Origin of the sequence: Ruegeria sp. Ofav3-42, from assembly GCF_022347725.1 — a bacterium.
Taxonomy (GTDB): Bacteria; Pseudomonadota; Alphaproteobacteria; order Rhodobacterales; family Rhodobacteraceae; genus Ruegeria.
In genome coordinates, this window is sequence record NZ_JAKRGB010000020.1 from 1 (window position 1) to 57,671 (window position 57,671).

Genomic DNA, 57,671 nt, shown 5'->3' on the forward strand with positions numbered 1-57,671 from the left:
CCCTGCAGGGTGGAAGCGTCTCAAAGAAGCGGAGCAGCTTGGTGCGTTTGATGGCTTTGTTGAAAATCACTCGGCCGTTCTCTGAAATGCCGTGAACTTGAAAAACATCCTTGGCCAGATCCAGGCCGACGGTCTTTACTGTCATTGGGTGGCTCCTTTCCTAGCAGTCGATGACAACTGCACTTTGGCACATTCGATGCCGGTGGAGCAGGAGCCACCCACCTCATCCGGTTTGGGCTCTTTTTCACGAATTTGGGTCAGTCGTAACGCGCAAATCAAAGTAATCTGATGTTTGACAGCAACTGATCTCAGCCTGACATCTGTTTTTGTAGTGGAAAGAAGGTTTGACTTGGGGTGCCATCTGATGTCGAACGTTCACCTTGTTTCTGGTCCAACTGTGACGGTTGGGTCAGGTTCGTGTGACGTTCATCAACAAGTACTGTGGAACGTCACAGAGCTTTGGCCCAATCGACAAACAAAACCTCAACAAATGAGTAAATCACGTCATTCAATTCCGACCCAAACGTCAAGCATATCTGACCCAACAAAAAAGCAGCCATTATATCAAAGGCATGTCCGAGTTACTCGACGCGTACAACTACGCACGCCAACTGAAGACTCTCAGAGGCCTCGCGCCCTACGAATACACTTGCAATTCTGGACCTCAGCGAGGGGTAGATTCATTTTGGACCCGATCCACTAGATGCCGGGGCTGAGCACCTAGGCCTAAAACTAGCGACACTACCTGGAATACTCAGAACCTTCACCGCTTATGATACCATTCTGCCCCATACCGAAATTGACCCCGATTTCGGCAATTCCAAAATTACTTAAAAGTTCCACTTCCGCACCTTCACTCTACGGAAGTGGAAACGCATTCTTAGTGACCGTCAGACCTAGCCCAAAGAACCGTCGTCATTCAAATCGGCGCCAAACACCGTTTCAAGATCCACAAGGGCCGCATCGTCTACGTAGTAGCTTGTGGCTAGTGAACCCTCAGAATTCAGTTCCCAAATCGCATCCTCGCCGTTGACCCTGTCAAAGAACAGCAAAAACCCACCTCCGTCCGGATTGGCCGTTGCGTGCTGCGCTGAGAAACCCACAAAGCTGTCGTCGCTAACGAGTGTTCCCGCATTCATAACATGAACGATGTCACCGTCGGCCGTCTCGATCGCGTAACGATTGTTGTCTGTGTCAACAGTCAACAGTTTAACATCACCAATCGCGTCACGCACCGTATAACTGTGCCCGACCACGCCATCTCCAGTTAAATCCAATCCAAATGCTGTTTCAGAGCCAGCGATCATTGGGGCATCCGCAATGTGACTGGTCACCAACGTACCGCCGTCGTCAAGCTGCCAGATCGCTTTCTGACCATCGGAATTTTCCCAGTAGACAAGATACCCATTACCATCCGGGTCCGCGCCGGCATGTTTTGCCTGCCAGCCGGACGCCAATTTTTGTTCCGGGTCCACCAGCCCATTCTGATCGCGCATTTTTATCAATTGGGTACCATCATTCACCACATAGTAACCGTTGGCGCTCACTCTTAATCCTACCCCTTCGGTTTCCACTGATGACGCAAAAATAAAGTCATCCTCAGCAATATTGTCCGCAACGGTATTGTTCAGCGTAATTGCACCGTTGGCCCAAGTGATTTCAGCATCACTCCCGTTTTGAGAGACACTAACTTCACTCAGCAGAAGGTCTGAAAGATCGATTTGATCCACGCCATCTTCAAAGTCCTCGATGGTGTCATTGCCTGTCTGGTCGACGGCGTTGAAGACAAAGGTATCTGCGCCGACCCCGCCTGAAAGAACATCGTCTCCGACGCCCCCATGCAGCGTATCATTACCTTCGCCACCTATGAGGGTATCATCGTTTGACATCGTGCTGGTTGCCACCAAGCGGTCAGCGATCCGCCCTTCACTTCTGCCGGTTTGGACGTAGTGTTTGGCAAGCGCGTGGCCGTTGTCGCCGAGAGCTTCCTGCAGATCGAAGTAATTTGCCGCGTAGGTTTCGGTTGAGAAACTCATATCCAACCAAGATCCATCAGGGTCTATATCTGTACGTCTGTGATAGTGATGCGCAACGATCGAATAGACTTCGTCCTCATCCCACAAATTCGGGATTAGCGGCAATAATCCGGGTTGAGAAGCCAGGAAACGGTAGACGTCAAAGGTGATGGTCATGCTTTCGCCATTCCATCGTTCCGGGTCCTCAAGGCGACGAATGTAGTGATCCCTGACAATATCCGCTTTTTGATCGATCGGCAGTGTTGAGTCTATGTTCTCCAAAAGCCATCGATCGGAGGCGAGATAGAGCATGGCAACCCCGTCGCTTGCAGTTGCGCTCATCGCGGGCAAACCACTGGACAGTTCAGGCAACCCTAAGTCGCCGGGGCGTGTATCACCAAACAAGAGGTCATCACCATCCCCTCCGATGAGGGTGTCTGACGCCCACCCGCCGATGAGCAGGTCAGCGCCGTCACCGCCGTCCAAGTTGTCAGAACCTGCTTTGCCGAATAGCGTATCAGCACCTGCTCCACCCAGGATAGTATCATTACCTGTACCACCGACCAATTGATCTGCGCCATCATTGCCGCTGAGGTAGTCGTCTCCCGCGCCACCCAAAAGCGCGTCTGCACCAGCGCCACCAAAAAGGGAATCGTCCCCAAGGCCACCCATCAATTGGTCGTCTCCGACGCCCCCATGCAGCGTATCAATACCTTCGCCACCTATGAGGGTATCATCGTTTGACATCGTGCTGGTTGCCACCAAGCGATCAACGATCCGCCCTTCAGTTCTGCCAGTTTGGACGTAGTGTTTGGCAAGCGCGTGGCCGTTGTCACCGAGAACCTCCTGCAGATCGAAGTAATTTGCCGCGTAGGTTTCGGTTGAGAAACTCATATCCAACCAGGAACCATCTGGGTCTATATCTGTTCGTCTGTGATAGTGATGCGCAACGATCGAATAGAGTTCTTCCTCATCCCACAAATCCGGGACCAGCGGCAGTAACCCGGGTTGAGAAGCAAGGAAACGGTAGACATCAAAGGTGATGGTCATGCTTTCGCCATTCCACCGTTCCGGGTCCTCAAGGCGACGAATGTAGTGATCCCTGACAATATCCGCTTTTTGATCGATCGGCAGTGTTGAGTCTATGTTCTCCAAAAGCCATCGATCGGAGGCGAGATAGAGCATGGCAACCCCGTCGCTTGCAGTTGCGCTCATCGCGGGCAAACCACTGGACAGTTCAGGCAACCCTAAGTCGCCGGGGCGTGTATCACCAAACAAGAGGTCATCACCATCCCCTCCGATGAGGGTGTCTGACGCCCACCCGCCGATGAGCAGGTCAGCGCCGTCACCGCCGTCCAAGTTGTCAGAACCTGTTTTGCCATAAAGCGCATCAGCACCTGCTCCACCCAGGATAGTATCATTGCCTGTACCACCGACCAGTTGATCTGCGCCATCATCGCCACTGAGGTGGTCGTCTCCCGAGCCACCCAAAAGCGCGTCTGTACCTGCGCCACCAAAAAGGGAATCATCCCCAACGCCGCCATACAACCGATCGTTTCCTTCATCGCCGTGAAGGGTGTCATTGTTGCTTCCCAACAGGCGATCAACGATCCGCCCTTCAGTTTTGCCGGTTTGGACGTAGTGTTTGGCAAGCGCGTGCGAATTGTCTCCAAACGCGTTTTGCAGGTCCGGATAATTTGCCGCGTAGATTTCGGTTGAGAAACTCATATCCAACCAGGAACTATCCGGGTCTATATCTGTACGTCTGTGATAGTGATGCGCAACGATCGAATAGAGTTCGTCCTCATCCCACAAATCCGGGACCAGCGGCAGTAACCCGGGTTGAGAAGCAAGGAAACGGTAGACATCAAAGGTGATGGTCATGCTTTCGCCATTCCATCGCTCTGGATCCTCAAGGCGACGACCGTAGTGGTCCCTGACAATATCCGCTTTTTGATCGATCGGCAGTGTGGAATCTACGTTCTCCAATAGCCAGCGATCAGAAGCGAGATAGAGCATGGCAACCCCGTCGCTGGAAGTTGCGCTCATCGCAGGCAAGCCACTAGACAACTCTGGCAAGCCAGACTCCCCGGATCGGTTATCGCCGATTAGCACGTCATCGCCATCGCCGCCATGCAGGACGTCTTCACCCCATCCACCAACAAGGAGGTCAGAGCCATATTCCCCTCTCAGCAGGTCATTACCTACATTGCCAAGCACTACATCAGAGCCTGCTCCACCTGCGACATCATCATTCCCCAAACCACCGTTCAGGAAATCGGAGCCACTGTCACCACGCAACGTATCTTGTCCAGCGCCTCCCCAAATACGGTCCGAACCGGACCCACCGTAGACCGTGTCATTACCGTCATCGCCCGATAACTGGTCGTCACCGTCTTCGCCGTATATGATGTCATCTGCATCGCCACCAGCGGCACGGTCAGCACCTCCACCAGCGTGGATGCGGTCTGCCCCAGCACCGCCGCTCAAGACATCAGCGCCACTATTGCCCAAGATCGTATCGTTGCCTTCTTCCCCGAAAACAGTGTCGGCCCCTTCATTGCCTTCCAGTCTGTCATCACCGTCGCCGCCAAGCACAGTGTCGTCTCCGCGACCTGCCTGCACATGATCGTTACCGGCAAAGACAATTATCCGATCATCTCCCGAACCCGTGTACCGGTAATCATCAAGATCCGTTGCATGGACAAGATTATTCTCCTGCGTACCGGGCCACGTGTCGCTGGGGTCGCTTGTTTCGGGTCGTTCCTGATACTCATCAAATCCCTGGTTTTCGTACGAAGCTGAGATATGGCCAATTACAGATCCATCCGCGAATTGAAAAAGCTCAACCCCGCGCGTATCGATTTGTATCTCACCGTCGGTGCTCGCAACTTTGATCTGGTCGATGTCTTGCTGCCAGGTCACGGTATAGTCGCTTCGATCCCCCGTTAGAAACAGGGTGTCAAAGCCGTCTCCGCCAATGTACACGTCGTAATCACCATGGGCACTCTCATGGAACAAATCATCCCCGCGCCCACCGTGGTATTGGTCGTCTCCCTTGCCATCCCAGATCTGATCATCCCCGTCATCGCCATAGATGACGTCGTCCCCATAATCCGAATTGTCGTTGTGAATTATGTCATTGCCAGCACCACCCCGGATGACGTCGTCGCCGTTACCGTTGTAAATGACATCATCGCCGTCATTCCCGTCAACGATGTCATCGCCGGCACCGCCCCTGAGAAAATCATCGCCATCACCGCCCGACAATGTGTCGCCACCATTGCCGCCGGACAGCTCGTCATTACCGCCGCCGCCGTCGATCAGGTCACTGCCGGAGCCGCCTTCCAATGTGTCATTGCCCAACCCACCCGAGAGCCGGTCGTCTGAATCGCCCCCATTGACTCGGTCGTTTCCTGCGCCTCCGATTAGAACGTCCTCGCCAGCCCCCCCGGTCAGGATATCGTCCCCTGCCTCCCCGAAAATTAGGAGATCTGAGTGACTGCCGTCACCAGTCAGAGTATCATTGCCGACACTCCCATAAGCGGCTTCAAACCCATTCGAGTGAAGTTGAAGTGTTACACCGCTGTCACCCGTTACGACGGCCGTGTCATAGCCGGACCCGCCTGTAACCTGGACATCATCTGAATCAAAATACACCACATCATTGCCCGCCCCGCCATCGAGACTGTCTGCGCCGTCACCGCCTGATATGATGTCGTTGCCGGATCCACCGCGCAACGTATCGTTTCCACCCAAGCCATATAGGTGTACGTTCTCATCCTGATTGTTCGCAGTGATGCTGTTGCTTCTTTCATCGCCCCGTACTTCGCGCTCCGAAATAGCCGCGAGGTCAACGTTTTGAGAACCGATTCCGTTCAATGACAAAGCGGCTTCCGAACCGATCCCTTTGCGCGACATTTCGGGGCTGTTGGCGAGGATATAAACAAACTCACCGCGTGTGAGCTGTCCCTGATACAGCTTCTGAACCCAGGAATTCAGTTCGGCATCAGACGGATTCTGCCCAAGGGTATTCCACAGCACCATTTGGACAAATTCTTCATCGTTTTGATCCTGATAGTGATTGCCGAGCGGCGCAATCCATTGCCCCTGCTGTTCCAACATCAGGTCCAGCGTTCCAAGCAGTGTCGCATACCCATTCACGATCTGGGTGGCGGCGAGCTTCAGGATCGAACCGGAGTCGCTGGTTCCGTGCAAAACGGCATATGCCCGGATCAGGGTCGCTTCAACGTAAGCGCGGTCCGAGCTGTGCTCGACCTGTGCTGCATTCAAAAAGACATCAAAATTGACGCTGGACATATGTCCATTGCCCACAACGATATGTTCGGAACTTTCCGAAAGACCGGCGGCCAGATCGGCGCGGCTTTGTCCGCCCGCGAGCGCAGACAGCGCATCAGCTGCTTCATCCAGCGTAGCACCGCGGCCCAGAGCATTTGTGTAGAGCTGGCTGACAAAGGATGCATCGCTGATATTCGGGTAGCGGGCGTCAAATTCGTCGGACGCGATCAGTTCACCAGCAAGAGCGCTGAGGTTGAGCTCGCCGTTTTCAACATGTGCAACCAGTTGCTCCACTTCGGACCGGTCCATGTCGCGATCGAGAATCGTGTCATAAATTCGTGCAGCTTCTTCCAGAATTCTTGCCTTGGACGCGGCATCAAGCCGGACTGCATAATTCGTTGTTTCCCCGGCAATCGTGCGGTTCAGACCCCAGGTCTCAATTCCGGAAACATCAACATAGTGTCCGCTGTCAAAATCCAGATTGTCTCCGGAGTAGTCGGTGCGATAGCTGCCATTGCCCACTGGCGAGCGCGAGATAGTGAAACTCGTATCATCGGATTCGATTGTTGTCACCAACCCGTCACCGGACACGTTCGTTGTCCTCGTGTTACTGACCGTACCATCCGCATCATAGGACGTCTCGACGCGGGTCAAACGCCCGTCCGCACCCGACACGGATGTTGTCTCGACATCCTTCATCCCATCGCCATCGTAATCGCGGGTTTCAGTAACCGTTCGACCATCTGCGCTGGTTTCACGCGACATTGACGATCGCAAACTTCCGTCGGCATAGGTCACATCGACATTCCGCGTCTCGCCGCCATCCTGATGTAGCTGCGTTGTTTCCCGCAGGCTGACATCCCAGTCACCGTCGCCGTCCCGATCGGAATTGGCAGTACTGGTCAGACCGTCAGCAGAGACTGTGACGATCTCCTCAAAGCTCAGAGTGTTGTCATGGGTTTCCGAGACAGTTGTGACGGTGCCGCCATCGTCGCTAAAACTGACATCTGATTGTCGTTTGAACTCCGCCGTTCCGTCACCGTCCAGGTCAAACTGATAGCTCATCTGGCTACCGTTGGCAGCCTCAAACCCAGTAATCACAGTGGACGCGGAACCGTCTGATTTGAGGTCTCTCAGGGTTGTTGTCATCGACTGATCTGGATTGATCTGTGCCTTGCGGTCTCGATCGGCAATACCGTCACCATCAGTGTCGACCAACTGCGTTATACTTCGGCCGTCCGCACTTTCGCTGATCTGCACCGAGTGAACCAGGGTACCGTCTTCATCGAGTTGCCTGTTGGTCTGCGTTAAAGCACCGCTGGCCTCGATCAAACGCACGCTGCTGCGATCCGTTGCGCCATCCCCTGTAAGATCGAATTCCGTCTGTTGCCTCAGCCCATCACCGGAGGTCAGGTTTGTTACAAGCGTGGCGTCGACACCATTGACAATCGATGTGGATACCAGCTCTTCGATATCCCCATCTGCATTGAACGTGATAGTGCGGGTGGTTACGAACTCGTTGGTGCCGTTGCCGTTCAGATCTGCGCTCCAGGTAGAGCTGAAGCCATCATCGCTGGTGGTCGCAATCGTCTTTGCCTGAAGTGTGCCGCCCCCATCGGTGTAGCGGGTTGTTGTGCTACTGCTGCCATCTGCAGCAAGTACCGTAGTCGCGGTGGCGACCAGCTCATCTGTGCCGTCGCCGTTCCGGTCGGTCCGGGATGTGGTGGTCAGGCCATCGTCACTAATCGTGTTGGTATGCGTGGCGATCAGAGCGCCAGTGCTGTTGAAGGACTTCGTCTGGCTCGTCTGTGTGCCGTTATCTGCGAGGGTTGTGGTGATGACCTGGTCATTCTCCCCATTGCCATCGGCATCGATGCTCCGCGTCACCGTGCGCTCATCCGCGCTGACCACGATTGTATCCGTGCTGAGCGTGGTGCCATTGGCCGCTGTCCGGGTTAGGGTCGTGGTCTCGACACCGGCCGCATTCAGATCGACGGATCGGGTGACGGTCAGATCATAATCCCCGTCATTGTCCCGATCTTCCCGGGTTGTCGTGGTGCGACCGTCGCGGGACGTCTCGATGACAGCGCGGCGATACACCGTGCCATTCTCGGTTTTCTCTTCCACCGTTCTTGTGGTGGACCCATCCGCTTTGAGCACGGTGGTGCTGTGTTCGCTCCGCTCAAACGCCCCGTTGCCGTCCGCATCATAGCGGGTTGTGGTCTCAAGCCCATTGTCGCTGGTGGTGGACACCATCTGGCTCTGGGTCGCGCCCGTATCGTCCAGCTTTGTTTCCGTTACCGTGACCTGACCATCATCGCCGACAACGCGATGAATGCGCTGGTCCACATTGCCGTCACCATCCACGTCCCGGATCTCAAGGACATCTCGGCCATCATCGCTGGTTGTGGTCACCGTGCGGGACCGCAGCACGTCACTGGAGCCGGTCACATCCGTGACCTCGGTCGTAACGGTTTGCCCGCCATCCGCATTCAGGGTTGTCACGCTGGACGAGACGATATCCGCCTCTTGGTTCCCGTCCCGATCTGTCCGGGTCTCAACCGTCAGACCGTCATCGCTCACAGTGGTCTGCGTCCGCGACAGCAGCGACCCATCGCTGGACTTTACATCTGCCGTGGTGGTCTTTGACCCATTCGCCAGGAGCTCGGTGGTGGAGGTCACCACACGCTCCGGCGTGCCGTCCCCATCCCTGTCCTCTGACGTGGTGGTCACCAACCCATCATCACTGACCGTTGTGACGGACTGGCTGCGCAGGCTGTCATTGCCGTTCTTGATAGTGGAGGTTGTGGTTCGTCCACCATCAGCATTCAGAACCGTGGCTGTGGTGGAACGGGTGTCCACCGTGCCGTCGCCGTCGACATCACTCGCAACCGTCACCGTCAGCCTGTCGTCGCTGACATTGGTCGCCTGGGTCGAACGTGTCGACCCATCTGCGTTCAGACGGGTCTCATGCTCGGTCATGCTGCCATCGGCGTGCTGTTCCGACCGCAGGGTGACGTCACTCGCGCCATCGCCATTGGCATCTGTGTTGGTGATCGTCAGACGCCGGTCCGCGCTTTGAGAAACGGTTGCCTGTGAGAGCAGCGTGGTCTGATCACCAGCATGGTTGGTCACCGTGCGCAGCGTACTGCCATCGGGGTTGGAGACACGCGACGAGACAGATTTCCCATCCCAAGCCCCATCGCCATCAATGTCGCTCAGCGTTGTCACAGTCAGCCCGTCAGCGCTGGTCACACTCTGCTGCTTGCTCCGGAATGCGCCATCCTGCGCTTTCTCCGTGACCGTCCGGGTCGAGGTGCCATCCGCGTTTTCCACCGTCACATCAGAGATCGACCGGTCCGTATCGCCGTCCCCATCCGCGTCGATGCTTGTGTTGGTCACCAACCCGTCTTCACTCGTCACCGAGACCGAATTGGCACTGAACGACCCATCCGCATTGCGCGTCCAGCTGGTGGTGGTCCGCTCTCCGGTTGTTCCGTCCACCGTCACGCTCCGGCTCAAATCGGTAGCTTGGAACACCCCGTCCTGATTGTGATCGATCCAGGTTTCCGAGCTGACTTTGTCACTGCCCAACGTGACCTTCACCTTGCCGCGGACAGACCCGTCCGTATTGGTCTGCGTCGTCAGAGTCTCGCGGCTGTCATCCGCGTGGATCGTGGTCGCCTCAACCGTGGTCAGGTCCACGTCGCCGTCGCCGTCCTGATCCACAGCGGTGGTTTTGGTCAGCGCATCTTCGGACTGGTTCTGTGTGGTTGTACTACGGATGCTGCCGTCGCCATTCTTCACCGTCACGGTTGAAGATGTCGACTTGTCCGCATTCACCGTGATGCTCAGTTCTTCCTGAACATCTGTATCGCCATCCCCGTCCAGATCCCGGGCAATGGTCTTGGTGCGGCCATCTGCCGAGATGCTCTCGGTCACCGCACTGCGCAGCGAGCCGTCTTCGTTCAGATACCGTATCGTCTCCGAGCGCGTGCCATCTGCATTCACCACAATCACATGAGAGATGGTCAGCTCGACCGTGCCGTCACCATCCTCATCAATAGCATCCGTCCGTGTCAGCCCGTCGGCCGAGACCGTCTCGGTCGAGCTGCGGATCACGTTGCCATCCGAGCCCCGATCCGTGGTCACAATCGTCATGCTGTCATCGGCATGGGTCGTGCGCACCTCGGTCTGGTCATACCAGCCACCACCGGTGGAATCCCGCTCGATGGTCACGATCTGGCCATCCGCGCTGGTCGTGGTTTTTGTTGCGCTTACCAGCACGGCAGACGCCGCATCCGAGCCCGCCTTGTTGGTGACCGTCTCGCTCCTGCTGCCATCCGGGTTGGTCACCGTCACAATGGTCTGCAGCCGGTCCACCACCCCGTCGCCATTGTCATCATAGCTGTTGGAAATCGACGTCCCGTCCGCAGACGTTACCGAGGTGATGACAAAAGAAATGGCGCCATCGGCGCCATACCCGGTCTGAATGTGCGTGCGCACCCCCTCCGAGGCAGTGACCTCGCTTTCCTCAATCCGGTAGCTCTGCGCGTTGCTGACCAGCGTGGTGTCCGCAACGGTCCCGGTGGTGCCATCGGATTTGGTAAAGGTCGTTTTGCCGGTGATTACTGAGCCATCGGGCAGTTCAATATTGGTCGCATCCGCTGTCAGGTCGATCGAGGTGATCCCCAGCTCATCCAGCGTCTTCGCAACCAGCGAGCCATCGGGGAGTGTTACCAGAACCTTGAAGTCCGACCACTTCTCGTCACCCGCGTCAAAGACCCCGTCGCCGTTACTATCAAAGACCGCCTTCAGCGCCTCAATGTCGCTCGTCGCCGTCGGGTCCCATTCCGTGAACACGTATTCCCGCTTCTCGGAGATCCCCCCATCCCCGTCCGCGTCATAAAACAGAACACCATTCCCCGCAGCAGCCCACGCCGTCTGGTTCTTCAGACCATCTCCGCTGGAATCCACAAACACCGTCGACTGCGACAGCTGCGTGATCTCTACGCCAGAACCGTCAAGGTCCAGGATGATCGGACGGTCCTCGCCTGAGAGACCCGTCCCGGAGTTGCCGCCGCTGCGGCCAGTGTTACCACCTCCGCTCGAAGAGCCTCCGTCGCCGCCGGAGTTCCCACCGGGATCAATGCCCCCATGCGTGCCGTTGCTGTTGATATGGTTGGATTTTGCAATTGGTTCGCCATCTATGGTGGTTTTTATGTCATTAATTTCTCGATGCTTTTGGGTGGGGCTTTTTTTGACACTTTGATCAATCCCTAAAATGCTATCCACCCAATCGTCGAAAGCATTGAGCTGTTCGCCAACCCAACCTCCAAAGTCAGCTAGTGCGCTATCCTTAACCTGAGATTCCACCCAACCATCAAATGCTGTAAGCCCCTTCTTAACCAAACCACCAACTGCAGTTACGGCACCAATTGCCAACTGGGAGACACCATTCAGGATCGCGCCTGCAAGATGCAATGGGGCCGTTACAACATCGGTCACAGCATCAATGAACCCGCCTTCTTTAAGTAAACCTGTTTTGGTAGAGTCCACTCCGAGAAGCCCATCGATCCCGTCATTGATGGCATTCCCAACACGGCCCAGAAGGCCGGACATGTTGTGAACACGAATTCCACCTGCGACATAGGTGTGGTATTCTTCCACCTCAAAATTGTAGACGCCAAATCCACCCTGCGCGTTCCGTAAGTCCTGCAGATCACTGATGACGGAGGTGGGTGTCCCGGGAGGCTCGGTGGAGATTGAAGGGAACGTCACGCACTCAAATGCCTCAACAACAGGGCCATTCGGCATCCGTGAAGCTTCGCCACTTATCAAAATGCCAGCAGCCACAGGTGAGTGATCGGCGCTCTTGCCTAGAAATTCAGTCATACTGTCCCCTTCCAACCGCCCAGATTAAGACGGTCAAATAGTCTTTTTTGTTATGGGTATTAGTTATTTAAGTCAGATGCTCATGGACCGCATTTCTCCGCAAAAAATGCCCGAATTAGCCGTGCACCCCTTCCGGACGACCCAGTTGCTCTCGCGGATAGTCTGGCATGGCATTGCGCCGCTGTGGCGAAGCCTCCGAACTATCTGGTGCAGGCAGCCTTGGGCCAATCTGCTCCCACTCACCCGCAGCATAGATCTCTTCAAGTGTTACCTTCGAACGTTCCAGGATGTAGTCTTCGGGCTTTGGAAGCTGTTCGGAGAAGGTCCAGCTCAACGGCACCTTGGCACCTCCAGCTCCGGGACGGATGTAGCCGTCTTCCGTAATCTGAGCACCGTTTGCGTTGAGAATATCCAGAACGCAATGCTGCTCACCGTTTTCGAGATAGATACGCGTCCCGAGGCGAATCTGTCCTTGCTCCCGGATGGCAATTTGCCCGTTGGGTTTTTTGTCACCCACCACGACATGAACCAACCGGTCGTGGATCGAACCAACGTCACAACCGGTGGCGGCGCGGATCTGAGTGCCGTCGCTGTTCATGATCGTGCCATCGGTGCGGAGAATATCCAACAAAGGCACGTGCTGGCCTTTGAACTTGCCATCCGCGCAGAAGTAAGCATGACCGGGGGTGACACCTGTGCCCCAGAAATCGAGAACATGCTTGGCTGTATTGGTCATAGTCCGCGTCACGGATTTAGGTGCCAGCCGACCTCTATCGTCATAGGCGACAACCAGATCACCAGTTCGGATTTCGCTTATAGGCTTATCCCAAACCTTCGAGAGAACTAGCTCCTCATCGTACGACCCATCATCTCGTGGCTTCAACGAAGGGTCGGTCGGCCACATCTGAATTGGGGTTTCGGCAATGAAACAATGGTTGTTTACAAATCCAGAAGACATTTGCTTCTGAGTTTGTTCGTCCATCGGTAAAATCCGAGGCTCCGCAATAAGGTTGCCCCGCAAGTCAACACGGGTGACCTTCCAAGACCAGCCCTGTGTTGCATTCCCAACCGGAACGTAATGATCTAGACCAATAACTTTTCCGTTCTTGTCACGAACTTCATATGATTGAGCAGCAGCTTCCATGTTGGTGGTAGGATTGTCTTCATGGACTTCAGCAGTCAGGCCCCAGCCTTTCCAGCCCAGCGTAGCTGTTCCGTAAACACCGTCCATTTTAACTACATAACCGAATGAAGGGGAAGTCGGACTAGAATAACCATATTGATCCGTCTCAGCGTTTACTGAAACTCCGGCCGCGCCATAGCTCAAGTCAGGGGTCACGGGTTGCCAGTCCTCGCCGTCATAAGACCACCCTAAGCCAAGAGTAGCAGGCCCTCCTTTTGGCCCGCCGTAACTTAGACCAATACCGCCTTTCGTAGGGTTGACTGGATGGCTGTCGCCGTATGTGAAGTCTTGATGTTCAGTAGGATCGTCGCCCATATCTCTATTCCGTTTGTAAAAACTGCTTCACTCTGTCGGGTATGCCGCGAAGCCTAACGGTACATGTGTGGGACGCAAATTTTCCTGCATCATATGGCAGATGTATGATCATAATTTGCATGCCCCGAACTGTCCCATAGCTTGAATTGCAGAAATTAGGAGGGTGGCTATCATCGTATAAGGGATCAGAAGCGATGGTTCGTGATCTGGCTATTTCCCAAAATTGCAACTCTTGTATGACGCTATCTGCCAATGCTTGATCAAGACAGTTGAAGATGTGGCCATCTTGGCCAGCAAATACGATAGCATGCCCTCTTTCGACATCGGTAGAGATCAACTCTTCCACACCGGAAACCAAATTTTGCCAAGTAGTTTCGCAAGAGGCCTCGGCAGATCCGTCTAAAGATCCAGCACTAACCTCAATAGCTATAGATAGAGAGGCAGCAGCTCCAATCAGAGGAAAAGAAAATGAAGCAAACCAGTTTCTAAAACTCATGTACGCGCACTCTTTTTCGCGAGGAAGATAAAGATTATGTTTTCCACAAATGGTCACCTTTGTCACGCTCAATCTAGAGGCGATTTCCCAAGGATCTTTGACGCGTCAATTCCCTCTCTCCGAACAGCCCACGAACCCAGAAAACGAGCGTTTTTCTTGTAGTGCTGCGTCGGCTGCACGGCGCCGCGAAAACCACCAGAAAAACCGTTACGGAAATCATAGTAAGGTTGCATGGTGCATCCTGTCTATTCTGGCGAGGCGAGTTGCCATGCTCATCGGTTATGCACGAGTATCGAAGGCAGACGGCAGCCAGCTCCTCGATTTGCAACACGATGCGTTGTTTGAAGCCGGTGTCGATGCCGAGCGTATCTTTGAAGACAAGGCATCCGGGCGAAAGGATCATCGGCCGGGCTTGATGCCTGCATGAAAGCACTTCGATCGGGCAATTCTCTAGTGATCTGGAAATTGGATCGCCTCGGGCGTGATCTCAAGCATCTCGTGGCAACAGTTGATGAATTGCACGAACGCGGTGTTGGCCTTCGTGTTTTGTCCGGCGCAGGAGCAGAAAATAACACGACAACCGCCAATGGTCGGCTTATCTTTGGCAACTTCGCCAGCCGTGCCGAGTTTGAACGGGAACTCATCTCTGAACGCACACGTGCGGGATTGGCGGAAGCGCGTGCGCGAGGCTGCATAGGTGCACGGCCGCGCAAGATGGACGTGACGATGTTGCGAATGGCGATGAACGCCATGGCGGATCGTGAGACCAATGCTACTGATTTGGCAAAGCGGCTCGGTATCACCACAACGACGCTTTATGAACAGCCGCAGCGAAAGTCCGTTCCGTCCGCTTCACGGTCGTCGCCGAACGGGGTCTCGAATGGCAAATTATCACAACCACTGGATGATTGGCTACATCATAACGAAACGCTAACGTCGCAGTAGTGGTGTTATGTGAAGCGATCTCTGGTTGAGTGACCGACCCTATCACAACTTACCGAAGCCGACCTTTCCAGCCACAGCACCATCCATCTGGATCTTCTTTAGGGGCAATATCCTCTCGTGGTGACCTAGCGCCCGAAGACTGACCCATGCAAACGGGAGCTCGTCACCTATCAGCCAGCTCAATATCGCTAATCGTGACACTGGCCTCATTCCACTGTCAGTCAACCGTTTGCGTCGACGCCCCATTAGGACTTTTGCGCATTTCCCGTTCATAAGCCTTAACGTCCTCTACAGGCACAAGCATTCCCGTTATTCGACTACGGCTGTGCTTCATCCACTTCTGACGAAGGACGCCAGTTTCGATCAACCGATTTAACTTAGGACGACCTATGGACCATCTTTGAGCAAGCTCTCCTTTGGTGAACCCATTTCGAGGCTGCTGCGACAAGGCCTCAGAAACTTCAGCTTTGGAAACCAGCAAATTTCTGAGAACAAGGTCTTGGCCAATGCGCCCCGTCGCCTTCACGTGACCTGACAAAATCATTTGCACGATATCCGCGACTCTGCATTGGGCGCGACGTGTCACATCCGATAATGTGTAATAACCATCTGGAGCGGTCCGAAACACGCGCGTTCCTTCAAAAATCCGTTCAAGCATCCCTTGCAAATAGGCCGTATCATATCCTTTACGCTCCCAATGATCTTTCCCAGTTCTGGGTCGCAGGACTTTGCGTTTTTGAAGGTCTTTGACCACGTTTTCTGAAATACCAAGAAACCCAGCGACCTCCTTCCGGGACAGAAACCTCGACGTCACCTCTTTCAATTCCTCGACAGCTTCGACGGTCAGGATGCCATCGAGCACAAAAGCACCGCTTTCATCTCGATGACCGAGGTTGCCATCGATCAGGATTTCCTCGAATAGATCGCGACGAACTTGCAGGTGTTTTCTGGCAGAAGTGAGAGTGTGAACCCGACGCTCTTTTACTTCTTTTCCAAAGACGACCGTACCCGGCACAATGGGGTACCGATCCGCGACGTAGCGGTGCATCAATTCTCGAAACTTGTCCAAACCTTCGCGGTAGCTCAAGTCTTTATACAGAAAGTTGCGTAGCGCGCCAAAATGTGGCCAGTTGTAGCGACCGGACTTTCGTGTGGTTCTTTCGGCGAATTCCGTTAAGGCGTCAAACAACGCATTTTCCCCGGCCATCAGGAGCTCAAATCCTTTTAAAAGAGCCTGCCGCTTTGCGTGGCCGCTCAGGCCGCCCCGACGTTGCGAACTGCCATATGTCAGAATGATGCCAACGCGCATCAAGCTTGTCGTATTCTGGCCGCGGGATGTAAAGCTTTCTCAAGTTCTGCACCATTTTGCGAACGTCTTTGTCAGACCGGAACTTCTTGACGTGCTTATTCATTGCCGTTCTCCTCGTCTTCATCCGACTCTTCTGATCCGGTTTGATCGTCGTCATCCTCCAGTTCGTCGCTGAAGAGCCATTCACCCTCGCTCGGTTCCGGCAACACAAATTCCTCCTCGGGCAGCGGTCCTGGCTGATAGGGAATTTCATCTGACAAGAGGTCAAAATCCTGCTCCGGAATCACCGCGTGTTCGTCGGTGGCAATGTCCGGATCGGAACCCAAAGACAGGCCCCAGAACGTTTCGCGTTGCGCACGTTTGATCTGATCGCTGGTAAGATTGATCGGGCCAAGCTGTCGGGCTGCACGTTGCTCAACGTCAATCTCCGTGATCCGCCGAATAGCACGATCCACCACACCCTGCGTCAAGCTGGCAGCCGCACGATTGTTTTGCCGCAGCTCGAATATTGACCGCTCCCATGATGCGAACGATATCCCTTCGAGCCCCTCGACCTTTGCACCCAGCGTTGACCACCCACTGTCTTTGCCGCGCTCTAACCAGACCGAGATGTGGCCCATATCCTGCTGCATCCCCTTCTGCCGCCGAACCACTGCTGAACCGTATGACGAATGGATCTGCGGCAAGCACTGGTCGGCCACATCCAAGAAACTGCGCCGGATCTGGTTCAAGCGCAAACGCCGCTGGAAAGCAGGGGACAAATCCCAAGGCCGTCACCTCACCCGCATCTGGGCCAAACTCAAGAACCAAGCCATGGAGGGGGCGATGTACCAATGACCGACCTATCCACCCTCCCCGAACGCGCCCTATCAATCCGCCAGCCTTGGGCATGGGCTATCATCTTTGCGGGCAAGGAAATCGAAAACCGTCCGCGTAGGTTCCACTATCGCGGGCCGATCTGTCTGCATGCTTCGACAGCGCCACTCCCACCCGAGGAAATCTCCTATAATTTCTGTGTGGAAGATGTGTTGGCCTGGCATCGGTCAAAGGCTGTCCCTACCCGTGAAGCGAAAACCCAACCACCAACACTTGCCGATCTGACACCACGGCTCTGCGATCTGCAACGCGGCGGGATCATCGGCACGGCTGAAATCGTGGACTGCATCGAGGCCAGCGACAGCCCTTGGTTCTTCGGTCCCTACGGGCTCGTGCTTCGCAACGTGCAACCCATCCCCTTCATCCCCGTAAAAGGCGCGCTCGGTCTGTTCCGCTGGCGCGAGAACATCGACCAGGGGGCGGGATGATGGACCTCTTTGACCTCATGGTTTCGCCCCCTCAGATCGAGCCTGTCGATACCTATGGCCCGGTCATTCAAGGCGATGTCGACGAGGTCTTAACCCTTCCCAACAAAAAGCAACCGCTGGGTGCGCCCACGGCAAGGATCGAACTCCACAAACACACAGATGGCCGTTGGATGTGGTCAACGTCAGCGGAGCTTGAGTGCCGAGGTTTCGGTTATCGCGTCGGGCCGAAGTGGGGGAAGTTCGCCGCCAGCCGAGACGATGCCCTTCATTGGGCTCGGAAAGAGCTTTGCGAAAAGTTGAGCCGAGAGGATGGCCACAAAGTGCGCACCGTCCTCACCTGGGCAAATTCACTGACCTGAGAGGACAAAATGAAAAACAAACTCGGAGACCTGAACAACCACCTGTTTGCGCAGCTTGAACGGCTGTCTGACGAGGACCTTTCCGCGGAACAAATCGAGCAGGAAGTGAAGCGTGCCGGTGCAATGGTCGACGTTGCTGACAAGATCACTGGCAACGCCGAACTGCAGCTGAAGGCTGCGAGACTGTATGCCGAGCATGGCGAAAAGATCGTCGGCCACCTGCCCCAGATCGGGAGGAGCGCAGAATGAAGGGGCGTTGGATCGAATACAGCGCGGAGGAACTGGCTTGGATAGAGGCGAACAAGACAAAGGTTCGTCGGAAGGCTCATGCTGAGTATGTGGGGAAGTTCGGGCGCTCTGATGTTTCTCTGACCAACTACAACGCGCTCTGCAAGCGCAAGGGCTGGATGACAGGCAGGACCGGGCAGTACGAGCCCGGCCAAGAGCCTATGAACAAGGGGCAGAAGATGCCTTTCAACGCGAACAGCGCGCGCACCCAGTTCAAGAAGGGCTCTGTGCCGCCAAATCGTTTGCCCATGTGGTCCGAGCGCGTCGGCAAAGACGGGTACATCGAAATGAAAGTGCCACTGGAGAACCCCCACACAGGACACTCTACCCGCTTTATGCACAAGCACCGTTATCTTTGGGAGCAGGCGAACGGACCGCTACCTGAGGGGCATGCACTCAAGTGCCTGGATGGCGATCGCACCAATACAGATCCGAAGAACTGGGAAGCCGTGCCTCGCGCCCTCCTGCCCCGTCTGAGCGGGCGTTGGTGCCAGGGATACGATGATGCACCTGAGGAATTGAAACCCACCCTGATGGCAACAGCAAAGCTCAAGCACGCCATCAACGAAGCGGTGAAGAAGTGAACACCCCGGCCCGTATCTCAACGCCCCCGGCAACAGCGCAGGGCCAGGCAGCAAAGCCGGTGACAACATGGACCCTGACGAAAGAGCGCAACCCGGCCCTTGGGCAAGGCGCGGGCACATAGGAGGTAAGATATGACAGACGCGAAAGCACCACAGCGGGTATTAACGCTTGAAGCAATGCTCGAAGATGCAGCGGCCTGCAATAAACGCCTTCGCAAAATGACCGGGCATAGCACCGTCAGCGGGGCGCAAATCGAGAAAATCAAGGAAGCTTCCCGAAATCGCAAAAGCGGGGCGGTAGCCAAGCGCAGACTGAAGGTCGCGGCCCTGATGGCAGACGGTAGATCAGCCACTGAAATTGCCAAGGTTTTGGGAGCCAATCCTAACACCATCGGCAACGATGTAACTCTGATCAACCGCGAAAAAGCCTGACGGTCGTAAAGGAAAACTGAAAGCCATGAGCTACCAATTCCCACCACGATTGATGCAAGCGAAGGCGGCGGCGCACTATCTGGGCGTGTCGCCCTCGAAGCTGCGCGGCCTTGATTTGCCCTGCCGAGTGGACGGTGGGAACAAGCTCTATGACCGCGCTGACCTTGACGCATATGCCGACTCGCTGCCTTATGACGGCTTGGATAGTGGAGAGGGCGCATGCGAACAGGCCGACGCAGCATTCGGAAAGGTGCGAATTTGAAGGGCATTCGGCGCGTCAGACAGGACGGAAAAATTTACAGATACCACCGGGCCACTGGAATACGGTTGCCCGACGATATCCCTGAGGATCACCCGGATTTTCTCGCGGCGTACCTGAACGCGGAAAACCAGAATGGCCCAAAGCCACAGAGAGGCGCCACGCCGAGCGCTGGAACGGTGGCACATGCGTGGTGGCGCTTCACCAAATCAGATGACTTCCTTGAACTGTCAGACGGATATCGAAGCCGGATGATCGCTCATGGCGAGGCCATCACACAAACAGGCGGCAAGGTTCCGATCAACCAGATTCGGGCCTATCACATCGAAAATGATATTGCGGACCTCGATCGCGCAGCCGCGCGCACGCGACTGAAAACGTGGCGCAAGTTCCTTAAATGGGCCCACCCAAAACTGATCGAAAAGAACTGGGCTATGCATGTCGACATGCCAAAAGCCAAAAAGGGTGAACGCCACAAGCGTTGGGCAGACGAACACATCAAGGCATTTCGCGCGAAATGGGCGGTGGACACACCTCAGCGACTCGCCATGGAACTCATGCTGTTTACCGGCATGCGGATCTGTGACGCCGTGCGTTGCGGCCCTGGCTGGGTCGACAAAGACGGATGGATGGCGTTCAAACAGCAAAAAACCAAAGGGGACGTTCTGATTGCCTTTGACCGGGCCCTGCCGGCCTTTGCCGACGCAGAAGCCTTGCAGCACCTGAACAAGTGCCTTGAAGCCAGAACCGAAAAGCACATGACATGGCTTGCAACGGTGCACGGCACCAGCCGTTCCGAAAAAGCTGCCAGCAACTGGTTCAGTGATGCGGCGCGCAAAGCTGGCCTGAAAGACGAAGCCAGAAGAACGGCCCACGGCTTGCGGGATACGTGCTGCGCAAGGCTCGCGGAAAATGGTGCTACGTCGCATCAAATCATGACCTGGTCGGGCCACGAGACCTTGGATGAAGCCGAACGCTACACCAAGGAAGCTGACAAGAAACGCATGCTGTCGGTGGACGATTCAGGAACGGAAATTGTTCAGGTCGCAAATACCTGAACAAAATTGATCGGTAACGCATTGTTTTTGCTGGAGATTTTTACCAAGTGGCGGACCGAGGAGGATTCGAACCCCCGACCCCTTGATTCGTAGTCAAGTACTCTATCCAGCTGAGCTATCGGTCCGCGTTGGTGAGGCGCTATGTAGACCCAGGTTCCGGGACGTGCAAGCCGATTCTTCAAAAATTTTTTAAAAAGTCACGTCGCCCTGCGGAAGCCTGATTTCAAAGGTCGTCCCTTGTGGTCCCGTGTCGGCCAAAACCAGATCTCCGCCATGTCCGCGCACCAGTTCCTGCGCGATTGCAAGTCCGAGGCCAGAGCCACCTTTACGCACACCGCCCTGAAACGGCGTGAACAAGTTCTCACGCGCTTTGGGTGGCAGGCCCGGACCATTGTCTTTAATCTCAACGCACCAGTCGTTTTCGTGCACGCAGCCAGCAATCGTGATCTTGCCTGGCTTACCGGACGCCACCAGCGCCTGACGCGCATTGCGCACTAGGTTCATCATGACCCGGAAAATCTGCTCGGGATCTGCGCGGGCAACCAGGTCGTCCGGCACTTCGTTGACGATTTCGACGCAAGCATCCGCGACGGCCAGCATTTCACTGGCCACGACATCTTCGGCCACATCCCGCAAGCGAACCATGGTTAGTGTCGGGGCGGGCTCTTCGGCGCGTCCAAAGGCCAGCGTGCTTTCGCACAAGGACACCGCCCGCGTAATCGAATTCACCAGCTTCGGCGCCATGCGCCGCACCAACGGGTCGTCGCTGGCCTCAATCCGGTCGGTAAACAGCTGAGCCGAAGTGAGGATGTTTCGCAAATCATGGCTGACTTTTGCCACGGCCCCACCTAACTGAGCCAGACGTTCGCGCTGTTTCAAGGCTTGCGTCAATTCGGTCTGCAACTGCTGCAGCGCCTCTTCCGCTTCGCGCAGCTCGGTCACTTTGGAATTTGGCGAGATGATGCCCCGCGCATCCTCCGGGGCCCCGGCGTAGCGCTGCATGTAACCAACGACGCTTTTGATCGGTTTAACCAGAACGACACGCACGGCCAGGAACAGAAAGAATGCAGTGATGATCGAGATGACGAAGGACAGGCCAAGAATGCGTAGGCCATAGTCGGTCATCGCCATGCGCAAGGGCATGCTGTCCATGGTGACTTCGATCAGCAGCCCAGCGCCTTTGACCGGCTCACCGATCACACGAATAACCTCATTTTCCGGGGTGAACAGGCGGGTCAGGGCGTCCCGGATCAAAATCCATGGCCCGGCGTCGCGCAGGTCGTAGGTCTTGGTGATCTGTTCGGGAATGGGTGACGACAGCATAAGCTGCCGGACCTCGTCGCGCCGCAAAACAACGTTATAGACGCCGGCGTTGGCCAGCAACTCGGCCTCAAGCTCTTCGGCCAGCATGTCATCGGCCAGCAAGGCCAGCGACGCAATCTGAGCACGCTCAAGCCGGTTCAGCAGGAAATCCTCTCGAAACCGCGCAATCGAAGGGACAAAGATCAGGACCTCGGCCAACATCACGAAGACCGTCGTCAGGATCAGAAAACGGCCCGACAGCGAGTTCAAATTGCGCTCCTTTCCCGGTCAGGGGATCCAGCGCTGGACGAACCTGACCACTCGTTTAACCGTCTGATTCTCAAACAGCCTTGGCGAGAAATAGGCTCCCGCCACCCGTTTGTTAAGCTCTCCGATCGTCGGATAGGGTGAAATCATCGCGGCGATCTGGCCCATCTTCAGGTTATTGGCCAATGCCAGCGACCACAAGTTGATCAGTTCGCCTGCCTGGTGACCCACGATTGTGGCACCCACAGGTCGACCTTTTACGACCATGACCTTGATAAATCCTTTCGTCTTACGCTCGGCGATCGCGCGGTCGTTGTGGTGATAATCAAAGCGCGCGACTTCGACCTTGTCGCCGTGCTGGGCGCGTGCCTGTGCTTCGGTCAGGCCGACCTGTGCCAGTTCGGGGTCCGTGTAGGTTGCCCATGGGATATGCGCTGTCTTCGCTTTCGACGGCAGGCCAAACAGGGCCGAGCGGATGATGATCCCGGCGTGATATCCGGCGACATGGGTGAATTGCAGCCCGCCAGCAACGTCGCCAATGGCGTAGATCTTTCGGTTCGTGGTGCGCAGCGTGTCATCCACCTTGATTCCCGAGCGGGTCGTCTCGATCCCGGCAGCCTCAAGGTTCAGGCGGTCAGTATTGGCCTTACGTCCGGCAGCCAATAGCAAGTGAGAGCCCGAGAAGATGTCTCCGTTCTCAGTCACAACCTCAACCGCTCCGTTGTTGTCTCTGATCTGCGCGACCATTGCCCGTTCGTGGATTGCAACGCCTTCGGCGCGCAGTGTCTCCAGAACAATCTCTGCCGCTTCGGGGTCATCCTTGCTCAACGCCTGTAAACCTTCGATCACCGTGACCTTGCAGCCTAACCGGATATGGGCCTGTGCCATCTCCATCCCGATCGGCCCACCGCCGATGATCAACAGATGCTCGGGCTTGTCGCGCAGGTCAAAGATGGCCTCGTTGGTATAATAGGACACTTGGTCCAAACCGGGGATCGGCGGCACCAGCGGTGAAGAGCCTGTCGCAATCACTACACGCCGCGCAGTGATCAGGTAGTCGCCCGCCTGTACCTGCGTCGGAGAAACAAAGCTGCCGTATTCCCGGATCACTTTGACCCCAAACCCCTCGAATCTTTCCTGACTGTCCATCGGTTCGATCTGAGCGATCACATCATGGACGTGGTCCTTCGCTGTGGCGTAATCCACCTGCGGCATCACATCCGCCACGCCAAAGGCCGACGCATGCGCCTGCCCGTATGCCGCCTTGCCACTGGCAATCAGCGCTTTGGAGGGGACGCAGCCAAAGTTGAGGCAATCGCCACCCATCTTGTGACCTTCCAACAGGATAACGTCGGCCCCCATCTGGATTGCGCCCGCGGCCACCGACAGGCCGCCCGACCCGGCTCCGATCACCAGGATATCGGTTTTCAATTCTTGCATGAACTCAGGCGTCCTTTCGGCCACGCAGGGATTTGATGATGATCGGCAAGGCCGCCAGAACACACAAACCGAGAATCGGGCCGATGACAAAGGGTTCCCACAAGAGCGATACATCCGGTGTCTCGCCCCTATCGAACACGCCGCCCAGACCGACGCCGATCCACGTATAGACGATCCCACCCGGTATTATGCCCAGCGCTGTTGTGATCAGGAAGTTGCGGAACTTCACCCCCACCAGCGCAGGCACCAGATTGGCGACAAAGAACGGCACGACCGGAACAAGGCGCAACAGGAACAGCACCGAGATTTCGTTCTCGCGCAGGCCATCTTTCAGTTTCTTTAGAGACCCTTCCGAGGCTTCAAGCCGCGCAGTCAGGGATTCGCCCAATCCCCAGCGCGCGGCGAGAAAGATCGCCGACGCACCGATGGTCGCCGCAAACACGTTGAAGACTGTTCCGGCAAACAGGCCGAACAGGAACCCTCCGGTCATCGAGGCGACCGCAGCACCCGGCAGTGAAAATGCCACGATGACGATGTAGATCGCCACGAAGGCACCGGCCATGGCCCAGTAATTGGCATCACGCCACGCCAACAGCGCCTCACGATTGTCGCGCAGGGTTTCAAAGGTCAGGTAATCGCCCAGCGTGAAAAACCCGACCGCGGCTACGGCGAGAATCACCAGCAATGGTATATGGCGCGCAAGCCCGCTGCGTGGCGCCTGGGTTGTGTCGCTCATGAGGCTGTCCGGTTTTGTACGTTTCATTGTGCGAATAACATGCGCCGCAAGCAGCGCCAGAAACAGTGGCCTCACGCTGCCTTGATGTTTTTAGCTGGGAATGTGAGGGTTTGGGGCCGTAAACCGTGCATTTTGAAACCTTTTACCTTGCCCGGTTACAGAATTGTTGCAAAAGGCGCGAAAACCCCCACCTAGGGGTTTGACTTACCCCCCGCTTCCCAGTAGAGGACGGGCTTCGAACACCACGGGCAGGCGAATCCGCGCCGCACCCGACCGCATAGATTGGAGACGGAGCGATGAAACGCACCTATCAGCCTTCGAACCTGGTTCGCAAACGCCGCCACGGTTTCCGCGCGCGCATGGCCACCAAGGCCGGCCGTAAGATCCTGAACGCGCGCCGCGCACGTGGCCGCAAATCGCTGAGCGCGTAAACCGCTCACCGATCAGGTTATGAACATGACGCCGCCGGAGGCCCCTGTGGATGGTAAGAACCAGCCCGGGGATATGCCCCCGGCGGCGTCCGTTTGCGCGCCTGAAACTCTGACGGTTCTCAGGAAACGATCCGATTTCCTGAAAGCTGCCCGTGCGCGCAGGCAAGGTACATCCTCGATGATGGTGCAGGCCCGTAAACGTGCGGCCGATGAGGCAACCGGGATTCGGGTGGGTTTCACCTGTTCAAAAAAAGTCGGCAATGCTGTCGCCCGCAACCGCGCCAAGCGCCGGTTGCGCGAGGCCGCGCGAGCCGTTCTGCCCGTTAACGGTCAAGACGGCTGGGATTACGTCCTGATTGGCCGAGCCGAAACCACAGCCGCGCGACCGTACAATGCGCTTTTGGACGATCTGCGCTATGCGCTACGCAAAGTGCACAGCGCGCGGAATTGACCCTTTTTTCTCATATCGTGGCTCTGCCCGTACGGGTCTATCGGCTGGTGTTCAGCCCCTGGGTCGGCTTCAATTGTCGATACCAACCGACTTGCTCAGCCTATGCGTTGGAAGCGCTGGAAAAACACGGCGCCATCAAGGGCACCTGGCTTGCAATCCGCAGGATCGGCCGGTGCCATCCCTGGGGCGGCGATGGATATGATCCCGTACCGGATCGCAAAGACGACGGCGGTTGCTGTTCGTGACCTTCCGTCAGACTTGACCCATTACCAACTCCGCTGAACACTTGGACCCGAACCACCTGAGGTCCAGATGACATCCGAAGCCCGCCACTCCCTGCCTACACATGATGTTCTGAATCAGCCGCCTGTGCGTGGCGACTCCAACCTCTGGACGACTGATCCTGTCCTGCAAAACGCCGTGCATTTTGCAGGCGGCCGCAACGCGCCATTGGAGGCTTATGGGGATACGCTCGGGCGCGCCGAGGCCCGTGAACTGGGGTGCGAGGCCAATCGGCACCCCCCGGAACTACGACTGTTCGATCAGGGCGGCAGGCGTCTGGACGAGGTTCGGTTCCACCCCGCCTATCACCAGATGATGCAGATCAGCCAATCCGCAGGTTACGCGTCACTGGCATGGGACGGGCAACCCGGCGGGCACTCAACGCATGCCGCGATGATGTACTTGGCCAGCCAGGTTGAACCCGGGCATTGCTGCCCGATGACCATGACCTATGCGGCAATCCCGGCCCTAGCAGCCAATGAACAGATCGCTTCGATCTGGCGGCCAAAACTCATGGCGCGCAGCTATGATCCGTCGACGAACCCGATCGAACGAAAAACCAGTGCCACGCTAGGCATGGCAATGACTGAAAAACAGGGTGGCTCGGACGTGCGCGCCAATACGACCGTCGCAACCCGCGACGGTGATCATTGGCGGTTACGCGGGCATAAATGGTTCTGTTCGGCCCCAATGTCGGACGGGTTCCTGACACTGGCGCAAGCGCCGGGCGGCCTGACATGTTTCCTTGTGCCCCGCTGGCTTGATGGTGAGCGCAATGCGATCCACTTGATGCGACTGAAAGACAAGCTGGGCAACAAATCCAACGCCTCGTCTGAAATCGAATACCACGACGCGCTCGCCTACCAGTTGGGCGACGAAGGTGCGGGTGTCCGGACGATCATCGAAATGGTGCACCACACGCGTTTGGATACGGCCGTGGCTCCGGCAGGCCTGATGCGCGCCGCCCTGACAGAGGCACATCATTGGGTGGCCCACCGCAGCGCTTTTCAACGCAGATTGATTGACCAGCCCCTGATGCGCGCGGTGCTGGCTGATCTTGTGCTGGACTGGGAAGGCGCTCTGACACTGGGTATGCGTGTCGCGCAAGCATTCGACGGCCAGTCGCCCGAGGACAGAGCCTTTGCCCGGATCGGCGTCGCATTGGCCAAGTTCCTGAACAACAAACGCTGCCCCGTGGTCGTGGTCGAAGCGATGGAAGTATTGGGCGGCATGGGCTACGTAGAAGACACGCCCCTACCCCAGATCTATCGCGAAGCGCCCTTGAACAGCATTTGGGAAGGGTCGGGCAATGTGATCTGCCTCGACATTCTGCGCACCCTCGCCCGAGATCCGATGGCTGCCGAGGTTGTGGACGCCGAGTTGGATACAGCGGCCGGCGCAGACAGAGAGTACGACGCAGCTCTGAAGGCACATCGCGACCGTTGGCCGGGGCTTCCACCTGAGGCTGAAGCGCGTTGGTTCGCTGAGAACACGGCGCTGTTGCTGACCGCATCACAGCTATTGCGCCACGCTCCGAACGAGGTTGCCGATGGGTTCATAGCATCGCGATTGTTGGGCAACGGCGGGCGCATCCCCGGGTCGGTTGCAGGTTTGGACACGGACGCCTTGCTGGCGCGTATGGGCTGACCCGCCACTTGCCCGGTTGCGCCAACTGCTGTAGGGGCTGCGCATGTTTGACGAAGCTGACGATATCCACCCGCTTTTTGCCGGCGCGCCCTCGACCACCGAGTTCAAGAAGCTGCGCAAGCGCATCGTGCGCCAGACCCGTGAGGCTATCGAGCAATACGGGATGGTGGACCCGTCAGCGCATGACAAAGACGGTAAGCCGCCCCGCTGGTTGGTCTGCCTGTCCGGCGGCAAGGACAGCTACACTCTGCTGGCCGTTCTTTATGAGCTGAAGTGGCGTGGCCTGCTGCCCGTCGATCTGCTGGCCTGCAATCTGGATCAGGGGCAGCCTGGATTTCCGGCGACCGTCCTGCCCGAGTTTTTGGAACGTATGGGCGTCCCCCATCGGATCGAGTATCAGGACACTTATTCCGTCGTGATGGACAAGGTTCCGCAGGGCCGCACCTATTGCGCTCTGTGCTCGCGACTGCGCCGTGGCAACCTGTACCGAATTGCCCGCGAAGAAGGCTGTAGCGCGGTCGTACTTGGCCATCACCGCGACGATATCCTCGAGACGTTTTTCATGAACCTGTTCCACGGTGGGCGTTTGGCGACCATGCCGCCGAAACTTGTGAACGAAGAAGGCGATCTTTTCGTTTTCCGCCCCCTTGCCCATGTGGCCGAGGCCGATTGCGAGAAATTCGCCACCTCGATGAACTATCCCATCATCCCCTGCGACCTGTGCGGCAGCCAGGACGGCCTGCAGCGCCAGCAGGTGAAACAAATTCTCGATCAGTGGGAGAAGAACAGCCCCGGACGCCGACAGGTGATGTTCCGGGCGCTGACAAACGCGCGGCCTTCGCATTTGCTGGACCCGAAACTGTTTGATTTTCAAAATCTTGCGCTTAACCCGAGCAAAAAAGACGAAAATTCTGGCGAAATTCCGCAGTTGCGTTAACGAGTGACTCAGATTGGTTTTCTAGGGTCGACCTGAGCGAGCTGTGCTCAAGGTAGAGGCCCGGATAACCGATGTGGAAACATATCTCAGTCAACAGAATTCTCGACTTTCTCGCCACGGCGCTAAGCGGGCCTCCTGCCCTGGCCTTTGCACCGGCGATCAGCCTCGCCGCATATTGGATTGGCGGAGAACGCGCGCTAATCATCGTCGCACTGGCGCTTCCGCTCGTGTTTGCAGCGGCGGTCTCTGTTGCGAACAAGGCTGACATCCGATCGAAACGCAATAGCGGTCTTTTGCCGATTGATGCCTTCGCAGCCGGGATGGAAGACATTTTCAAGGATAATCAGCGCACTGGCCACGAAGCCGCCTGTATGATTGTGGAACTGGACGGGTTCCCCGATTTTCTGGATCTCCACGGCAATGCCGCTGGCAACCTGATGGCAGACCAGTTCCGTGCCCGCGTTGCCTCTGTCATCCGGTCTCAGGACATGGCCACGGGCATGGATCAAAGCAAGATCTCTATCGGTCTGCACGGGTCTCAGAATCTGGACCTTGAAGCCTGCATTCAGATGTCAGGGCGCATTCAGGCGGCTGTCGAAGAACCGATTACTTTGAATGGCACCAGCGTATACATGTCCTGCTCGATCGGGTTTTGTCTTCAATCCACAATCCCTGAGGCCGCCTTTGCCGAGTGGATCGACGCCGCAAACGCAGCTTTGGGCGAAGCGCAAAGAAACGGTCCGGCCACCATCCGCGCTTATTCCTCGGAGACTCAACGGCGGGCACGCATTCGCGCCAATCTGCGTAAAGAGTTTGTTGCAGCCCTGGACAGCGGCGAGATACGCCCATGGTTTCAACCACAGATTTCCACAGATACCGGGCATGTGACAGGGTTTGAGGCTCTGGCCCGCTGGGAACACCCCCAAAAGGGCGTGTTGGGCCCGCAGATTTTTCTGCCATTTGCCGAACAGGCCGACCTGATGGAACGGCTGGGTCAGGTGATGCGGCATCACGCCTTTGCTGCTATGCAGAAGTGGGACCGCACCGGAGTGATCGTGCCTCGGATAGGGGTGAATTTCTCATCAGACGAACTGCGCGATCCTGCGCTGATCGACCGTCTGAAATGGGAGCTTGATCAGAATGACCTCACCCCCGACAGACTGGCCGTCGAGATTCTTGAAACGGTATTTTCCAGACGACCGGATGACGTGATCACCCGCAATGTGACAAGCATGTCCAATCTCGGGTGCTGCATTGATCTGGATGACTTTGGTACTGGTCACGCGTCAATTGCTTCGGTCAAACGCTTTGACGTCTCACGCATCAAAATCGACCGGTCCTTTGTCGCCAAGGCCGATCGCGATGCCAGTCAGCAACAGTTGGTCAGCGCGATTTTGACGATGGCGGAACGACTGAATGTCGAGACATTGGCGGAAGGTGTTGAATCCCCCGGCGAACATGCACTGATGGCACAGTTAGGCTGCGATCACGTCCAAGGCTTCGGGATTGGTAAGCCCATGCCTTTTGAAAAGACCATGGACTGGATGCTGGCGCATCAGAACAAGATCAACGGAATGCCGAAAATCGGACGCCAAGCGCGGCCTTAACCGCGAATTAACGCCACAGAACCCCGATCCGTGATGAAATAAAGGGCGATTCCGCTTGACCTTTGGGCTTGCACTCTGTTGAACCCAGCGGGTGTCTTTCACTGCTCAAGGTGGCTGTCCCAGATGGACGATCAGAACAAGAATCTAATCCTCGCAACCGCGCTCAGCTTTCTCGTGATCCTGGTTTGGTTCGTGCTGTTTCCTCCGCCCGAACAGACCACGTCGCCAGAGCCGACCGAGATCAGCGCAACAGAGGGCACAGATGTTCAGACCCCCAGCGCCACCAGCACCGGCACTGTCGGCGAAGCGACGGCAGACGCAACTGAAGTCGAACCTGACGCTGAGGCGCCACGGATCGGAATCGACACGCCGCGCCTGAAGGGCAGCCTGTCACTGTCCGGCGGTCGCCTCGATGAGCTGTTTCTGAAGGACTACAAAGTTTCGATCGACGAAGGCGCACCTATTGTTGAGCTGTTGTCGCCCGTGGGCTCGGAATCAGCCTATTATGCGCTGTACGGATGGGCACCGGGCGCGGGTGTCGCAGGGGCTGATGTTCCCGGACCGAACACGCTGTGGACAGTCGAAAACGGCGACGTTCTGGGCGTCGACACTCCGGTTACCCTGAAGTGGGATAACGAAAAGGGTCTGACCTTCCGCCGCACGATCTCGGTTGACGAAGATTACATGTTCACCGTCACCCAGTCGGTTCAGAACAACACCCAATCCGAAGTGGGCATGGCCCCTTACGGCATCCTTGCCCGCCATGGCATGGGTGAAGACGGGGAGCTGCCTGATCTTAAGAACTTCTTCATCCTGCATGAAGGCGTGATGGTCATGGCCGACGGCGTTCTGAACGAAATCGACTATGGCGATGTGCGCGATTTTGACATCGACCCGAATGAACGTGCACAAGCCGAGGTCTTTCAGATCAAAGAAGGCGGTTGGATCGGCTTCACTGATCACTACTGGATGACCACACTGATCCCCGAGGAAGGGTCGGCCTTCAAGGCAGCAGCAAAATACGATTCGCGCCGCAAGATCTACCAGACGGAAACCGTTCTTCCGACGCTGACGGTTGCTCCGGGTGCGACTGAAGAGGTCACCACTCAACTGTTTGCCGGTGCAAAGGAATGGGAAACCATCCGCGAGTATCAGCAGCAGGGCGTGCAGAAGTTCATCGACAGCATCGACTGGGGCTGGTTCTACTTCCTGACCAAGCCGATCTTCTGGCTGCTGCACAACATCAACGCCCTGATCGGCAACATGGGCTGGTCGATCATCGGCCTGACGCTGATCATCAAGGCGATCCTGTTCCCGCTGGCGTTTAAATCCTACGTCTCGATGGCGAAGATGAAGGAACTCCAGCCGCAGATGGAGGCTCTGAAAGAGGCCGCCGGCGACGACCGTCAAAAGATGCAGCAGGGCATGATGGAGCTGTACAAGAAGGAAAAGGTGAACCCGGCCGCAGGCTGTTTGCCGATCTTGATGCAGATCCCGATCTTCTTCTCGCTGTACAAAGTGATCTTTGTCACCATCGAACTGCGTCAGGCCCCATGGTTTGGCCCGTTCCAGGACCTCAGCGCACCTGATCCGACCTCGATCATGAACCTTTTCGGCTTGTTGCCTTGGGCCGGTCCGCAGCCTGACACGCTGATGGCGCTGATCTTCATTGGCATCCTGCCGCTGCTGCTGGGTGTTTCGATGTGGCTGCAGCAGAAACTGAACCCGGCGCCAACGGATCCGACCCAGGCGATGATCTTTGCCTGGATGCCGTGGGTATTCATGTTCATGCTGGGCAGCTTTGCCAGCGGGCTGGTCGTCTACTGGATCGCAAACAACACGATCACGTTCACGCAGCAGTACCTGATCATGCGCAGCCAGGGCTATAAGCCCGACGTGTTTGGCAACATCAAGTCCGGCTTCAAACGAACTCCGAAGACGGATGACAAATGAATGCCGAAGTGACCCATATCTTGCGGCATCCGATCAAAAGTCATGGTCGTGAAGCCGTTCAGACCGTAACAGTGACCCCCGGGCAGACCATGCCCGGGGATCGCGTTTGGGCGGTCGCGCATGAGGCCTCGACCGCAGACGGGTCACAATGGGAGCCCTGCGCCAGTTTCAGCCGCGGAGCAAAAGCGCCTCAGCTGATGGCCATCTCGTCCCGGCTGGACGGCGATACGATGACATTGACCCACCCGGATCGCCCGGATCTGACCTTTGATCCCGACAAAGATCAGCAGGAGTTTCTGGACTGGGTTCAAGCGTTGATGCCCACAGATCGTGCTGCATCGGCCCGGATCATTCGCGTCCCTGGGCGGGGCATGACCGACAGCGATTACCCCTCGATCAGCTTGTGCAACATGGCATCGCACCGCGCGGTTGAACAAAAGCTGGGCCGGGACCTGTCGATCCAACGCTGGCGCGGTAACATCTGGTTCGATGGCCTTCCCCTGTGGGAAGAATTCGATTGGCTGAACCGTGAGGTTCAGGTTGGCGAGGCCGTGTTCCGCGTGCGTGAACGTACCACCCGCTGCCTGGCGACGACGGCCAATCCGGAAACCGGCGTTCGCGATGCCGATACGCTGGGCGCGTTAAGCAGCTGGGGCCATCAGGATTTCGGCGTCTATGCCGAAGTGGTTCGTGGTGGCGAAATCTCAGTCGGCGATAAGGTTCACCTGCTATGAGCACCCTTCCCTTTCCACTTGTCGAAGACCCGGACGAGTTCGCGCTGGAACGTGGGCGCAAGCTGTTTGCAGGACCGTCCGAGTTTGTCAAAGGCGTGGTCGCCATGAACGGCCTGCCCGCACCTGACCGGCTTGAGGTTTGCTTTGCGGGCCGGTCCAACGTGGGCAAGTCCAGCCTGATAAACGCACTGACCGGCACCAAGGGGTTGGCCCGTGCGTCAAACACTCCAGGCCGCACGCAAGAGATCAACTTTTTCACCCAAGGCCCCGAACTGTATCTGGTCGACTTGCCCGGTTATGGCTACGCCAACGCGCCGGTTAAGGTGGTGGAAAAGTGGCAGCGGCTGCTGAAACAGTATCTGAGCGGGCGGCAGACATTGCGCCGCGCTTTTGTCCTGATTGACTCGCGCCATGGTGTAAAACCCGTCGATGCGGAGATCATGAAGCTTCTGGATACCAGCGCCGTGACCTTTCAATGCGTAATGACCAAGGCAGATAAGGTTAAGGCCAACGAACGCCAGAAGGTGCTGGATCAGGTACGCGGCGCGCTGTCCAAACATCCGGCGGCCTTCCCGGAAATCGTGCTGACCTCGTCCGAAAAGGGTGACGGCATTCCGACACTCCGCTCGGTCATCGCACATCTGGAATGATCCTGATCGACCGCCTTTTCCCATTGCTGACGTTGCTGGCGCTGTTGCTGACCAGCGCGATCCCGCAAGGCTGGATGCCTGCGATGGGGAATGACGGGAAAGTGTTGCTGGTGCTGTGCACCGGCGAAGGTACGGTCGAGCAATGGGTCGATCTGGACCCTGATGACCCTGTTCACGACGATACCGACTCGCGCATCATGTGTCCTTTCGCTGGCATGACAGCGGATATCAACCTGCCTTCCGTCGGGGAGATCGTCCCATTCACCGCGCCGATTCAGGCGCGCTGGACTCATCGCGATTTCACACACCGCAGTGCCGGGTTCTATACCCGCTACGACGCCCGCGGACCGCCTCTCATCTCCTGATTCAACTCAACACAGTTTGAACCAGCGCAGGCACTGCGCGGGTAATTATCGAATCCGGAGACTATCATGGCAATGAACAGCCAAACCCTGGGGAACACCCCAGCGCGAAACACTGCTGCGCAAAAATTTTACTTCGCCGCCTGGCGGTGGCATTTCTACGCGGGGATTTTCGTTATCCCCTTCCTGATAATTCTGGCCGTTACCGGGCTGATGATGATGTTCATCACGCAGTTCGATGGGCGTGACGGTGAAAAGATCGCAGTACACATTCAAGGGCAGGCGCTGCCTGTTTCCCAGCAAGCCGAGGTCGCCTTTGAACAGGTGCCCGGTACGGTCGTGGAATGGATCGGCCCCAAAGCCGCCGACCTGGCAACCGTCTTCCGCATCAAGACTGAAAAAGGTCAGCGTCTTGTGGCCGTCGACCCTTATGCCGGAGAAGTTCTTGACGTATGGGATCGCCGCGCGGGCTGGTACGATCTGGCCGATAACATCCACTCCACACTGATGATCGGCACGACCGGAGACCGTATACTGGAAGTCGCGGCTGGGCTCAGCCTGCTGCTGGTCTTTACCGGGCTGTACATGTGGTGGCCGCGCGGAAACGCCGTGGCGGCGTTCGTACCAAATCTGCGCGCACGCGGCCGCGCGTTTTGGAAGTCGTTGCACGCTGTTGTCGGATTCTGGATGTCCGGGCTGTTGGTGGTCTTCCTGATCTCAGGCCTGTCCTGGGCAGGCGTCTGGGGCGGGATGATCGTCCAGCCATGGAGCAGCTTCCCTGCCGAGAAATGGGATAATGTCCCGTTGTCCGATGATATCCACGCCAGCATGAACCACGGGCATCAAAACGACGTTCCATGGGCTCTGGAGCAGACACCCATGCCTGCCTCAGGTTCCGACGCTGGGATAGATGGAGTTCCGCAGGGCACACCGGTAGATATCGATGCGTTGGTCACTCTTGGCACCGCGCTGGGTATGACAGAGCGCTTCCGCGTGGCCTATCCTGGTGGTGAGGACGGTGTCTGGACCCTGAACCGGGACAGCATGAGCAGCGACTCGACCGATCCGGTGAATGACCGCACCGTTCACGTGGACCAGTACACCGGCAAGATTCTGGCGGATGTCCGGTATGAGGATTACTCGCTAATGGGAAAATCCATGGCCGTTGGCATTCCATTTCACATGGGCCTGATGGGCACGTGGAACTTCATCCTGAACGTGGTGTTCTGCCTTTCGGTTATCTTTGTCTGCGTCTCTGGCGTTGTGATGTGGGTCAAGCGTCGGCCTCAGCGTGCCGGGCGGCTGGCCGCACCGCCAATGCCTGCAGAACTGCCACTATGGAAAGGGGCTGTCCTGATCGGCCTTTTCACAGCGATGGCCTTCCCGTTGGTGGGTTTGACACTGTTGGTCGTGCTGGCCTTTGATCTGCTGCTGATCAGCAACATCCCGGCAATGAAGCGGGCGATGAGCTGACAAAAATACGGGCCGCACCCAACTGGTGCGGTCCGACCAGCGTAGATTTTCCGCGATTTGAACTATTCCGAAAGCCTAAACGTGCTGTGCTCCATTCACCTCAATTTCCGCACCTGAGATGTAAGAGCTTTCCTGAGAGCACAGGAAATGGATCGCTGCTGCGACTTCTTCGGGCTGGCCCAACCGTCCAAGTGGCAGTTTTTCCACTATTTTATTGGTCCCCGGGCTGAGGATTGCGGTTTCGACCTCTCCGGGTGCGATAGCGTTCACCCGCACGCCCATGGGGCCGAAGTCATGGGCCATTTCCCGTGTCAGTGCAGCCAGTGCCGCCTTGGATGTTGCGTAAGCAGCGCCTGCAAATGGGTGCACGCGCGAACCTGCAATGGATGTCACGTTTACGACGGATCCACGGGCTGCGGCCAATTCCTCTTTCAATCCGCGCGCCAAAACAACGGACGCAAAGAAGTTGACGTGGAACACCTGTCCCCAGGTCATGAGATCAGTGTTAAGCGTACTCAGGCGTTCTCCGTTGGGTCCTTTCGGCGACACCCCCGCGTTGTTGACGAGCGCGTGAAGTTTGCCTCCGACCATTTCTTGCAAAACACCGACGGAATTTATCGTATCGGCAGGATCGCTCAGGTCCAGCTGCACATGGTTTTCTTTTCCTTCCCACGGACAATCGTCGGGCACCGGAGAGCGCGAGCAAGTGATAACCCGCCAACCTTCAGCATGGAACCTTCGAACAGTCGCGAAACCTATGCCCCGGCTTGCACCCGTCAAAACAAGTGTTTTTTGCTCCACTGGACGTGTCTCCTGATTCAGGGTGTGCGGGCACACTATCAGCGTCGACTGCACTCTCAACAGCGTTCTTGGCTTATGCGTCCAAAACGCCTAACACGTGAAGAAGAGGACCAAGATATGAAGACACGAGACATGAACCGGGACTGGATCGCCACCGCCGCCACTTTGAACAGCGCTTTGCCGTATCTGCAACGCTATGACGGCGCGATTGTCGTCATCAAATTGGGTGGCCACGCAATGGGCAGCGACGAGGCGATGGAGAGCTTTGCGCGCGACGTGGTCCTGATGCGTCAGGTCGGTGTGAACCCGGTTGTCGTGCATGGTGGGGGTCCGATGATCAACGCGATGCTGGACAAACTGGATATCCAGTCCGAGTTCGTGAACGGCAAGCGCGTCACCGACAAGGCTACTGTTGAAGTGGTCGAGATGGTCCTGTCCGGTTTGGTGAACAAACGCATCGTTCAGGCGATCAACGATCAGGGCGGCATGGCCGTGGGCCTGTCGGGCAAAGACGCGCAGTTAATGCTGTGTGATCAGACGGATGAGTCTCTGGGCTTCGTCGGAAGTCCGGCAGAAATGAACCCGAAAATCCTGCACGACCTGTTCGCACATGATGTGATCCCGGTTATTGCGCCGCTCGGTGCTGGTCGGAACGGCGAGACTTTCAACGTAAATGGCGACACGGCTGCCGGGGCCATCGCTTCTGCGCTCAAGGCTGATCGCCTTCTGCTACTCACGGACGTCTCAGGCGTCAAGAATGCCGCTGGGGATGTTGTTACCGAACTGAAGGCCGGTCAGATCCGTGAGATGACGCTGGATGGTACGATTGCGGGCGGCATGATACCCAAGACCGAAACGGCGCTGGACGCGCTGCACAGCGGTGTTCGCGCGGTTGTCATTCTGGACGGGCGTGCGCCGAATGCAGTCTTGCTTGAGCTTTATACAGAACACGGTGCCGGATCGTTGATCCGACCGGACTAAGTATCAGAAGGAGGAGACATGACAGATCACGCCCCACTCTCCTCTGAAACTGTGACGATCACCTATGAACAGGTTGAACGGGCGGCAAAAGCAGTCGGTCTGATCGTCATGGGTGCGCTGCATCCTCGACTTACTGATGCCAAGCAATTGGACGGCGGCACTTTGATCCTGTTGGGGGCAGGTCCAGAGTTCTGGCGTGTGCTGAAATCCTCGCCCGAGTGGCAAGCAGACGATCCCGTGGACCGTTGGTCGTCACGCGTGGTCGATCGAATGGCGCAAGAGTTGTCCGCTGAAGCCCACTTTCCGTTCGGTGGCCCACCCTATGCGCCTTTTATCGACTGGGCATTGAAATCCGGGCGCACATTCAGCAGCCCCGTGGGTGCACTTGTCCATGACGAGGTCGGAATGATGATCTCTTACAGGGGCGCACTGCATTTTACCGAAGAGTTTCCTATACCCGACACGCCGGGCATTTCCCCGTGCGCCACCTGCGCTGCCCCCTGCACACAAACCTGCCCGGTTGGCGCACTGAACAGCCGTGACTTCTACGATGTCGCGGCCTGCCACAGTCATCTTTCCACCGCTGAGGGTCAGATCTGTATGACAGGCGGTTGCCTTGCACGGTTGTCCTGTCCGCTCAGCAAAGGCGCGGCGCGCGACCCGGAACAATCCGCCCACCACATGAAAGCGTTTCACCCGTCATGACCCGTACCCTGATCCTGACCCGCCACGCAAAGTCCAGCTGGGACAGCCCGGCTCTTTCCGATCATGATCGCCCTTTGAACAAACGCGGCCGAAAGTCTGCCCCAGCGATTGCAGCATGGTTACGGGAAAACGGCTGGTTGCCGGACGAAGTTCTGAGCTCTAGCTCAGCCCGTACGCGTGAAACGTGGGAGCGGATGGGTTTGCAGGCCGGTAAAGTATGCTTTCACCGAACGCTCTATCATGCCGACCCCGCAGACATGTTGATCGAACTGTCGGGGGCCACAGAGCAAACCGTTCTGATGCTGGGCCACAATCCCGGAATTGCGGTGTTCGCCAGTCAAATTGTCCAAAAACCACCGGAGCACGCCCGTTTCTACGACTATCCGACCTGCGCGACGACCGTGATCCGGTTCGACATCGAAAAATGGGCCGACATCACGTGGCACAGCGGCGATGTTCTGGGGTTTGTCATTCCACGCGAGTTGCTGGAATAGAAAAAGGCGGGGACCAGCCCCGCCTTCCTTTGCGTATACAATCGGGCTCAGTGGCCCAGGATCTGGCTGAGGAACAGCTTGGTGCGCTCTGACTGTGGGTTGTTGAAGAACTCTTCCGGTTCGTTCTGCTCCACGATCTGACCGGCATCCATAAAGATCACGCGGTTCGCCACCTGACGGGCAAAGCCCATCTCGTGAGTCACGCAGAGCATGGTCATGCCTTCCTCGGCCAGCTCGATCATGGTGTCGAGCACCTCTTTGATCATCTCGGGGTCCAGCGCCGATGTCGGTTCATCGAACAACATGATCCGCGGCATCATGCACAAGCTTCGCGCAATCGCCACACGCTGTTGCTGACCACCCGATAGCTGACCGGGATACTTGTCGGCCTGCTCAGGGATTTTCACCTTTTCCAGGAAATGCATCGCGCGCTCTTCAGCCTCTTTCTTGGGCGTCTTGCGCACCCAGATCGGGGCCAGCGTGCAGTTCTCCAGAATAGTCAGATGCGGGAACAGGTTGAAGTGCTGGAACACCATGCCAACCTCGGACCGGATCTTGTCGATGTTTTTCAGGTCATTCGACAACTCGGTCCCGTCGACCACGATCCTGCCCTGCTGGTGTTCTTCCAGAGCATTCAGACAGCGGATCAGGGTGGACTTGCCTGATCCCGACGGGCCTGCGATCACGATCCGCTCGCCCTGATTGACGGTCAGATTGATGTCACGCAGCACGTGGAAGGACCCGTACCACTTGTTCATGTTGGTGATTTCGATAGCGACCTCGTCGCTCACCTGCATCTTGGAGCGGTCGATTTCACGTTCTACAGCAAGTTGAGACATGCGTTGAACTCCTTAACGGTGGCCAGTCTGAAGCTTGCGCTCCAGATACATGGAATAACGGGACATGGAGAAGCAGACGACGAAGAACAGAACGCCGATAAAGGCAAACAGTTCCCAGTAGACGCCATTCCAGGCGGTATCGGCGCGGATGCCGTTGGTCAGGCCGATCACGTCGAACAGACCGATGATCGAGACCAGCGTGGTATCCTTGAAAATGCCGATAAAGGTCGACACGATGCCCGGGATCGAGATTTTCAGAGCCTGTGGCATGATGATCAGCCGCTGCGCCTGCCAGTAGTTCAGGCCCAGACTGTCGGCCCCTTCGTACTGACCGCGCGGCAAGGCAGCCAAACCACCCCTGATCACCTCGGCCATATAGGCGGCCGAGAACAGGGTCATCATGATCATCACCCTCAGGATGATGTCAAAATTGGTGCCCGGCGGCAGGAACAGGTTCAACAGCAGAGATGCCACGAACAGCAGGGTGATCAGCGGCACGCCGCGGATGAACTCGATAAAGCCCACGCACAGATACTTAACGATCATCAGATCCGACTGACGACCGAGTGCCAGAAGGATGCCAATGGGCAACGAGACACCAATGGCCACAACGCCCAACAGGATCGCCAGCATGAAGCCACCAAAGTCACGGCTTTCTACTGGGGCAATGCCGATCGGAATGACAGAGTTGATCGCGTCGGCAACTGAACCGGAAGCAAACAACCACCAAAGAACTGGTAGCGCGACCGCAAGGATGATCGCAGTCAGTGAACCAGCGACTGGGAGAACAAACTTGTATGCAAGGTACCCAATGCCCAGCCCAGCCGCGACCATCAGCGGTCCCCAGATGCTGCCGCCCCACATCAGCCAAGGCAACAGGAACGGATATGCCGCCGTCACGAAAAGCAATTTGCGCGGTACGTTGGTGAACAGCACAGGCGCTATCGCGACAAGCAACAGGATGAAGGTCAGGTTCGGCCGGAAATAGGCAGGCCAGCCGCCGGTTTCGGGTGGGTTAGACCACGTTGCGTCCGGATGCGCCGGATAAGGCGGATAAAAACCATATAGCAATTGCAGCCACCGGTCCTTGATAACACCCCAGCAGGCGTGACCATGCGTATCGCCCCAGGTCGCCATCATGATCTCACGACATTCCGACAGCGAATTGGCGTTCCAAACGGATTCGAACGTCCAGGACAGGATGTTGGAAAGCACGTAGTAGATGAAGATCAGCGAGACAACGGTCAGGATCGCGTTAAGCCAGCTTGAGAACAGATTGTGCCGGATCCAGCCCAGTACGCCCACCTCGGATGCGGGTGGCGCTTGTTCCGGCAACATTTCCGTGCGGACAAATGAAACATCACTCATATTACCGCTCCACCAGTTTGACACGGTTGTTGTACCAGTTCATCACCGCCGAAATGCTCAGCGAGATGGTCAGATAGACCAGCATCAGCAGCAGAACGCATTCCAGTTCGCGCCCGGTCTGGTTCATGGTGATGCCACCTAGGGTTCCCGTGATGTCCATATATCCGACCGCAATCGCCAGCGACGAGTTCTTGGTCAGGTTCAGATAGTTCGAGATCATCGGCGGGATGATCACCCGCAGCGCCTGAGGTAGGATCACAAGGCGCATGGTCCGACCCGGGCGCAGACCCAGTGCGGATGCAGCTTCAGTCTGACCTTTCGAAATGGCCAGAATACCGGCGCGAACGATCTCGGCGATGAAGGCCGCAGTGTACAGCGACAAGGCCAGCCACAAAGCAATCAAGGAGTTCCGCAGATGGGTACCGCCAGTGAAGTTGAAGCCCTTCAGCTCCGGGTATCCCAGGTGGAAACCCAGCGCGCCCAGCAGGATAGCAGAGGGAACAAACAACAGGCCCAGTTGGATGTGCCAGATAGTCGGGCGGTCACCGGTCTGTTCCTGCGTCTTGTTTGCCCAAGCCGACACTTTGCGCATTGCGAAGATGCTGCCGCCAAGCACGATCAGGAAGGCGATGAGGTCCAGTGAAACATCGAACCGCAGGCTCGACGTCCCGAACAGGTGGATGTCACCCAAACCACGCGAAAACAGGAATTCGGGGATATAGACCCCGCGATTGGTCACAGCGACAGTGCCGAACAGATCCATAGTGGCTTCTGGGTTTTCACCCCGGAAGGCGCGCGGTGCCGGCAGGCTTTCGATCAGAATCGCCATGGCGAACACGATCCAAAGCAGGACCGGCACGTTACGGAACATCTCGACATAGACCGTCATGATCCGGGCGATCAGCCAGTTGTTGGACAGACGCAGGACGCCGACCATGACGCCGATAATTGTCGCCGTGATACAGCCCAGAACTGCGACAACCAGCGTGTTTAGCAGGCCTATAAACGCCGCACGCAGATGGGTATCTCGCGAGTCATACTCCAGCAGGCGTTGGTTGATGTCATAACTGGCCGGTTCGGCGAAAAAGTCGAACCCGACTGTTCTGCCCAGCGTTTCGAGGTTCTGAATGGTGTTGTTGATAATCCAGGCTGCCAGAAGCATGAAAGCGATCATCGCTATGACCTGAATGGTCGCAGATCGGTACCGCGTATCATAAAGGAGCATGGACAGCCGGAACTGCTCCTTCGGCGGGTCAGTGAGAGTCGTCATGACCTATGTATATCCCCGTGCATCCCGTTTTTTGCCGGCAAAGTTGTTCTTTGCTCAATCTATCCGGGAGTGTTTCTTATTGATGGAAAAAGGGCGCAGGTTGCCCCGCGCCCTTCTCCGTGGGTTTTAGCGGAACGGCGGTGCGTACAGCAGGCCGCCATCGGTCCACTGTGCGTTCAGGCCGCGTGCCAGACCGATCGGAGTTTCTTCACCGATGTTCTTGGCAAACACTTCACCATAATTGCCGCCTACCTTGATCGCACGCTGCGCCCAGGTCGCGTCCAGACCCAGCATCTCACCCAGAGTGCCTTCGGAGCCCAGCAGACGGTTCACTTCGGGGTTGTCGGTACCTGCAGCCATCTCATCGATGTTGGCCGAGGTCACACCCATTTCTTCCGCCGCGATCAACGCGTTCAGAGTCCAGCGGACAACGTCGCCCCACTCGTGGTCACCGTGGCGAACCAGCGGGCCCAGCGGCTCTTTCGAGATGATTTCGGGCAGGATCACGTGATCTGCTGCGTTCTCGAAGGTGGCGCGGGTTGCGGCCAGACCGGATGCGTCGGTGGTGTAGACGTCACAAGCACCAGCCAGATACTGCTGCTGCGCTTCAGCGTTGGTTTCGATCGGAACCGGCTCGTAGCTCATGTTGTTGATGCGGAAGAAGTCCGCCAGGTTGAGCTCGGTGGTGGTACCGGTCTGAATGCAGACAGTCGCACCGTCCAGTTCCTTGGCCGAGCTTACGCCCAGTGCCTTTGGAACCATGAAGCCCTGACCGTCATAGTAGTTGATGCCGACGAATTCGAATTTCAGGTCAACATCGCGGCTGAAGGTCCAGGTGGTGTTACGGGCCAGCATGTCGATCTCGCCCGAAGCCAGCGCGGTGAAACGCGTTTTACCGGTGGTCGGGATGAATTCAACAGCGGTCGGATCGTCCAGAACGGCGGCAGCTACTGCGCGGCAGACCGCCACGTCAAAGCCCTGCCATTCGCCATTGGCATCCGGGCTGGCAAAGCCGGGTACGCCAGTCGCCACGCCGCAGTTCAGTTTGCCGCGCGCCTTGACATCATCAACAGTGCCCGCCGCCGCTGCGCCAGCAGCCAGGCCGGCGACAGTTGCCACGCCCAAGATTACGGATTTTTTCATTTTTACCTCTTCCTGATTATCCGCCCCGTTTCGGGACGGCTCTGTCCGGCACCCTTGGCACCGGAAAGGTTTCCCCAAAGGTGTCTCCCCTTTAGTGGCCACGAGTTTGGGCGCATTCATAAACAAACGTCAAGGGTCGGATCAGTGAAAACGATGAGTCAATTCAGAGATGACCTCGTCTGCAACACAAAATCAGGCACAATAGGCTCAAATCGAGAGATCAAAGAACCGTTTAGCGTGTAAAAAGGCAGTTTTTTTGGTTTCGGCAACCGCGTGGGCTTCGTCATCGTGGCCCCATTGTTCGATTTGCCAATCCTCATCTAATCTTGAGATTTTCCAGATTTCACCCGCATCTCTCCAATTCAAGCCAGCTGCAAAGCCCAGAACCAAAGAGCCGGACAGGCTGACGAGATCGTGGAATGCGGCAAGCTGAAAGTCATTGAAATCATGAACGCGCCGTCGGAGCGTATCCAGTGCGGATGTGGACTGCGGCTGATGCAGCACGCCAGCTACGGGAACAAGGCGCGCTGCAAGCGTTTCCGCAGCCCAATCCAAGGCCGGGTCCCATTGGACTGCCTGCCGCTCTTGCAACTCGTGCGGGTGGGTCGCCCTGTAACACAGCAGGTCCGAATCGCCGTAATCGGCCAGCATATCTGCAACCTCGGCGTGCTGGTGGCGCACCTTGTCGATGGCCGCATTGGCAGACCGGGTGAACGGCATCTGGGCCGGGTCGACCTCTTTTTCCTGCGCGTCCCACTCTGCCGCGACCTCTTCGGCCATCGCACGTGTCGGCAAAATCAACCCGGCTTTGGCCGGTGTCTTCACCCTGCGACCATCCAGTTCGACTGTGTACCCGTCGTCCGCTTCAACAACCGCGCTTGCAGTCCAAAATCGTTTAGGCTTCCAGTCGCTCATGTCTTCAGGTCCAGATGTCAGTCAGCGCTCGTGGCAGCTGATCAAAAGTCTCAATAATACAGGTTGCGCCATCCAGGGCGGATCGGTCGTGGTAACCCCATGACACGCCAATGCTTGCGACCCCAGCGGCTTTGGCCATTTCCATGTCAAACCGGGTATCGCCGATCATTACCGTGTCTGCCGCTTCAATTCCGGTCTCGGCGCGCGCCGTGTCGATCATAGACGGGTGCGGCTTGGAAGGATGGTGATCCGCGACCTGTCGGGTTACGAAATAGCGCTCCAGAGCATGCCCCTCGATCAGGGCATCCAGCCCGCGCTGAGATTTCCCGGTCGCCACGCCCAGCAGAACTTCGGGGATCGCGTGCAGGGTTTCGATGGCCTCGCGGGCTCCGGGATAAAGCGGCGAACTCGCGACACCTTGGTCAAGACGATGCGCGTGGTAGGCCTGTTTGTAACCTTCGACAAGGCGCTGCTGGACAGCGCCGGACAGCTCGGGCGCCAATTGCGCCATCGCGTTGGGAAGAGAAAGGCCGACGATGGACAGAATCGCCTGACGGCTGGGAACCGGCAGGGACAAAGCCTCGAAACTAGCGGCCATGGCGGCAACGATGCTGCCCTGGCTGTCGACCAGAGTTCCGTCGACGTCAAACAACACAAGACGCAACGGTGCGCTCATTGCAATTCCTCAAACGGGTCGTCTGCGGCCAGATCTTCGGTCCAGCCGAACGTGTCCCAGCTGTGCTTCATGTGCTCGGGCAAAGGTGCTATAACAGTTATGGTCTTACGCGTCACAGGGTGCTGGAACGAGGCTTGCCGCGCGTGCAGGTGCAGCTTCTTGCTGATGACCCCACCCAGTTGCGCGCCCCAGCCGTCGCCAAGGTTTTCCTGCCCCGAACCGCCATATTTTCCGTCACCGATGATCGGATGCCCGATCGCCGCCATATGCGCCCGCAGCTGGTGGGTGCGGCCGGTGATCGGCTCCATCGCCACCCATGAGGCGCGTCCGGCCACCCTGTACAACGTCGCATAAAGCGTATGCGCCCGTTTGGCGCCCGGCGTGTCGTCAATTTCGTTCAGGTGCACGGCGACCATCTTTTCACCCTCACCATGCTTGCCATGACCCGGAGCCTTGACCAGCCCGGTCTTGATCTCACCCAGATAGGGGGTCGGCACACCAGCAACCAAAGCCCAGTAAATCTTGCGCGTGTCGCGGTGGCGGAACGCGGCTGTCAGGCCTTTGGCAGCCTCACGGGTCCGGGCCATCAGAAGAACGCCCGAGGTGTCCTTGTCCAGCCGGTGCACAAGGCGCGGGTTTTCGTCGCAACCGAACCGCAGCGCCTCAGACAGGCTGTCCACGTGACGGGTCTGACCGCTGCCGCCTTGGACAGGCAGGCCATGCGGTTTGTTCAGCGCCAGCACATGATCGTCGCGATAGATCACGCAAGACTGGATCATCTTGGCATCGGCGTCCGAGATGCTCCGCTTGACTTCAGCAGGCTTGTGGTCAGCATCCGGCAGGGGTGGTACCCGCACAACCTGACCGGCTTCAAGCCGGGTCGAGGCTTTGACCCGCCCGCCTTCGACGCGCAGCTCACCCTTTCGGCACATCTTTTCGATCCGACCCTGGCTGACATGCGGGAAAAGACGGCGCAGCCAGCGATCCAGCCGCTGGTCGCCGTCACCTTCTGCCACGGTGATCATCTGTACGCCGCTCATGCCGATATCCCCTGCGTCGCGCGGATTATCCGCCCGGTCAACCCGTCTGTAAGTGTCCTAGAAAACATGCGCGTCTGTGGCGTGCAAAGGACCAAGAGTCAAGCCGGTCAGATGTTCGAAAAATCCCCGTGCCGTCCCGCACCGTCGCGGAAACGCCCCGCCCCAGCCGTGCCTTCGCGCCGGATCGCCTCTAACCCGTTGGCCCATTCGACCTTCAGCGCCTCACGCACCGGCATTCCACGCGTCTCGATGATCGAGCGGCGGTCAGCGCGCACGGCCTCTTGTGGAAAACGCGCGATCTCATGGGCCATGGCTTCGGCCGCGGCACGTGCATCGCCATGCGGGACGATCTTCTCGGCCAACCCGATCCGATAGCATTCCTCGGCTTCTACCTTGCGGCCGGTCATGGCAATCTCCAACGCTTTGCCCTGCCCCACCAAACGCGGCAGACGCACAGTCCCTCCGTCCATCAGGGTCACACCCCAACGGCGGCAATAGACACCCTGATAGGCGGTCTCGGCCATTACCCGGATGTCACACCAGAGAGCCAGTTCCATTCCACCTGCCACCGCTGCACCTTCAATCGCCCCGATCACCGGTTTGGACAGTTCCAGACGCGATGGCCCCATCGGACCGAGTGTCGACGGCGCAGAGCCAATCGGGAATGCGTGTTTTTCATAGTATGGCTCGCCCAATTCCGGGTCAGACAGGGTTGCGGCCATCTTCAGGTCCCAGCCGGCGCAGAAGTTGCCACCCTTGCCCCAGAATACGGCCACCTTTGCAGGGCTCTGCTCGAACTCCAAAAACGCAGCAACCAACGCTTCGGCGTGGTCACCATCGACGGCGTTACGCGCATCCGGCCTGTCGTGAACGATGGTCCAGACGTCATCCGTCTTGTCGATCGATACGGTCATGAGTTGCCTCCCTCGAATCTCGTGACCCAAGGGAAACCCGTTTTGCTCGTTCTGTCGCGTGTGACGCAGCGACGTCCTACCCGTTCCGCTGGGCCCGCAGTTTGGAGAAGTAGTCCAGGCGCTTCTTCAACTCACGTTCGAAGCCGCGTTCCACGGGTTGATACAGAACCGGTCGTTTCATACCATCGGGGAAGTAATTCTGACCGGAAAACCCGTCTTCGGCATCGTGGTCATACGCGTAGCCTGCACCATAGCCCTGATCCTTCATCAGCGATGTCGGAGCATTCAGGATATGCTTCGGCGGAGGTTCGCTGCCCGACTGTTTGGCCAATCGCATGGCAGCTTTGTAGCCGACATAAGCGCCGTTCGATTTGGGGGCCAGGGCAAGATAGACTAAGGCCTGCGCAATGGCCAATTCACCTTCGGGGCTACCCAGCCGCTCGTAGGTTTCCCACGCATGCAGGCAAATCGTCTGAGCCTGCGGATCGGCCAGTCCGATATCTTCCACAGCCATCCGAGTGATCCGCCGCGCCAGATACCGCGGGTCCTCGCCACCGGTCAGCATCCGTGCAAACCAATATAGCGCCGCGTCTGGATCAGACCCGCGTACGGACTTATGCAGCGCCGAGATCAGATTGTAATGTTCGTCCCCGGACTTGTCGTACTTCGCCGCGCGCCGCATTAGCCTTGTGGAAAGAGCATCAGGGTCCAAAGGCGCATCCACAGACCACGCCGTGACCTGTTCGATCAGGTTCAAAAGCGCGCGCCCGTCGCCATCCGCCATCTCTTGCAAGGCCTCGCGGGCCGCCCCCGTCAGCGGCAATGCGCGATCCAGCTCTTTCTCAGCGCGTTGCGTCAGACGCTCCAGATCGGCAAGGCTGAGGCGTTCCAGAACCAAAACCTGAGCCCGGCTGAGCACAGCGGCGTTCAGTTCGAACGATGGGTTCTCAGTCGTCGCCCCGACCAACAGAATGGTTCCGTCTTCCATATGCGGCAGAAATCCGTCCTGCTGCGCCTTGTTGAAACGGTGGATCTCATCCACGAACAACAGCGTCCCCTGTCCGTTCTGACGCCGTATCTTGGCGGCCTCGAATACTTTCTTCAAGTCCGGGACGCCCGTGAATATCGCGCTGATCTGCACGAAATGCAGGTCGGTTTCCTGCGCCAGAAGACGCGCGATGGTGGTCTTTCCGACACCCGGAGGACCCCAGAACACCAAACTGGACAGGCTACCAGAGGCCAGCATGACCCCCAGAGGCGCGTCCGGGCCAAGAACCTGTTCCTGCCCGATAACCTCGGCCAGCGACTTTGGCCGTAGCCTGTCGGCCAACGGACGATGCGGTGTCGCAGCGGGCTCGGTGGCCTCGGTGTCGAACAGGTCGCTCATGAGGTTACAACCGGAACCGCAAAGACACGGGCTGTCCGCGCCGCACCACGTCAAGGTTCAGCCTGCGCCCCGGATCCGTCAACGCATCCACGACGTCTTGGGGGTGCTCAATATCCGCTCCGTTGATGCTGACGACCGCATCACCTGCACGCAGGCCCGAGCGACCACCATACCGACCCGCATCAACCACGACGACACCGGTTTGCGACAACAACAGCCCCATCCGGGTGATCACCGCAGGATTCACGCGGGACACCTTCAAACCGGGCATCACGGTGTTTTCATCCAATATGGTTTCGTCTGCTGGCGGTGTTTCCGGCGCTCGGATCAAATCAACTTCGACTTCAGCGCTATCCTCGCCTCGCAACCGGGTCAGGAACGAAGTCCCCCCTACACCAGAAACAGACATGCGGAACTTCATCTCGGCAGGCGAGTTCACCTCGTCGCCATCCACATGCGTCACCACATCGCCCACGCGCAGACCGGCCTCGGCCAGCGGGCTCAGACTGTGCAAGTCGGAAATGACAACGCCCATCGGGATTACCAACCCAAGGGATTCCGCGATGTCAGCGCTCATATGCTGTCCGGCAACCCCGGCCCACGGAGCGACGAAACTGTCATTTCCGGCCTGCGCCTGACGCAGAAATTCAGCGACCAAATTGGCCGGGATCGCAAACCCAATGCCATTGGAACCACCCGAACGCGTCAGGATCGAAGTGTTGATCCCGATCAGGTCGCCATTCACATCGATCAGTGCGCCACCCGAATTACCCGGGTTGATCGCAGCATCAGTCTGAATGAAATACCCACGCGCATTGCCCGTGGCCGTTCCTGTCCGTGCCAGCCCGGAAATGATACCCGACGATACGGTCTGGCCCACCCCAAACGGGTTTCCGATGGCAAGCGCCAGCTCACCGACCTCGACCTGATCGGAATCGCGGAAGTTTAGGTGTGGCAGGTCTTCGGCCTCTTCCAGACGCAGGATGGCAATGTCGCTTTCCTTGTCGCCCAGAACAACCTGCGCCGAATATTCACGCCGGTCCGTTGTCACCACGCGGATTTCCGTGGCCGTTCCCACAACGTGATAGTTTGACACCACGTAGCCGTCGCCAGATAGAATAACACCAGACCCCAGCGAGTTCTGAACCCGCGGGCGCGGTTCGGAAAATCCTCTGCCAAAGAAGTCTTCAAAAAACGGGTCCGAGAAGAAGGGATTGGATCTCCCCTGCCGCACGATCTTGGCATAGATGTTGACGACAGCCGGGGAGGCTTGCTTTACCACGGGGGCAAATCCCAGGCTGATTTCGGCCTGTGATGTCGGCACTTTCGTTTCGGCATTTGCTGACACGGCAAACGTCGCCAACATCAGGGAACAGAGAATTTTGCGCATGATCCATCCGTCGATTATTCGCCCATCGGATATGCGTCTACACGGGCAGTAATGCAAGCATCAGCTCGGTGCGTTGGGCCGTCAATCCAAAGGGGCGTGTAGGCGCGTGCCTTCCGTGATGATCCCACCGCGTTGTCCCACCTCAATTGTTCCGTACCGTTGCCTGAATACTGCGGGCAACTCACGATCTCCCTCGGGTGAAAGCCAAAGCCGCAGCAGATGCCGCCGCTCAGCCGGATCCGGCCAGTCGACGAAGCCGGTCCGGTCATGCAATTGCGAGTGGTTGTATACGAATTGCATATCCCCCGGTTTTAGCCGCATGGAAAGGCAGAGGTCGGGATCATTCGCCAGCGCATCAAAGCGATCCAGCGCCTCAACGTGATCCGATGTAAGCCGCATCGCGTCCGGAAATCGTTGCGCGCTATCGATATATTGCCTTTGGTAAAACACCGTCAGTTTGCCATCATGCCAGGAAAACGGCGGGATCGTCATATAGGGTTCCATACCGTCGGGCACTTCCCCTCTTCGGTCTGTCGCAATAGGGTCAAACAAGAGCTCCAGCAATTCCGGGCATTCGGACCGCATCCGATTATAAATTGTCTCAGCACTCACCAGCAGCGAATCCCCTCCTTCTTTGGCCTCGCGCAGGCATAGCAAGCCGACGATGTCGGCGCTGTCGGTGTGAAAGGTCTGACGCTCGTGGGTCTGATAAATCCGGGTATTCGGATCGTTTGCATTCGCACCTATATCGCGGACGTGCCCCAGAATATGTCCCTGCGCGTTCTGCGAACGGGCCGAACCCAAATGGGCACCAACGCCACAGAAAATCACAGCTGCCATCTGTTGCGAGTAATCCTGCACCGGAAGGCCACGGATCACTTCGAAGCCGATCCCATTGATCAGTTTCTCTCGCAGCATCGCCAGATGCCGGTCAAATCGTTGCAGGGGGAAAGCGGCCTTTGTGATCTCACCGATATCCTTTCCCAGGTTCAGGTAATGGCGGGCGGCTTGCTCAAGGTCTTCAACGTCGTCCTCAGTCAGATCAATGATCCATTCACTCTGGCGTGTGCGCATGTCCTGACCTGTCCAGACAGACGGTCCTATAAGTTCGTTTGGTATTTCAGTTGGGATTGCCATCATCCGTCCTCCACGCTCACCTTACAGCATGATCTGCGAAGTTCAGGATTTCATCAACGGACACCGCCGCAGATGCCTTGATTGCAACCTTAAGGGGCAAGAAAAGAAAAAACCCCCGCGTCCGGGACGCAGGGGTTCAGGTCAGAAAGCAGGGCTTTCTTATTCTTCGTCAGCAGCCTCTTCGGCGGCAACGCGGGCTTTGTCAGCCGCGCCTTTGGCGTCAACGTCACGATCAACGAATTCGATGATCGCCATAGGCGCCATGTCGCCATAGCGGAAGCCAGCTTTCAGGATGCGGACATAACCGCCCTGACGCTCGGCGTAGCGGGGGCCCAGAACTTCGAACAGCTTTGCGACGTCTTTGTCTTCTTTTAGCTGTGCTGCGGCCTGACGACGGGCGTGCAGGTCGCCGCGCTTGCCCAAAGTGACCAGCTTTTCGATGATCGGGCGCAGTTCCTTTGCCTTGGGCAGAGTTGTTTTGATTTGCTCATGCTCGATGAGCGAGCCAGCCATGTTCGCAAACAGCGCCTTGCGGTGCTCATGAGTACGGTTCAGGCGGCGGTAACCACGTGCGTGACGCATTTTCTAGTTCCTTCTTTCGCGTTTTGCTTTGTCTGGCCGGCGATGCGTGTCGCCGGCTCTCCTTGGGGCGGAAGTGCCCATTTGGTCCCCGGCAGCCCGGGCATTGGGGAAGACGCGCTTAGAACGCGTCTTCGAATTTCTTCGCCAGATCTTCGATGTTGTCGGGCGGCCAGTCCTCGACATCCATGCCGAGGTGCAGACCCATGCCAGACAGCACTTCTTTGATCTCATTCAGCGACTTGCGGCCGAAGTTCGGGGTGCGCAGCATCTCGGCTTCGGTCTTCTGGATCAGGTCGCCGATATAGACGATGTTGTCGTTCTTCAGGCAGTTTGCCGAACGGACCGACAGTTCCAGCTCGTCCACTTTCTTCAACAGCAGCGGGTTGAACTCCAGACCATCGTCCTCGTCCTGGCGGCCAGCCGATTCCGGCTCGTCGAAGTTGACGAAGATCGACAGCTGGTCCTGCAGGATACGAGCGGCAAAGGCCAGCGCATCTTCCGGCGTGATCGAGCCATCGGTTTCGATCTTCAGGGTCAGCTTGTCATAGTCCAGAACCTGACCTTCACGGGTCGGCTGAACGTCATAGGCAACCTTTTTGACCGGCGAATAGATCGCATCGATCGGGATCAGGCCGATAGGCGCGTCTTCCGGCTTGTTCTTCTCAGCCGAGACGTAGCCCTTGCCGGTGTTGACGGTCAGTTCCATGAACAAGTCGGCGCCATCGTCCAGGTGGCAGATGACGTGATCGCGGTTCAGAACCTCGATGCCGGCGCTTTCGCTGATGTCACCGGCGGTAACAACTGCGGGGCCTTTGGCATTGATCGACAGGCGCTTGGGGCCTTCGACTTCCATGCGCAGGGCGACCTGCTTGAGGTTCAGGATGATGTCGGTGACGTCTTCACGAACGCCTGCGACGCTCGAGAATTCGTGCAAAACGTTGTCGATCTGAACACTGGTGATGGCCGCGCCTTGCAGCGAACTCATCAGAACGCGGCGCAGCGCGTTGCCCAGGGTCAGACCAAAGCCACGCTCCAGCGGTTCGGCAACCAGGGTCGCCTGACGTGCTGGATCGTTACCCGGCTTGCCTTCCAGCTGGGTCGGCTTGATCAATTCAGCCCAATTCTTATGGATCATGTAATCCCTCCATTCCTGTCCGCGCCCCATGACCAACAAGGTGCAGACGCCCGAGGTTCAAAATGACGTGCTGGGGCCGTGCAAGAAACACAGCCCCAGCTCAATTCAAATTCGCTTAGACGCGACGACGCTTCGGCGGACGGCAGCCGTTGTGAGCGATCGGTGTCACGTCGCGGATCGACGTGATGTTGAAGCCCACTGCAGCCAGCGCACGCAGAGCCGATTCACGACCCGAACCGGGGCCCTGAACTTCGACTTCCAGCGTCTTGACGCCATGTTCCTGCGCCTTTTTGCCTGCATCTTCTGCAGCCATCTGAGCGGCGTAGGGGGTCGATTTCCGCGATCCTTTGAAGCCCATGGTACCGGCAGACGACCACGAGATGGCGTTGCCCTGTACGTCCGAGATCAGGATCTTGGTGTTGTTGAAGGTCGAATTCACATGGGCGACGCCCGATGCGATGTTCTTACGCTCTTTGCGCTTAACGCGAGTCTTGTCACGTGCCATCAGTCAGACCCTCCCTTATTTCTTCTTACCAGCGATGGCCTTTGCGGGGCCTTTGCGGGTACGAGCATTGGTGTGGGTACGCTGACCGCGAACCGGCAGGTTGCGGCGGTGACGCAGACCGCGATAGCAGCCCAGGTCCATCAGGCGCTTGACGTTCATCTGAACTTCACGACGCAGGTCACCTTCGACGGTGAAGTTTTCGTCGATAAATTCACGGATTTTCAGAACTTCGGCGTCGGACAGTTCGTTGACGCGACGGGTCGCTTCAATGCCCACGGCTTCGCAGATTGCTTTGGCCGAGGTGTTACCGATACCGGTGATATATGTGAGGGCGATAGGTACCCGCTTTGCAGTCGGGATGTTTACGCCGGCAATACGTGCCACGTGTCACTTTCCTTTTTTGTTGCGGTTCCGTAGCTCCGGAACCTTTTTTCACAACACTTGATCTTGGCAGTGACGCCAGAGGATCCAGCATTTGTACGAGGTGGTCGGTGCATACGGGACGAATCCCGCACGCGATTGTGATTCCCATAGGGATGTGGGTCGATATGGGCTTTTCTCGGCAAGGTCAAGTCAGAAAAGAAATGCCGTAATCTCTTTGCCTTAACAATTCGCCAAGATGCTGGCGTGACCCTGATTACCAAACTCACTTTGGTCTTTTGTCTACGCTGATATTCAAACCGGGGTCACAGGCTATGTTCAACCCTTTGCGATGGAAATCACTCTCTATTTCCAACATTTGAACCTTCAACGCCTCTCGCTTGCGTTTAATGTCCCACGTAATGATCGCAGGAAGGACAAAAACAGTGGCAACAGAGTAAAATGTCACACTGATGAATTGAAGAATTTGCCCGGCGAAGAAGACCCAACACGCAAAAACCGGCAGGCCGACCAACATCCAACGCTTAGTGGCCTGCGAAAAAAGTCCGCGCCCCTGTTCCAAAAGATCTTCGTACAACTTGATCTTTGGCTCCAGTTCCGGGGGCACGGGTGTATTTCGATTAATCATACCCAAGTCGGTTAGGGTTACCCTAAGATCGCCTCGATCGAAGCCGTGACTTCCTCGATGCTGGCCAGACCGTTGACCGGGCGCAGATCGCCTTTGGCATAGTAATACCCGATCAGAGGAGCCGTCTTTTTGTAGTACTCCATCAGGCGAATGCGCACGCTTTCTTCGTTGTCGTCCGCCCGTACGGGCTGACCGGCGGCGCGCGCCTCCTCGGCCCGGTTGACGATGCGCTTGACCAGCGTTTCGTCGTCAACGCGCATTTCGATCACGGTGTGCAGCGATTGACCCAGTTTGGCCAGCAAAGCTGCCAGCGCATCGGCCTGCGCCAATGTGCGTGGGAAACCGTCAAAAATAAAACCGGCACCCTTTTCGGTGGTCAGCTTCTCTTCGATCAGTCCGATCACGATCTCATCGGTGACCAGCTTGCCCGCGTCCATGATCGCCGCAACTTTCTGGCCCATTTCGGTGCCCGAGGTTTTGGCTGCACGCAACATGTCGCCGGTGCTCAGCTGAACCATGCCGCGAGTTTCGACCAGGTGCTGCGCCTGTGTCCCCTTACCTGCCCCCGGGGGGCCCAACAAAATGATGTTCATCGACGAGCGGGTCCCTTCCTGCCGCGTTTCTTGCTTTTACCGCGCAGCTGGGACTTTTCGATAAGCCCTTCGTATTGGTGCGCCAGCAGATGGCTCTGAACCTGTTGGATCGTGTCCATGGTTACAGAGACGATAATCAGAACCGAGGTGCCGCCGAAATAGAACGGGATGGCGAACTGGTTCCGCAGAATTTCCGGCAGCAGACAAACAGCCGCCAGATAGGCCGAACCCAGAACCAGCACGCGGTTGACCACGTATTCCAGATACTCGGCGGTTTTCTTTCCGGGACGGATTCCCGGAACAAAGCCGTTCTGCTTTTTCAGGTTATCCGCTACGTCGTCCGGTTTGAACGACACGTTGAACGTGTAAAAATACGCAAAGAACACGATCATCGAGGCGAAGAACAGCAGGTACAGCGGCTGTCCGGGGCCAAAGTTGGCCAGCAACCACGACATGATCGGACCATTCGTGGCACCCGACGAGAAGGTTGAGATCGTCACCGGCAGCAGCAGCAGCGAACTGGCAAAGATCGCCGGGATAACGCCCGCCGGGTTCACTTTGACCGGCAGGTGGCTCGAACCGCCTTCGTATACCTTCATGCCAGCCTGACGGCGCGGGTACTGGATGTGGATCTTGCGTAGCGCGCGTTCCATGAACACAACGAAGGTGATTACCGCGATGACCATGACGATCACACCGATGATCACGGCCGGGCTGATTGCACCCGAGCGGCCTGAGGCAAAGAACTGAGCCAAAGCAGCAGGAACTTCGGCGATGATGCCGACGAAGATGATCAGCGAGATACCGTTGCCGATACCGCGTGCGGTGATCTGTTCACCCAGCCACATCAGGAACATGGTACCGCCGACCAGAGTGATCATGGTCGACATCCGGAAGAACATGCCCGGATCGGTCGCCAGATCGCCCGATTCCAGCGACACGGCCAGACCATAAGCCTGTACGGTGGCCAGTGCCACGGTGCCGAAACGGGTGTACTGGTTGATTTTCTTACGGCCCTGCTCGCCCTCTTTCTTGAGCTGTTCGAGCGCGGGAACCATCGATGTCAGCAGCTGCACGATGATCGAGGCCGAGATATAAGGCATGATGCCGAGGGCAAAGATACCCATCCGCCCCAGCGCCCCGCCGGTGAACATCGAAACCATGCCGCCGATGCCTTGCCCCGCCTGCTCCATGAACTCACGCAGCGCTTGTCCGTCGATCCCCGGCACCGGAATAAAGGTGCCCAGACGATAGACGATCAGCAATGCAAGCGTGAACAGGATGCGGTTGCGCAGATCGGTGGCTTTACCAAGGGCAGACCAGCTTGTGTTGGCTGCCATTTGTTCTGCTGCTGATACCATAAATCGGTCTCTCTTATGAAAACACCGCCCGGAACCGTTTTCCGGCTCGGGCGGCGTCTTGGAAAACTCTGAGGTCTATGTAAGCGGGTCTTCGCCCGCTCACAAGCGCTTACTCTGCCGCAGCAGCTTTTGTGACCTTAAGTGAGCCGCCCGCTTTCTCGACTGCTTCTACAGCAGATTTCGAGGCACCGGTGACTTCCAGGTTCACTTTGGCGCTGATTTCGCCTTTGGCCAGAACGCGGATACCGTCCAGCTTGCGACGAACCAGACCGGATGCAACCAGTGCGTCCTCGGTAATCGCAGCTTTGGCGTCCAGCTTGCCGGCGTCGACGAATTTCTGGATCAGGCCCAGGTTGATAACGGCAAATTCCTTGCGGTTCGGCTTGTTAAAGCCTCGCTTCGGCAGGCGCTGGTACAGCGGCATCTGGCCACCTTCGTAGCCATTGATGGCCACACCCGAACGGGATTTCTGGCCTTTGATACCACGGCCACCCATTTTACCTTTGCCGGAACCCGGACCACGGCCAACGCGGGTGCGTTTCGGTGCGGCGCCAGCGTTGTCGCGCAATTCGTGCAGTTTCATTTCGCTTCTCCTAAGCCGGATGTGACCCCCGAAGCGTGATGGGCCAAACACGGCATTTCTTGGTTTTGATTCTCGTGGACAGACTGCCACCGGAGCCCGATACAGCTTTGCGGCCCGGTATGCAAGTTTTGATATCCGGCCTATTGCGCAGTGGTTGTCGCGCCATGCGGGAAAATTGGTGCTTCTCGCGCGTCAATATCGTGCTTTGCCAACAATTTTCCAATCAGGCTGTCCGCATGCGGAACCCCACCATACTTGCCGGACAATATCGACCGCATCCGGCGACCGTAGAAGTGGATGGAAACCGTATCTTCCTTGAAAAACCGGGACAAATCCACGTTTGGACGCGCCAAGGCCCTTCGTCGTGTGAAATTTAACGGATAAAAAACGTGTTCGGGTAGCGCAAAACGGATCTCATTCGTCTTACTTAACGCCCACGTAATGGCTTTTGGTCCCCATACGCCCCAATACGTTTCCGGGACATTGACGGGCTGGCCAGCCTCCTGAGCTTCCAGCAGCGGTTGCCTATGCCGCTTTGGCACCCACGGCGGGATACGGAACGGGTCACTCGTATACTCATTCAGCAGGCCCAGAGTTTCGCTGTCCGCCGGTAGCCCCAGAACCCCGATCGCCACCTCACCTTCAAGGTACCCATAGTAGTGACCGTTCGGCGTTGAGAACGGCTTTACACAATAAGCATCTGTGTCTGCCCAGATGAGGCCCGGCTCGGCCGCCAGCATACGATACCGAAACTTGTCGGAATGCGGCGCGGGGCTGCCTGTTCGACCGTGCGTCACGAATTCGCTGTCAGGCAATATGTCCCGGGCGTCACGGCAATCAACACCGTCAGGAATCTTCGTGACATTACCGTAAGTGTAAAGGCGGACCGGCTGGTCGGCGTCCAGAAAGGACTTGATGCACAGTTGTTCCAGAAAACTCAGCGGGCCATCGACCCATAGCATCCCGATCTGTTGGTCTTGCACGTTGCCCGGCCTTTTTTCGTTCAGACTACGGCGGCCGGAATTGGCCACCTCATTGGCAAATGACTGATTTCAGGTTCCCCCGCAATAGCTCCGATCCGGTTTCAGAAGAGATGTGTCATGCAGACAACCTGAACCAAAAAAGGCGCCAAATTGGCGCCCTCTGGTTCAGAGTGTCTTCAACTCAACTTACGAGCAGTATGCGTGCTCGCGAGCAATATCCGCGATATCGCAGCGGCGGATGCCGATGTCATCGAGTTCGCGGTTGGTCAGGCGCTGAAGCTCGGAATAAGTGCGTTGGTATTCATTTGCCCGCGCCCGCGCTTCCTTAATGCTCTCGATCACGTTTGCGATCCTCGCACCGATGTTGAAACCACCGAATGATGCTGTTGCTGTGTGTGCCATAACTTAATTCCTTTCGTATGTCGGGGCGTATTCCCCGATGTCACTTGTTTGTTCCTGTCTTGGACAAGGCTGAGATAGGCATACTTGGTAACGCTAACAACGTACGTTTTGGTCTGGCCGGTATGCATTGAATGAATGCCTCGGCGATTTCTGCGACCGTTCTAACAGGCTACGCGTTTTTCCACGCTCAACCTAGACGTGCGAGTGCTTTTTGATTACTCCTTGCTGGGTCATATGACGATTTCTTTTTCCAGGTGAGACCTTATGAAGTCTTTTAATCTATTTGCTCCGCTTCTTTTGATCTTGGCAGGCGGATGCTCCGGGCCCAATTTGGATTTCGGAGCGAAACCGACGAAGCTTGAATATTCAGAGGCCAGTTTATCCGGGCTCATAGCGCTAAGGCCTTACCCCAATCCAGACGACGTCTGTCAAGTTATCAAAGAAA

The 57,671-nt window shown here is 57.1% G+C and carries 51 protein-coding genes, 1 tRNA gene and 3 pseudogenes; 23 read left to right on the plus strand and 32 right to left on the minus strand.

From position 1 onward, the window contains the following. Positions 1–145, minus strand: a pseudogene (locus MHN28_RS25135) (IS110 family transposase); the annotation flags it as partial. Positions 146–584: 439 nt separating this feature from the next. On the opposite strand from MHN28_RS25135, the pseudogene MHN28_RS21510 reads away from it, so the two are divergent. Beyond that, positions 585–703: pseudogene (locus MHN28_RS21510) on the plus strand (IS481 family transposase); the annotation flags it as partial. Between the two features lie 193 nt (positions 704–896). On the opposite strand, the gene MHN28_RS21515 reads toward MHN28_RS21510, so the two are convergent. From MHN28_RS21515 to MHN28_RS21525, 3 genes are all read right to left on the minus strand, one after another. Continuing rightward, complete coding sequence (locus MHN28_RS21515; protein ID WP_239344822.1) at positions 897–12,209, minus strand: DUF4214 domain-containing protein; 11,313 nt, start codon at positions 12,207–12,209, stop codon at positions 897–899. A 115-nt stretch (positions 12,210–12,324) separates the two neighbouring features. Continuing rightward, the gene (locus tag MHN28_RS21520) at positions 12,325–13,707 is read right to left on the minus strand and encodes a hypothetical protein (RefSeq protein WP_239344715.1); all 1,383 of its coding nucleotides are present in this window, start codon (positions 13,705–13,707) and stop codon (positions 12,325–12,327) included. A 4-nt stretch (positions 13,708–13,711) separates the two neighbouring features. Next, the gene (locus MHN28_RS21525; RefSeq protein ID WP_239344717.1) at positions 13,712–14,203 is read right to left on the minus strand and encodes a hypothetical protein; all 492 of its coding nucleotides are present in this window, start codon (positions 14,201–14,203) and stop codon (positions 13,712–13,714) included. A gap of 268 nt (positions 14,204–14,471) precedes the next feature. Between MHN28_RS21525 and MHN28_RS21530 the strand changes: the two are divergent. After that, a pseudogene (locus MHN28_RS21530) lies at positions 14,472–15,148 on the plus strand (recombinase family protein). Positions 15,149–15,365: 217 nt separating this feature from the next. On the opposite strand, the gene MHN28_RS21535 reads toward MHN28_RS21530, so the two are convergent. Beyond that, the gene (locus MHN28_RS21535) at positions 15,366–16,457 is read right to left on the minus strand and encodes a hypothetical protein (protein ID WP_239344719.1); all 1,092 of its coding nucleotides are present in this window, start codon (positions 16,455–16,457) and stop codon (positions 15,366–15,368) included. Between the two features lie 95 nt (positions 16,458–16,552). Beyond that, positions 16,553–17,188 (minus strand): hypothetical protein, encoded by a 636-nt coding sequence (locus MHN28_RS21540; protein ID WP_239344721.1) that lies wholly within the window; start codon positions 17,186–17,188, stop codon positions 16,553–16,555. Between the two features lie 102 nt (positions 17,189–17,290). Here MHN28_RS21540 and MHN28_RS21545 point away from each other — a divergent pair, with 102 nt between their 5' ends. From MHN28_RS21545 to MHN28_RS21575, 7 genes are all read left to right on the plus strand, one after another. After that, on the plus strand, positions 17,291–17,761 hold the full coding sequence (locus tag MHN28_RS21545; RefSeq protein WP_239344723.1) for a hypothetical protein: 471 nt from the start codon (positions 17,291–17,293) through the stop codon (positions 17,759–17,761). Beyond that, the gene (locus MHN28_RS21550) at positions 17,761–18,120 is read left to right on the plus strand and encodes a hypothetical protein (protein WP_239344725.1); all 360 of its coding nucleotides are present in this window, start codon (positions 17,761–17,763) and stop codon (positions 18,118–18,120) included. The genes MHN28_RS21545 and MHN28_RS21550 overlap by 1 nt, the downstream gene beginning before the upstream one ends. 9 nt (positions 18,121–18,129) lie before the next feature. After that, complete coding sequence (locus tag MHN28_RS21555; RefSeq protein WP_239344727.1) at positions 18,130–18,369, plus strand: hypothetical protein; 240 nt, start codon at positions 18,130–18,132, stop codon at positions 18,367–18,369. After that, entirely contained in the window at positions 18,366–18,992 is a 627-nt protein-coding gene (locus tag MHN28_RS21560; RefSeq protein ID WP_239344729.1) for an HNH endonuclease signature motif containing protein, read from the plus strand. The genes MHN28_RS21555 and MHN28_RS21560 overlap by 4 nt, the downstream gene beginning before the upstream one ends. Positions 18,993–19,124: 132 nt before the next feature. Next, positions 19,125–19,424, plus strand: coding sequence for a hypothetical protein (locus MHN28_RS21565; RefSeq protein WP_239344730.1), 300 nt, complete (start codon positions 19,125–19,127; stop codon positions 19,422–19,424). Between the two features lie 25 nt (positions 19,425–19,449). Next, positions 19,450–19,686: a helix-turn-helix domain-containing protein gene (locus tag MHN28_RS21570; protein WP_239344732.1), complete on the plus strand. Its 237-nt coding sequence runs from the start codon at positions 19,450–19,452 to the stop codon at positions 19,684–19,686. Between the two features lie 65 nt (positions 19,687–19,751). After that, positions 19,752–20,741, plus strand: coding sequence for a tyrosine-type recombinase/integrase (locus MHN28_RS21575; protein ID WP_239344734.1), 990 nt, complete (start codon positions 19,752–19,754; stop codon positions 20,739–20,741). Positions 20,742–20,789: 48 nt separating this feature from the next. Here the strand turns inward: MHN28_RS21575 and MHN28_RS21580 are convergent. The 4 genes from MHN28_RS21580 to MHN28_RS21595 all read right to left on the minus strand — a co-directional run bounded on the left by MHN28_RS21580 (position 20,790) and on the right by MHN28_RS21595 (position 24,486). Beyond that, a tRNA-Arg gene (locus MHN28_RS21580) sits at positions 20,790–20,866 on the minus strand. A 64-nt stretch (positions 20,867–20,930) separates the two neighbouring features. After that, positions 20,931–22,313, minus strand: a complete 1,383-nt coding sequence (locus MHN28_RS21585; RefSeq protein ID WP_239344736.1) for a sensor histidine kinase — start codon at positions 22,311–22,313, stop codon at positions 20,931–20,933. An 18-nt stretch (positions 22,314–22,331) separates the two neighbouring features. Beyond that, a complete protein-coding gene (locus MHN28_RS21590; RefSeq protein WP_239344738.1) occupies positions 22,332–23,750 on the minus strand; it encodes an NAD(P)/FAD-dependent oxidoreductase in 1,419 nt (472 codons plus the stop codon). A 4-nt stretch (positions 23,751–23,754) separates the two neighbouring features. After that, positions 23,755–24,486: a TVP38/TMEM64 family protein gene (locus MHN28_RS21595; RefSeq protein ID WP_239344740.1), complete on the minus strand. Its 732-nt coding sequence runs from the start codon at positions 24,484–24,486 to the stop codon at positions 23,755–23,757. A gap of 296 nt (positions 24,487–24,782) precedes the next feature. Between MHN28_RS21595 and rpmH the strand changes: the two genes are divergently transcribed. The 11 genes from rpmH (at position 24,783) to MHN28_RS21650 (ending at position 35,013) form a co-directional block, all read left to right on the plus strand. After that, positions 24,783–24,917, plus strand: coding sequence for a 50S ribosomal protein L34 (gene rpmH / locus MHN28_RS21600; RefSeq protein WP_005980833.1), 135 nt, complete (start codon positions 24,783–24,785; stop codon positions 24,915–24,917). A 25-nt stretch (positions 24,918–24,942) separates the two neighbouring features. After that, positions 24,943–25,368, plus strand: coding sequence for a ribonuclease P protein component (rnpA, locus tag MHN28_RS21605; protein WP_239344742.1), 426 nt, complete (start codon positions 24,943–24,945; stop codon positions 25,366–25,368). Then, complete coding sequence (gene yidD, locus MHN28_RS21610) at positions 25,365–25,613, plus strand: membrane protein insertion efficiency factor YidD (protein ID WP_239344744.1); 249 nt, start codon at positions 25,365–25,367, stop codon at positions 25,611–25,613. Before rnpA ends, yidD begins: the two co-directional genes overlap by 4 nt. A 67-nt stretch (positions 25,614–25,680) precedes the next feature. Continuing rightward, on the plus strand, positions 25,681–27,297 hold the full coding sequence (locus tag MHN28_RS21615; RefSeq protein ID WP_239344746.1) for an acyl-CoA dehydrogenase family protein: 1,617 nt from the start codon (positions 25,681–25,683) through the stop codon (positions 27,295–27,297). Between the two features lie 43 nt (positions 27,298–27,340). Next, positions 27,341–28,234, plus strand: coding sequence for a tRNA 2-thiocytidine(32) synthetase TtcA (gene ttcA / locus MHN28_RS21620; protein ID WP_239344748.1), 894 nt, complete (start codon positions 27,341–27,343; stop codon positions 28,232–28,234). A 71-nt stretch (positions 28,235–28,305) separates the two neighbouring features. After that, positions 28,306–29,841, plus strand: a complete 1,536-nt coding sequence (locus MHN28_RS21625) for a bifunctional diguanylate cyclase/phosphodiesterase (protein WP_239344750.1) — start codon at positions 28,306–28,308, stop codon at positions 29,839–29,841. 123 nt (positions 29,842–29,964) lie between these two features. Next, positions 29,965–31,794 carry a membrane protein insertase YidC gene (gene yidC, locus MHN28_RS21630; protein WP_239344752.1) on the plus strand — a complete coding sequence of 610 codons (1,830 nt, stop codon included), beginning with the start codon at positions 29,965–29,967 and terminating at the stop codon, positions 31,792–31,794. Further along, positions 31,791–32,528, plus strand: a complete 738-nt coding sequence (locus MHN28_RS21635) for an MOSC domain-containing protein (protein WP_239344754.1) — start codon at positions 31,791–31,793, stop codon at positions 32,526–32,528. The genes yidC and MHN28_RS21635 overlap by 4 nt, the downstream gene beginning before the upstream one ends. After that, complete coding sequence (gene yihA, locus MHN28_RS21640) at positions 32,525–33,178, plus strand: ribosome biogenesis GTP-binding protein YihA/YsxC (RefSeq protein ID WP_239344756.1); 654 nt, start codon at positions 32,525–32,527, stop codon at positions 33,176–33,178. The genes MHN28_RS21635 and yihA overlap by 4 nt, the downstream gene beginning before the upstream one ends. Beyond that, positions 33,175–33,543, plus strand: coding sequence for a DUF2946 domain-containing protein (locus tag MHN28_RS21645; protein WP_239344758.1), 369 nt, complete (start codon positions 33,175–33,177; stop codon positions 33,541–33,543). The genes yihA and MHN28_RS21645 overlap by 4 nt, the downstream gene beginning before the upstream one ends. Before the next feature lie 66 nt (positions 33,544–33,609). Continuing rightward, positions 33,610–35,013 carry a PepSY domain-containing protein gene (locus tag MHN28_RS21650; protein ID WP_239344760.1) on the plus strand — a complete coding sequence of 468 codons (1,404 nt, stop codon included), beginning with the start codon at positions 33,610–33,612 and terminating at the stop codon, positions 35,011–35,013. Positions 35,014–35,088: 75 nt separating this feature from the next. Here the strand turns inward: MHN28_RS21650 and MHN28_RS21655 are convergent, their stop codons facing one another. Next, positions 35,089–35,814 (minus strand): SDR family oxidoreductase, encoded by a 726-nt coding sequence (locus MHN28_RS21655; protein ID WP_239344762.1) that lies wholly within the window; start codon positions 35,812–35,814, stop codon positions 35,089–35,091. Between the two features lie 117 nt (positions 35,815–35,931). On the opposite strand from MHN28_RS21655, the gene argB reads away from it, so the two are divergent. Genes argB through MHN28_RS21670 form a run of 3 tightly spaced genes read left to right on the plus strand, consistent with a single transcriptional unit; the run spans position 35,932 to position 37,994 of the window. After that, positions 35,932–36,795, plus strand: a complete 864-nt coding sequence (argB, locus tag MHN28_RS21660; protein ID WP_239344764.1) for an acetylglutamate kinase — start codon at positions 35,932–35,934, stop codon at positions 36,793–36,795. A gap of 18 nt (positions 36,796–36,813) precedes the next feature. Then, positions 36,814–37,500, plus strand: coding sequence for a ferredoxin (locus MHN28_RS21665; RefSeq protein ID WP_239344766.1), 687 nt, complete (start codon positions 36,814–36,816; stop codon positions 37,498–37,500). Then, a complete protein-coding gene (locus tag MHN28_RS21670) occupies positions 37,497–37,994 on the plus strand; it encodes a histidine phosphatase family protein (RefSeq protein ID WP_239344768.1) in 498 nt (165 codons plus the stop codon). Before MHN28_RS21665 ends, MHN28_RS21670 begins: the two co-directional genes overlap by 4 nt. Positions 37,995–38,041: 47 nt before the next feature. Here the strand turns inward: MHN28_RS21670 and MHN28_RS21675 are convergent, their stop codons facing one another. The 21 genes from MHN28_RS21675 to MHN28_RS21775 form a co-directional block, all read right to left on the minus strand. Further along, the gene (locus MHN28_RS21675) at positions 38,042–38,833 is read right to left on the minus strand and encodes an amino acid ABC transporter ATP-binding protein (RefSeq protein WP_304622136.1); all 792 of its coding nucleotides are present in this window, start codon (positions 38,831–38,833) and stop codon (positions 38,042–38,044) included. Between the two features lie 12 nt (positions 38,834–38,845). Next, complete coding sequence (locus MHN28_RS21680; RefSeq protein ID WP_239344770.1) at positions 38,846–40,201, minus strand: amino acid ABC transporter permease; 1,356 nt, start codon at positions 40,199–40,201, stop codon at positions 38,846–38,848. Between the two features lies 1 nt (position 40,202). Then, positions 40,203–41,471: an amino acid ABC transporter permease gene (locus MHN28_RS21685; RefSeq protein ID WP_239344772.1), complete on the minus strand. Its 1,269-nt coding sequence runs from the start codon at positions 41,469–41,471 to the stop codon at positions 40,203–40,205. Between the two features lie 126 nt (positions 41,472–41,597). Continuing rightward, positions 41,598–42,614, minus strand: a complete 1,017-nt coding sequence (locus tag MHN28_RS21690) for an amino acid ABC transporter substrate-binding protein (RefSeq protein WP_239344774.1) — start codon at positions 42,612–42,614, stop codon at positions 41,598–41,600. Positions 42,615–42,821: 207 nt separating this feature from the next. After that, positions 42,822–43,529 (minus strand): ATP12 family chaperone protein, encoded by a 708-nt coding sequence (locus MHN28_RS21695; protein WP_239344776.1) that lies wholly within the window; start codon positions 43,527–43,529, stop codon positions 42,822–42,824. Positions 43,530–43,533: 4 nt separating this feature from the next. After that, complete coding sequence (locus MHN28_RS21700) at positions 43,534–44,205, minus strand: HAD-IA family hydrolase (RefSeq protein WP_239344778.1); 672 nt, start codon at positions 44,203–44,205, stop codon at positions 43,534–43,536. Beyond that, a complete protein-coding gene (locus MHN28_RS21705; RefSeq protein ID WP_239344780.1) occupies positions 44,202–45,245 on the minus strand; it encodes an RluA family pseudouridine synthase in 1,044 nt (347 codons plus the stop codon). The genes MHN28_RS21700 and MHN28_RS21705 overlap by 4 nt, the downstream gene beginning before the upstream one ends. 107 nt (positions 45,246–45,352) lie before the next feature. Beyond that, positions 45,353–46,159 carry a crotonase/enoyl-CoA hydratase family protein gene (locus MHN28_RS21710; RefSeq protein WP_239344782.1) on the minus strand — a complete coding sequence of 269 codons (807 nt, stop codon included), beginning with the start codon at positions 46,157–46,159 and terminating at the stop codon, positions 45,353–45,355. A gap of 76 nt (positions 46,160–46,235) precedes the next feature. After that, the gene (locus tag MHN28_RS21715) at positions 46,236–47,546 is read right to left on the minus strand and encodes a replication-associated recombination protein A (protein ID WP_239344784.1); all 1,311 of its coding nucleotides are present in this window, start codon (positions 47,544–47,546) and stop codon (positions 46,236–46,238) included. 4 nt (positions 47,547–47,550) lie between these two features. Next, the gene (locus MHN28_RS21720; protein WP_370645784.1) at positions 47,551–48,939 is read right to left on the minus strand and encodes a trypsin-like peptidase domain-containing protein; all 1,389 of its coding nucleotides are present in this window, start codon (positions 48,937–48,939) and stop codon (positions 47,551–47,553) included. Between the two features lie 78 nt (positions 48,940–49,017). After that, positions 49,018–50,073, minus strand: a complete 1,056-nt coding sequence (locus MHN28_RS21725) for a TauD/TfdA family dioxygenase (protein ID WP_239344787.1) — start codon at positions 50,071–50,073, stop codon at positions 49,018–49,020. 159 nt (positions 50,074–50,232) lie between these two features. Beyond that, complete coding sequence (gene rplQ, locus MHN28_RS21730; protein ID WP_039538314.1) at positions 50,233–50,655, minus strand: 50S ribosomal protein L17; 423 nt, start codon at positions 50,653–50,655, stop codon at positions 50,233–50,235. Positions 50,656–50,773: 118 nt separating this feature from the next. Further along, a complete protein-coding gene (locus MHN28_RS21735) occupies positions 50,774–51,790 on the minus strand; it encodes a DNA-directed RNA polymerase subunit alpha (protein WP_058276312.1) in 1,017 nt (338 codons plus the stop codon). 115 nt (positions 51,791–51,905) lie between these two features. Further along, positions 51,906–52,295, minus strand: coding sequence for a 30S ribosomal protein S11 (gene rpsK / locus MHN28_RS21740; RefSeq protein WP_008757289.1), 390 nt, complete (start codon positions 52,293–52,295; stop codon positions 51,906–51,908). A gap of 15 nt (positions 52,296–52,310) precedes the next feature. Then, positions 52,311–52,679 (minus strand): 30S ribosomal protein S13, encoded by a 369-nt coding sequence (gene rpsM / locus MHN28_RS21745; protein ID WP_170377641.1) that lies wholly within the window; start codon positions 52,677–52,679, stop codon positions 52,311–52,313. A 262-nt stretch (positions 52,680–52,941) separates the two neighbouring features. After that, positions 52,942–53,283 (minus strand): hypothetical protein, encoded by a 342-nt coding sequence (locus tag MHN28_RS21750; protein WP_239344789.1) that lies wholly within the window; start codon positions 53,281–53,283, stop codon positions 52,942–52,944. Positions 53,284–53,321: 38 nt separating this feature from the next. Further along, on the minus strand, positions 53,322–53,897 hold the full coding sequence (locus MHN28_RS21755; RefSeq protein WP_239344791.1) for an adenylate kinase: 576 nt from the start codon (positions 53,895–53,897) through the stop codon (positions 53,322–53,324). Beyond that, positions 53,894–55,258 (minus strand): preprotein translocase subunit SecY, encoded by a 1,365-nt coding sequence (gene secY, locus MHN28_RS21760; protein WP_239344793.1) that lies wholly within the window; start codon positions 55,256–55,258, stop codon positions 53,894–53,896. The genes MHN28_RS21755 and secY overlap by 4 nt, the downstream gene beginning before the upstream one ends. 109 nt (positions 55,259–55,367) lie before the next feature. Then, a complete protein-coding gene (gene rplO, locus MHN28_RS21765) occupies positions 55,368–55,841 on the minus strand; it encodes a 50S ribosomal protein L15 (protein WP_239344795.1) in 474 nt (157 codons plus the stop codon). Positions 55,842–55,981: 140 nt separating this feature from the next. After that, the gene (locus tag MHN28_RS21770) at positions 55,982–56,824 is read right to left on the minus strand and encodes a hypothetical protein (protein ID WP_239344798.1); all 843 of its coding nucleotides are present in this window, start codon (positions 56,822–56,824) and stop codon (positions 55,982–55,984) included. 186 nt (positions 56,825–57,010) lie between these two features. Further along, positions 57,011–57,226: a DUF1127 domain-containing protein gene (locus MHN28_RS21775; RefSeq protein WP_239344800.1), complete on the minus strand. Its 216-nt coding sequence runs from the start codon at positions 57,224–57,226 to the stop codon at positions 57,011–57,013. Positions 57,227–57,671 lie beyond the last annotated feature (445 nt).

Bases quoted from the DNA above. Each gene is read 5' to 3' on its own strand.
- MHN28_RS21545 (WP_239344723.1), top strand. From the start codon at position 17,291: ATGACCGACCTATCCACCCTCCCCGAACGCGCCCTATCAATCCGCCAG.
- MHN28_RS21715 (WP_239344784.1), bottom strand. From the start codon at position 47,546: ATGAGCGACCTGTTCGACACCGAGGCCACCGAGCCCGCTGCGACACCG.
- MHN28_RS21665 (WP_239344766.1), top strand. From the start codon at position 36,814: ATGACAGATCACGCCCCACTCTCCTCTGAAACTGTGACGATCACCTAT.
- yihA (WP_239344756.1), top strand. From the start codon at position 32,525: ATGAGCACCCTTCCCTTTCCACTTGTCGAAGACCCGGACGAGTTCGCG.
- MHN28_RS21650 (WP_239344760.1), top strand. From the start codon at position 33,610: ATGGCAATGAACAGCCAAACCCTGGGGAACACCCCAGCGCGAAACACT.
- MHN28_RS21550 (WP_239344725.1), top strand. From the start codon at position 17,761: ATGGACCTCTTTGACCTCATGGTTTCGCCCCCTCAGATCGAGCCTGTC.
- MHN28_RS21755 (WP_239344791.1), bottom strand. From the start codon at position 53,897: ATGAACATCATTTTGTTGGGCCCCCCGGGGGCAGGTAAGGGGACACAG.
- MHN28_RS21705 (WP_239344780.1), bottom strand. From the start codon at position 45,245: ATGAGCGGCGTACAGATGATCACCGTGGCAGAAGGTGACGGCGACCAG.
- MHN28_RS21535 (WP_239344719.1), bottom strand. From the start codon at position 16,457: ATGCGCGTTGGCATCATTCTGACATATGGCAGTTCGCAACGTCGGGGC.
- rpmH (WP_005980833.1), top strand. From the start codon at position 24,783: ATGAAACGCACCTATCAGCCTTCGAACCTGGTTCGCAAACGCCGCCAC.
- MHN28_RS21595 (WP_239344740.1), bottom strand. From the start codon at position 24,486: ATGAGCGACACAACCCAGGCGCCACGCAGCGGGCTTGCGCGCCATATA.
- rnpA (WP_239344742.1), top strand. From the start codon at position 24,943: ATGACGCCGCCGGAGGCCCCTGTGGATGGTAAGAACCAGCCCGGGGAT.
- MHN28_RS21670 (WP_239344768.1), top strand. From the start codon at position 37,497: ATGACCCGTACCCTGATCCTGACCCGCCACGCAAAGTCCAGCTGGGAC.
- MHN28_RS21625 (WP_239344750.1), top strand. From the start codon at position 28,306: ATGTGGAAACATATCTCAGTCAACAGAATTCTCGACTTTCTCGCCACG.
- MHN28_RS21590 (WP_239344738.1), bottom strand. From the start codon at position 23,750: ATGCAAGAATTGAAAACCGATATCCTGGTGATCGGAGCCGGGTCGGGC.
- MHN28_RS21635 (WP_239344754.1), top strand. From the start codon at position 31,791: ATGAATGCCGAAGTGACCCATATCTTGCGGCATCCGATCAAAAGTCAT.
- MHN28_RS21570 (WP_239344732.1), top strand. From the start codon at position 19,450: ATGAGCTACCAATTCCCACCACGATTGATGCAAGCGAAGGCGGCGGCG.
- yidC (WP_239344752.1), top strand. From the start codon at position 29,965: ATGGACGATCAGAACAAGAATCTAATCCTCGCAACCGCGCTCAGCTTT.
- MHN28_RS21555 (WP_239344727.1), top strand. From the start codon at position 18,130: ATGAAAAACAAACTCGGAGACCTGAACAACCACCTGTTTGCGCAGCTT.
- rplO (WP_239344795.1), bottom strand. From the start codon at position 55,841: ATGAAACTGCACGAATTGCGCGACAACGCTGGCGCCGCACCGAAACGC.
- MHN28_RS21775 (WP_239344800.1), bottom strand. From the start codon at position 57,226: ATGGCACACACAGCAACAGCATCATTCGGTGGTTTCAACATCGGTGCG.
- rpsK (WP_008757289.1), bottom strand. From the start codon at position 52,295: ATGGCACGTGACAAGACTCGCGTTAAGCGCAAAGAGCGTAAGAACATC.
- MHN28_RS21645 (WP_239344758.1), top strand. From the start codon at position 33,175: ATGATCCTGATCGACCGCCTTTTCCCATTGCTGACGTTGCTGGCGCTG.
- secY (WP_239344793.1), bottom strand. From the start codon at position 55,258: ATGGTATCAGCAGCAGAACAAATGGCAGCCAACACAAGCTGGTCTGCC.
- rplQ (WP_039538314.1), bottom strand. From the start codon at position 50,655: ATGCGTCACGCACGTGGTTACCGCCGCCTGAACCGTACTCATGAGCAC.
- MHN28_RS21680 (WP_239344770.1), bottom strand. From the start codon at position 40,201: ATGAGTGATGTTTCATTTGTCCGCACGGAAATGTTGCCGGAACAAGCG.
- MHN28_RS21710 (WP_239344782.1), bottom strand. From the start codon at position 46,159: ATGACCGTATCGATCGACAAGACGGATGACGTCTGGACCATCGTTCAC.
- MHN28_RS21695 (WP_239344776.1), bottom strand. From the start codon at position 43,529: ATGAGCGACTGGAAGCCTAAACGATTTTGGACTGCAAGCGCGGTTGTT.
- MHN28_RS21725 (WP_239344787.1), bottom strand. From the start codon at position 50,073: ATGGCAATCCCAACTGAAATACCAAACGAACTTATAGGACCGTCTGTC.
- MHN28_RS21525 (WP_239344717.1), bottom strand. From the start codon at position 14,203: ATGAGTTTTAGAAACTGGTTTGCTTCATTTTCTTTTCCTCTGATTGGA.
- MHN28_RS21685 (WP_239344772.1), bottom strand. From the start codon at position 41,471: ATGACGACTCTCACTGACCCGCCGAAGGAGCAGTTCCGGCTGTCCATG.
- MHN28_RS21690 (WP_239344774.1), bottom strand. From the start codon at position 42,614: ATGAAAAAATCCGTAATCTTGGGCGTGGCAACTGTCGCCGGCCTGGCT.
- MHN28_RS21560 (WP_239344729.1), top strand. From the start codon at position 18,366: ATGAAGGGGCGTTGGATCGAATACAGCGCGGAGGAACTGGCTTGGATA.
- MHN28_RS21615 (WP_239344746.1), top strand. From the start codon at position 25,681: ATGACATCCGAAGCCCGCCACTCCCTGCCTACACATGATGTTCTGAAT.
- argB (WP_239344764.1), top strand. From the start codon at position 35,932: ATGAAGACACGAGACATGAACCGGGACTGGATCGCCACCGCCGCCACT.
- MHN28_RS21735 (WP_058276312.1), bottom strand. From the start codon at position 51,790: ATGATCCATAAGAATTGGGCTGAATTGATCAAGCCGACCCAGCTGGAA.
- MHN28_RS21700 (WP_239344778.1), bottom strand. From the start codon at position 44,205: ATGAGCGCACCGTTGCGTCTTGTGTTGTTTGACGTCGACGGAACTCTG.
- ttcA (WP_239344748.1), top strand. From the start codon at position 27,341: ATGTTTGACGAAGCTGACGATATCCACCCGCTTTTTGCCGGCGCGCCC.
- MHN28_RS21675 (WP_304622136.1), bottom strand. From the start codon at position 38,833: ATGTCTCAACTTGCTGTAGAACGTGAAATCGACCGCTCCAAGATGCAG.
- MHN28_RS21520 (WP_239344715.1), bottom strand. From the start codon at position 13,707: ATGGGCGACGATCCTACTGAACATCAAGACTTCACATACGGCGACAGC.
- MHN28_RS21515 (WP_239344822.1), bottom strand. From the start codon at position 12,209: ATGACTGAATTTCTAGGCAAGAGCGCCGATCACTCACCTGTGGCTGCT.
- MHN28_RS21565 (WP_239344730.1), top strand. From the start codon at position 19,125: ATGACAGACGCGAAAGCACCACAGCGGGTATTAACGCTTGAAGCAATG.